Raw genomic sequence first — 57671 nt, 5'->3', positions numbered from 1 at the left:
ATAGCTGAGACCGATGGAAGGATAATTGGATTCGTTAATGGATGTATTACTAATTCAAAGACAATCTATGACGAGCTCTTTAGCGATGCATCCCTACATGATCCTAATGGTTTTTATCAAGCGATATTTGGATTGGACGTTATTCCGGAGTATAGAAATCAGGGAATAGCAGCAAAGCTTATGAATCATCTTATAGAGACTTCTAAAAAGCATGGCCGCAAAGGACTTATACTAACCTGCAAGGAGCACCTGATTCATTACTATTCAAAATTTGGTTTTTGTAATCTTGGAGTATCTGATTCTACTCATGGTGGAGCAGTTTGGTACGATATGATACTTGAGTTTTAGATTATAGATAATATAACCTAAAAAACCACCGTATAATGATCAAGGCTCAACTACATGCTATCTTGCTGCAAGGCTTATTGCTGACTTTCTTGGCTTCATAACTAAAGAAAAAGAGATTAAATAATTAACTATAGGGTCCTTGATTTGGCACTAAGCCCTCAAGTAAGTAAGTGGATAAGGTGAGATACAATGATAAAGAATAACAAGACTTTAATTGTTGCGGTTTTTATTCTACTGTTCGCCATAAGTATTGCTTTTTTAGATTCATCAAGTAGAAGCCATATCATTATGAACCTGATGTCTTGGAAGGAAGCTTTTCATGTATTAGGAAAAAATGAAGGGCTGGCTATTGAATTTGTTGATCCAGGCAGCGCTAAAGAGAATGGACTGAATTGGTATTCCAATATGCTTCTTTTTAATACAAGAGATATTACTTTTTCGAGCATTGATCTTCATGGCGATGAAATGCTCGATATGTCCATTTACTATACATTCGGAGATTTTGAACAAGGAAGGTCTAGTATTTACGACCTGAACTCCCCGTACAACAGCGCATTTTACGGAGCTTACATGATTAAGCTTAAACCTGGTCAACAGTCTGAAGAAGTGATCGATTTGGCAGAGTTGGCTGAGGCTGTAACTCGATACGACTACCTGGACCTTATTTTATCTCAGCTTGGCCTGAGTAATGAAGATGCATATTTTGAACCCGAAGCTATCGTGATTAAGGAAGGTATAAATAAATTCGGGATCGATGACTGGGTAAAAATAGACTCTCATCTCAACACCAGAGCTGTCACACATATACCTGATGTCTTTCGACAGCACTATCTCCAGTTCGGAAAACCAAATGCTGTTGGGACAAATGATGATTTTCCACCAATAACACTATTTGGAAGAACTTACTGCAAATACTTTGAGGATAAGGATCTCTACATAATTTTCTATATTCAGGCAGCAAATGAGGATTTACTGGAAAGTACGGATAAATATCTGTTGTCACAAAGTAAGGTATCAACAAAAGATTGAAAACAGCCCTGCAAAATTTGCACGATGCAAATTTTGCAGGGTATTTTTTGTTTGCTAATTATATTTCTCAAGGTATCAAAAAACAAATAATATCTCAAATTACACATCTTGTTAAAAAACAAACAGTTGGCTCGATTTTTGCATAAGTATTAAGTGGACAGGTGTTTTGAATTTTTCAGAGAGGGGCGTGAACAGAAACCGTTATCCTTAAAATTTGATCAAAGGAGCTAAACCAATTTAAAAGGAGGAAAAAAAATGTCATTCGAAATGATTGAAAACATGTTTACCATCAATACTGATATGACTATGACTACTGCTATGGCGGCTGTACTACTTATTCTTGGTTATTTTATTAAGAGCAAGGTCAAATTCCTTGAGAAATACTGTATTCCTGCACCGGTTGTAGGCGGATTTTTATTTATGCTGGTTACCTGGATAGGTTACACAACAGGTTCATTTTCTTTCGTATTTACAACTACACTGCAATCATTCTTTATGCTTGCATTCTTTACAACCGTAGGGCTTGGAGCAAGTATATCCTTACTTAAAAAAGGCGGAACTTTACTTATTATTTATTGGTTAGTTGCAGGTGTTGTATCCATATTCCAAAACGGAATCGGAATCGCCATTTCAAATATTACCGGTCTTGAGCCGGCATACGGATTATTATCAAGTGCAATCACTATGATAGGCGGTCACGGAGCAGGAGCTGCTTACGGTCAAACATTTGAAGAAATGGGATATCAGGCTGGTAAACTTGTAGGAGCTGCAGCTGCAACTTTCGGTTTGATCTCATCAGTTATAGTAGGTGGTCCGGTTGCTAGAAGACTTATTGAAAAATATCAATTAAAGCCAGACCATAGTCTTGATCTTGATACTAGCGTTGAAGAGATAAACGTAGCAAGCGGTCATAAATTGACTGGTTTGGACATTTCTAAGAACGTTACAGCTATACTAGTTTGTATGGCACTAGGAACTATAGTTTCAGGTTGGATAGGCAAGCTTATAGATATGTCATTCCCTACTTATGTTGGAGCTATGTTTATTGCAGTATTCTTAAGAAACATCAACGAAAAGACCCACTGGTACAGATTCGACTATTCACTAGTCGATGGTATAGGCGACGTATCTCTTGGAATATATCTATCAATCGCCATGATGACATTGAAAATGTGGGAATTGGCAGACCTTGCAGGTCCTATGTTGATAGTATTGATGTGTCAAGTAATATTCCTTGTTTTATTCTCATACTTTGTGGTATTCAGAATACTAGGGAAGAACTACGATGCTGCTGTTATGTGTGCAGGACTTTTAGGACATGGTTTGGGAGCAACTCCTACAGCTATAGTTAACCTTACAGCTGTAAACGAGAAATATGGCATGAGCAGAAAAGCCATGATGATCGTACCTATAGTGGGTGCCTTCCTTGTAGACATTATATACCAACCACAAACAATTTGGTTTATTAAGACGTTTGTCGTAGATCTAGTTAAGTAATCAGGAGGTAATTATGAAGAAGTTAATGGAATGTGTACCAAATTTTAGTGAGGGCAGAGATTCTGCAATCGTAGAAAAAATTGTAGATGAAGCCAGAAAAATTGAAGGAATAACAATACTGGACTACTCATCTGACAAAGATCACAACAGAACAGTACTTACGATGATAGGAGCACCTGATGTAATAAAGCTGGCTGCGATCAATACTGCTAAAAAGGCTGCAGAGCTTATCGACATGACTAAGCATGAGGGAGCTCATCCAAGGATGGGTGCAACGGACGTAGTGCCATTCACTCCAGTATCAAACGTCACTATTGCCGAGTGTATCGAGGTGGCTAAGGAAGTAGGAGCTGAGCTTGGAAGCTGGGGAATTCCCGTGTACCTATATGAAGATGCATGTACTAAGGAAGACAGAAGAAATCTAGCATCTGTAAGAAAGGGACAATACGAAGGGTTTTTTGAAAAGATAAAAGACGAAGAGTGGAAGCCGGACTTTGGTCCGCAGGAGATGAACGTTAAAAGTGGAGCAACTGCTGTTGGAGCAAGAGTTCCATTGGTAGCCTTCAACATAAACCTGGATACGCCAAATGTTGAGATCGCAGATAAAATAGCTAAGAAGGTAAGACACCTTGGAGGCGGCTTAAGATACGTCAAGGCTATCGGACTTAAGCTTGAAGAAAGAAATCAGACTCAGGTTTCAATGAACCTTGTAAACTATGAGAAGTCAGCAGTTTATCAGGCATTTGAAATGGTCAAGATGGAAGCCAGAAGATATGGGGTCAACGTAGTTGGAAGTGAAGTAATTGGTACTATTCCAATGAAATCACTTCTTGATGTAGCTGAGTATTATCTGCAAATCGAGAACTTCAGTATAGAGCAGATCCTGGAGAAGAGACTTTTAGACGAACAGTAAAATTTTATAAGTAGACACCATAGGGCTTGCTGACGGCGAGCCCTATGTCTTAAAAACCATACTAAGAGGTGAATAGATCATGAATTACAAGGATATAATGGAGCTTATACTTGATACAGATGATGTAACTGTTGGGGGTGGAAGTGCATCTGCACTTTCCGGAGCGTTGGCATGTGGCCTTATCGGAATGGTATGCAAGCTTTCTACCAAGAAGGACTACGGCTTGTCAGCAGAGGCTCAGCTTGAGTATGCAAAGGAGCTGGAGGATATAAGAGAAAAGCTTCTGGCAGGGATCGTCACTGATGCCAACGCATATGGGGTGATCATAAACGCTTATAAGCTTCCTAAAGAAACTGATGAGGAGAAGGAAATAAGAAAGAAGGCAATTGCCGATGCAGGAGTAGTTGGTGCATCAGCTCCAATGGAGAACGCAAAGCTTTGCAGAAGGGTTTATGATATCGGCAAGGAGCTTGACGGAAAAACCAATCCAAATTGCCAATCAGACCTTGTTATCGGTTTCGAGCTTGCCAAGATCGGGACTAATGGTTGTCTGATGAATATTGAAGCTAATCTTCCTCTGGTAAAGGATGAAGAGAAGCTTGCTGAGTTCAATAAGGCTTTAGTTGAGTTAAAGATAGATTAGCTATAAGTCCTTAGATAAAAGGAAGGTGGGTCATATGAAGGCTAAAATACTCAGTAAGGAAGATTTCATTACCACCAAGTGGGCAGGTGGAGAAACCACTCAGCTAGCCATATACCCTGAGAATTCGGTATTCGCAGAAAGGGATTTTTTATGGAGGATCTCCTCTGCAACCTTTACGACAACAGAGTCGACTTTTTCTGATTTTACAGGTTATCAAAGGTATATATTGCCATTAGAGGGAGAGCTCGATATCTATCACAAAGGCTTGTATAATAGAAGCCTTAAGCCGTATGAGGTGGAGTACTTCGATGGGGCTTGGGCGACCAGATCTATGAACTCTCCCGACTGCAGAGACTTTAATTTTATAGTTAAGAGCGGAAGCTTAGCAAAGCTTCAGGTCCTTTTGGAGGGTGAGGAGTACTTCATAAGGAAGTCCGCAATTGCTGGATTCTTCTCAATGGATGATTTTGAGATCGAGCATATAAGCTTTGGAGAAAAAATAAGTCTTGGTGGATTCTCACTTTATGTAGTTGAGACGGATAGTGAAGAGCAGATAAGGATATTTAATGCCAAGTCGCCGGTAATAGTAACTGAATATATTTTGAAATGATCTGGATGCCTCTATCGAAACGATAGGGGCATTTTTAAAGAAAGAAACCAGCTTTTTCTGGAGTTAAGTTTATCCTCGTGATAATATATAGCTATTGATTCAATAGTATTGAAAGGCTGGGAATAATGATCAAGAAGATACTTGCTTTGACCTTAATACTTCTACTCCTAACAGCTTCCGTTTCCTTCGGATATGAGGATGTTGAAACATATCGGGTAGCTGGAGATATTCAATTTCCACCATACGAGTTTCTGGATGTTGACGGAGTCTATAAAGGCTTTAATGTAGACCTTCTTAAGGCTATAGGTCTTGTGACAGGTATGGAGTTTCAGTTCATTCCCATGAAATGGGAGGATGCATTCCATTCTATCGAGAGGGAACAGGCAGATATAATACAAGGTATGAAGGAGTCAGATGAGAGAAGGGAAAAGTTTAGCTTTACCGACTCACTATTAATGAATTCTCAGTCTATCTTTGTCCTGGGCTTAAATTACTCCATCGGCAGCACTTCAGATCTTGTTGGGAAGCATGTGTCAGTTCAGAAGGAGGATATTGTTTATTTCCAATTAAGCAGGATAAAAGACATAAAAATAGTTCAATTTGACACCATGGAGGAAGCAGTTGCAGCACTAGTCGACAAACGTGTAGATGCTATGGTTGGAAATACACTTACAGTGAATTATATCTGCAATGAGAAGGGCTGGATCGATCAGGTCAAGATAGTCGGCGAGACGTTGAATGAACAAAAATACTCCATGGCCGTATCGAAAGATGATCCAATTCTTTTGAAAAAGTTAAATGATGGATTAAACGAGATCCAGTCAAATGGAATGTATGATGCCATCCACAGAAAGTGGTTTGGTACCCCCATTAGGAACTCTGGAGAAGAGACAGAATTTCAGATTAAGATACTTCTTCTTTCTATCTTTGCACTAATGATGCTGGTTTTCGTTATACAGCTGGTCAACAGAAGACTTAAGAGAATCATAGAGGAAAAGACAAATGAAGAAAAAGTTTTAGTAAATGAGCTTAGGAATTACGACAAGCTTCAATTCATGGATAAGATAATATCCTCACTAGCTCATGAGATAAGGAATCCACTGACTTCAGTTAAGATATATACAACTCAGATGAAGGATAAGCTTGATAACAAAGAATTTATGATGGCTGCCTCAGAGGACATACCTGAGGAAATAGATAGGATAGATGCTCTAATCTCAGAATTCATGGAGTTTACGTCCCCTCGTAAGCCACAAAAAAGGGTCCTGAACCTAAAAAATGAGCTTGAGAATGCGATCAAGTTTATAAAACTTCAGATAAGGGATATCAATATCTGGATAGATGTTCCATTGGATGTATTTATTGAATTTGACCTGGGACATTTCAAGCAAATAGTAATAAATATTCTCCTAAATTCAAGAGATGCTTTAGCAGGCACTGAAGATCCAACAATCAGTATAAAGGGGTATACAGAAGGGAAAGTTGTGAAGATTGAATTCATAGATAACGGTTATGGCATGAAGGAGGAACAGCTCGATTATATATTTGAGCCTTTCTACACGACCAAAGAAAATGGCAACGGCGTCGGTATGTTCATAGTCAAAAAGCTGATCGAGGAAAATGGAGGGAATATCCTGGCTAAGCCAAATGAGGGGAGCAAGGGATTTGGAGTATATCTAACGGTCATGAAGGGTGTGAGTAAATGAAAACCAAGATACTGATTATTGATGATGAAACAAAAATTCTTCGGGCGCTTAAATTCCTCCTGGAGGATGAATACCAGGTATTTACAAGTGATAACACGACTGATGGGAAGAGGATATTCATTGATGAGAAGATAAATCTTGTGCTTCTTGATCTAAGATTATCTGAGGGAAGCGGTCTGAATTTCATGGAAGAGCTCCTCATCCTGGATCCAAGCGCTATTGTCATCATCATGACAGCGTATTCGACGATAGATAACTCTATAAGGGCCATAAAGGCCGGGGCATACTATTTCATTACCAAGCCAATCGACAATGATCAACTTTTAATATTATTGAGCACTGCTTCTGAGAAACTTGATTTGAAGAAGGAACTGGATCAGCTACAGGGTCATCTTAGAAAGACCTTGATCGGTGAATCGAAGTCTATTCTTGATATAAGAAAAGTTGTCGATAAGATAAAGGATACCGATGCGACCGTCCTGATAACTGGAGAAAGCGGAACAGGTAAGGAACTGATAGCCCAAACCATCCACACCAGCAGCAATAGAGCTAAAAAACCATTTATTGCAATAAATTGTGCAGCTATGCCCAGCGAGCTCCTTGAAAGTGAGCTTTTCGGGTATAAGAAGGGCTCCTTTACCGGCGCTTTCAAGGAGGATATCGGGCTCATCAGAAAAGCCGACAAAGGGACACTTTTTTTAGATGAGATCGGTGAGATGGATACTAGGCTTCAGTCGAAGCTGTTAAGATTTCTTCAGGAGAAGGAAGTAAGGCAGATCGGAGATGAAAAAAACTTCCCTGTAGATGTAAGAGTTATCTGCTCCACCAACAGAGATCTTAAGGAACAAATCAAGCTAAGTAATTTCAGAGAGGATCTCTATTATAGAATCAACGTGATAAATATTGTAGCTCCTCCTCTCAGGGACAGAGTTGAGGATTTGGAGTTTCTGGTACCTCATTTTATTGGCAAGTACAGGATCGCTTATAGCAAGGAAGTCGAGGGTGTCACAGAAGAAGCTATGGAACAGCTGAAGAGCTACAGCTTCCCAGGGAATGTTAGAGAACTTGAGAATATAATCCAAAGGGCTGTTCTTTTAAGCGGAGAAGACCAGATTGGTTTAGAATCACTCAATTTGAACAATCCTAAGCTTATAAGAGGCGATCATGATTCAAGTGAAAAACACGTTAAGATTTATGAGGGAGAGTCACTTAAGGACATCGAAAAGAAAGCTATCAGGTTTGCTTTGGAGAATAACAGGCAAAATAGAAAGTGGACCGCAGAAAGCCTTGGGATAAGTGAGAGGTCCTTGCGGTATAAGATCAAGGAATATGAGCTTTAGATAGCTTTAATAATAAATGCCCTGGGATCCAGGGCATCTTGAAATTTAAAACTTGTCTGTTCCGAATTTTCCTTCCCTGTAGTCGAGGGAAGCCTGCCTTATTTCCTCCATTGTGTTCATAACAAATGGACCGGAACCTACCTGAGGTTCATTTAGCGGTTCCCCGCTTAATACGATCAGCTTGACAGTGGAATCTTCTGACTTGATCTCTATAGTACCCTCATTATTCTGAAATAGTATAAAATCATTTTCTTTAACTGGAGATCCATTTACAATAGCTGAGCCAGATATCATAAGGATGCCTGTATTGTAGTCAAAGGGTTCATTAAGAGAAACTGTACAATTCTCGTTCAAATCCAGGATATATATGTTCATAGGAGAGAAGGTATGAGCAGGCCCCTTAGCTCCCAGAAATTCACCTGCAACAACGGTAACAGCCCCGGATCTTTCTGGCAGATCAGTCTTACCCATCATGCTGTTCGTTATTTCCTGATACATTGGGTCAGTATACTTATCCTTTTTAGGGAGACTAACCCAGAGCTGTATCATTTGAAACATACCGCCTTTAGTCTGAAACTCCTTTTCGTGATATTCCTTGTGCATAATGCCCTTTCCTGCAGTCATCCACTGAACATCTCCTGGATAGATTATTCCATGGTTTCCTGCATTGTCATGGTGCTCCACTGCCCCTTGGAATGCGAAGGTAACTGTCTCTATCCCTCTGTGGGGATGAGGCCCTATTCCCTTTGAGGACTCTGAGGGAGGGAACTCTCTTGGGGCATTGTAGTCCATCAGAGCAAAAGGAGTAAACCTTTGAAGAAGGTTCCTTCCACCCGGGAAATAGTTTCTGACTCTAAATCCATTGCCGACCCAGTGCTCCTTTTCTACGGTAAAGATATCTTCAATTGGCCTGTATGTACTCATCGAATCACTCCTTTTAGTATTGTGATTGATATTTACCCAGAGTGTTATATAGAAAACAAACAATCAATAGAGCTTGAAAAGCTGATAGTATAGATAAATTCGGAGAATTATTCAACTGGGTATAAATAAACCGGATAATTAACTCTTCTAAACAAGGAGATGAGGGTCATGAGCAGCAGGATGAATATAAGCTCTATACACACAATTACAACTATGGCAGTCATAGTCGTCGGCTTAATGTTTCATGAACTATACAAGGCAACAGGGATAGAATTTTTAGGGATAATAAGCCCTGTAAATGAAAGCAAATGGGAGCATTGGAAAATAGCATTTTTTCCTATGCTCATAATCGGGATCTTGGAATATATTTTTACAAGGCCTATAAGAATTCCATACCTATTACCACTTGTGGCAGGAATTGGAGCTTTTTTAATCATAACATTTGGTGGAATCGAATTATATGAACTATTTTTTGGAGAATCACATCTGCCTATTCATATGCTTACATTTATTCTGGGAGCATTAGTGGGTCAATTTTTAAGATATCAGCTTATGGAAATACTTGAAACAAAGGCTTTGTATACTGTTATAGCCTGGATCATTTTGGTGTTGTCAATTTTTGTTTTTGTGAAGTTTACCTATGGTCCTCCTAGAACCGATTACTTCAAAGATTCACTGACAGACACCTATGGGATATACAAGGAAAGAGATGATGAAATTATCAAATAAAGCCATCATAGTTTAGCTTCAATAAAGGACATCGGCCAAATGTTTTGCTATAATCAAAGCATAAGAGTGATGCATGAAAGCGATATGCAAGGAGAACTGATCATGAGGATACTAGTTACTGGAGGTCTTGGGTTTATTGGAAGCCATACGGTCATCGAGCTAATTGAAAGAGGGCATGAGGTCGAGATCATTGATAATCTCTCAAATTCAAGAGAAGGTGTATTAGACAGGATCAAATTGATAACCGGCATGAAGCCAAAGCTTTACATAGATGATGCAACTGTTGAGGCTTCCATGAGAAGGATATTTGAGAAAAGTGCATACGATGGTGTGATACACTTTGCTGGGTTCAAGGCAGTTGGAGAAAGCTTAGAAAAACCACTTCAATATTATTACAATAATTTAGTAAGCACTATGGTATTGAGTAAGCTCTGTATCGAGCATGGTGTCGAGAGATTTGTGTTCAGTTCCTCAGCTTCAGTATATGGCTCTCAACCGTCGCCTCTATCGGAATCAATGAAGCTAAAGCAGAGGACTAATCCCTATGGGGAGACTAAGGCAATGAGCGAGAGGATATTGATAGATACTTCGAAAGCTTATCCCACATTTTCAGTAACGCTCCTAAGATATTTTAATCCAATCGGCGCTCATGAGAGCGGGCTTTTAGGCGAGGACCCAAAGGGGGTACCGAATAACCTGATGCCATTCATTACAAGAGTAGCAACTGGAAATCTGGAAAAATTGACTGTATTTGGTGATAATTATGATACTGAGGACGGGACTTGTGTAAGGGACTATATCCACGTGGTTGACATCGCTGAAGGCCATGCAGAGGCAATTGAGAAGATGGGAAAAGGCATAAACGTTTATAACCTGGGAACAGGTAAAGGAACCTCGGTGCTTGAACTGGTTGAGACGTTCAAAAAAGTGAACGGGGTGGACGTGCCATATGTAATTGCAGATAGAAGGCCCGGTGATGTTGATGTTTGTTATGCGGATCCGTCAAAGGCTTATAGAGAGCTGGGGTGGAGAGCAAAGAGAGATCTGGGGGATATGGTAAGGGATGCCTGGAGATTTGAAAAAAGTAAGAGTCATCAGGCACTTTAGGGGGGAGATGAGCCTATGATAAACATAATTGCATTTGTAGGACCTAGTGGTTCGGGTAAGACAACACTTAGAAATCAGCTCCAAATGGAGAAAATCGTAACCTACACCAGCAGGCCTCCACGAGAAGGAGAAATTGATGGTGTTCACTATCATTTCTCGACCAGCGAGGACATCTTGAAGATGTATGAGGAGGGTGAACTGCTTGAGTATACCCAATATCACGGTTTTCTCTATGCGACCAGTTTGAAGGCCATATCACGGGTAATCAGCAGCAATAGCTCAGCCTCTATAATAATCGACAGGAACGGTGCGAAAAAGCTTAAGGAAAGTTACGGAGATAAGATACTTGTCATTGGTATTACAGCTCCTGCGATCGAATGTGTGAGAAGAATGAGAGAGAGGAATGAGCCTGAGATAGAAAGGCGTCTTGCTTCTTATGAGATGGAGGTAAAGTTAACTAATAGATACTGCGATGTCATAATAAATAACTCCGAAGCCAACTGGGAGAGATCAAAGCTTCTGGTCTTAGCTATGGAAAAGGGCTTGGAGAAAATAGGCTGCATGAGTGAAGATAATAGGTGTTAGCCCTGAATGCCCTTCAAATACTAGGTCTTAATTTTTGATATAATGCATTTGCGGGTTACCACTTTATTAGGGCCTGTACAGGAGAGGTGTATATATGAAAAAGCTTGGTAGCGAAGTGAAATATTGCATTTTATGCAAGGAGGTCCACGAGGTAGACATAGTAGAAAGCATAGATTGCATCGAATACAAAGGTGAAGAAATCATGTTCAATGCAGTCTATGAATACTGTAAGAAATCGCGCAGATACATGGAAAATTCCGATATGGTGAAGAAAAATCGAATAGCCAAGGAAGCTGCTCTGGAGAGAAAGCACCAGCTTGAACTGCCAAGAGATAAAAGATAGGATATGACAAGTTAAAAAATATTAGCACCAAATATCTAAATATTGTGACACATCAGGCTTCTTTTGCTATAATGCTTTATAGGAGCAAATATCATTATTCTATCTGCGAAAGGTCGTGATGCTGCTGTGCGAAGGATCGAAGTAAAGAAGAAGTTTTGTTATCTGTGTATGCAGGAACATGAGGTTGAAACCGTTGAGCTCATGGAATGCAGGGAGTACAGGGGAGAAGAGATTCATTATCTCGCAAAATATGAATATTGCTCGGTTGCAAATGAATATCTGGAAACGGAAAGCATGCTTAGATCCAACAGGTCCTCAATAAAGGAGGCTTACCGCAGATCGGCTGTAATAAACGCATCGTAAGGGATAGCCATAGGTCAATGAACCTGTGGTTTTTATTTTTCAGGCTTTCAACTGAATGATAAATGTTGTAAAATAAATGACAGATAAGAACGGAGCTTTGCTTCTTTTAATAGGAGGTAGTCAAATGAAGGTGAGAAAGGCAGTAATTCCAGCAGCAGGCTTGGGGACGAGGTTTTTACCGGCAACAAAGGCTCAGCCTAAGGAGATGCTTCCCATTGTAGATAAGCCCACTCTTCAGTACATAATCGAGGAGGCTGTTGATTCTGGTATTGAGGAAATACTAATAATCACTGGCAGAAATAAATCATCGATCGAGAATCACTTCGACAAATCCGTAGAGCTTGAGCTTGAGCTGGAAAGGTCAGACAAGCAGGACCTTCTAGAGGAAATCAGAAGGATATCTGATATGGCAAATATCCACTACATAAGGCAGAAGGAACCGAGAGGTCTTGGCCATGCGATCCACTGCGCCAAGAGCTTTATAGCAAATGAGCCCTTTGCAGTACTTCTGGGTGATGATATCGTATATAGTGATAAGCCATGCTTAAAGCAAATGATAGAGGTTTATGACGAATACAAGACCACGATCCTTGGAGTCCAGGAGGTCTCGGAGGATGATGTATCAAAGTATGGAATAATAGATGGAAAGCACATCGAGGATAAGATATACAAGGTAAGATATCTGGTTGAAAAGCCTGTAAGAGAGTCCGCCCCATCTAATATTGCGATCCTTGGAAGATACATAATAAATCCGGCTATCTTTGAATGTATAGAAATGACAAAGCCGGGAAAAAACGGAGAGATCCAGCTGACGGATGCATTGAAGCTTCTTGTTGAAAGAGAGGCAATGTATGCCTATATCTTCCAGGGGAAGAGGTATGACGTAGGAAACAAGCTTGGTTTCCTTGAGGCCACTGTGGAGTATGCTCTCAGAAGAAAGGACATTGGAGAGGAATTCAGGGACTACCTGAAGAGAATAATTGATTAGTATTGGGGATGCCTGGTTAGGCATCCCTTATTTGCAAATATTTTAAGAAACTTAATAATATTGAGGTATAATCAATATTATAAGAGCCGTGAAATGGTTAAGAGGTGCTATTATGGGAAATATCAATGATTATTTGGATTGGAGGGGAGACCTCACCTTTAGACAGGATGACTTCAATGAAGTGGACAATCTTGTCCTTTCGGTGCTATGCTATAATGATTTTAGCGGCATTGTCCCAGCTCTAGGAGAGAGTGGGCACATACTCCTAAAGGATGCGGCATCTAAGTTTAAAGAAACTAAAAAGACTGAGCACCTGAAGGACCTGCCATTTTTGAAGGATATCCCACTATTCCTGGAGAAGGCTGCAGCAACTAAAAGATTTGGTGAACTTAAGCTTTCAGGATATGTGGACCAGGTCGACATTGAAAGGGTAAAGCAGTTTTCTGCAATGGTTTTTACAGTATTTGACGACCTTCATTTCACTGCATTCAGAGGAACTGACGATTCCATAGCAGGTTGGAAAGAGGATCTCCAGATGAGCTTTAAGGATGAGGTCCATTCTCAAAGGGAGGCTGTAAAGTATACCAAATGGGTAATGGAAAGCTACTCAGGTGAGTTTTATCTGGGTGGTCATTCAAAGGGAGGAAACCTTGCCGTATACGCTTCGGCAAATATGGAGGGACCGTACAGAGAAAGTATAATTGAGATATTCAATAATGACGGTCCGGGATTTCAGCCTAAGGTTGTTCAGACACAAGGTTACCAGGCCATTATCGAGAAGATAGTGACATTCCTTCCAGAGTCTTCAATTGTCGGTATGCTCCTCGAGCATGGTGAAGAATATTATGTCGTAAAGAGCAAAGGTCTTGCCATGTATCAGCACAATCCATTTTTATGGGAGATTATGGGCAATGAGTTTATTTACAAATCGGGACTCAGCAAGGATGGAATAAATATAAATAAAGCTGTAAGATCATGGTTGACGCAGTTATCCAATGAGGATAGGGAAAGGTTTGTGAATACTTTGTTTGAAATACTTCAGGGTACCGGCGCAAAGAACCTTAGCGACTTAAATAATGAGAAAATAGTCGCAGCAGATGCCATGATAAAAGCACTTAAGACCTTGGACAAGGAGACTCAAAAACAGCTTAGATCAACACTTGACCTTCTTTTTGCGGAGGGGCATAAGACGATCGTAAAATCCATAACCGATGATATCAGTGATTTTGTTAAAAAGAGAATAAGGAAAGCAAAAAAGCAGCTTGAGTAGAATTTATTTGAGAGGAGGATTTGATTTGGATAACACAAAAGCAACTGAAATGTTGTACAAGGGAAAAACCACAAAAGGAATGGATTTTAACAAACCTGAAGCGTTCCCACTTTTTTGCACCACTTCCTTCACAATGAAGAGTCTTGAGGAGGTAAGGGAAGCTTACGCCTCTAAATACACCTATGTTAGGACTAACAATCCTGATAGAGAAGCTCTGGCTGAAATCATCACATACCTGGAAGGTGGGGAGAAAAGTCTCATTTTCTCTTCGGGGATGGGTGCAATCACATCAACTCTCATGACTTTTGTCAGCTCAGGAGACCACATCCTCTGCAACAGTAGTATTTACGGAGAAACATTTGATGTCTTAAAAAAACTACTCCCAAGATTTGGAGTGGAGTCGACTCTTGTTGATTTCACAAACGAGGATGCCATAAGGAAAGCCGTGATGCCAAATACCAAGATAGTTTATGCAGAGGTAATGGCTAATCCTACTATGGCACTTACAGACATTCCTTTGCTCGCAAAGATAGCACATGAAGCTGGTGCACTTTTGATCGTTGACAATACGTTTACCTCGCCAATGTCGATACAGCCACTGGAACTTGGCGCAGATATCGTGATTAATTCTCTCACAAAATTCATTAACGGTCATAGCGACGCTATTGCAGGCTCGATCACTTCGACTGCGGATATAGTAAACAAAGTTCAGCCTATAAGCATGCTTTGCGGAACTCCGGGGGATCCTTTCGCAGCATGGATGACTATTCGAGGAGTACAAACCATAGACTTAAGACTCGAAAGACAGATGTCAAACGCAGCTACTCTTGCCAGAGCATTGGAGGATAACCCGCACGTTCTTAAAGTGAATCACCCCAGCTTGGAGAGCTTTCCTCAACACCAGCTTGCACTAAGGCTATTCGAGTCTAATGACAGGATGGCTGGGATAATGAGCTTTGTCCTTCCTGAGGATATGGACAAAATCGACGCTTTTATGAAAAAACTGAAATTTGTTCATTATGCGACAACACTTGGCGGAATAAGGACAACACTTAATCACCCTGTGACCTCATCTCATGCTCATATGCCTGATGAGGATAGAAGAAGGATGGGTATCACGCCTGGTATGTTCCGACTGTCAGTAGGAATAGAAAATGTCGATGATCTGATTGCAGATTTCTACCAGGCGCTTGAGGTGTTCAACGATTAAGTTTTTTGAATTCTACTAATACGATTGTTTCCAGGTCAAATAATTTAGCGCCTTATATAATTCCAAATTATGTCCCGATATAATTGACTAAAGCACCTATCTTTGATAATATTTGATTTATAAATATCACAGAAAATACCAAATATATCATTGGGAGGCAGTGTTGTGAGTAATGAAGAGTATTTTTTTGCCAGAAGGATATGCTTAAGCTCGGAGTTGAAGGCAAGGTATGCAATTCTTCCTGGAGATCCAGGGAGGACAGACCTGATCGCAGAATATCTGGATAAGCCTGAATACATAGGTATGAACAGAGAGTATAAGAGCTATACAGGTTACATAGAAGGCGAGAAGGTTATAGTTATATCTACAGGGATGGGTGGACCGTCCACTGCGATAGCCGTTGAAGAGCTAAAACAGATAGGCGTCGATACACTAATAAGGATTGGCAGCTGTGGTGGAATGCAGACGCATGTCCTTGCAGGAGAAATCATTATTCCTACAGGAGCAATCAGGCAGGAGGGTACTACTCACGAGTATGTCTATCCTGAGTTTCCAGCTGTTCCAGACTTTGACGTCAGCCTTGCTTTAAGAGATGCAGCAAAAAAGGTGGGAGCAGTAGCAAAGCTTGGGGTAGTTCAAAGCAAGGATTCATTCTACGGTCAGCATGACCCCTCGAGAATGCCTATAGGTGCCGAGCTGGTCAATAAATACAACGCGTGGATAAAAGCCGGAGCTCTGGCTTCAGAGATGGAGTGTGCCTCATTATTTATTGTAGCTCAAATATTGGGAGTGAGAGCTGGAGCAGTTCTTCATGTTCTGTGGAATAAGGAGAGAGAACTGTTAGGCTTGGATAACGAAACTAATAGGGATATGTCAAAAGCGATCTTGACTGTGAGAGAAGCAATCGCGGATCTTATAAGAAAAGATAAGGGGGGTAGTATTGAGAGGTATTAGTGGCAGTATAGTATTATTTTGACGATGGGCAAATCAAAATCACGGGGGGACTCAAATGAAGAAAAGATTGTCATTAGTTTTAATTATCGCTATTCTTATCAGCCTATTGGCAGGGTGCAGCTCAGGCAGCCCTGAACCAGCAGGAGATAAGCCCAAAATTGCATTGTTGACTGACAGAGCAGGTACTCAGGTATTCATACTGTCGATGATCGAGGGATTGAACAAGGGTGCAGAGATGTATGATTTCGAAGCTATCGTGGCTGAATCAGCTGATGCAGCAGCATTTGAAGACAACGCAAGAGCCCTAGTAGAGGAAGGCGTTGACCTGATAATAGGCGGAGGGTGGCAGGCAGGAGAAGCTATAAATAAAATTGCTACCGAGTTCCCTGATGCAGCTAAATATGCTTTGATCGACTCACAGGTAGAGGCTGAAAACGTTAAGTGTATTTCCTACAGAGAACAAGAAGGCGCATACCTAATTGGAGTTATGGCTGCAATGGTAGCTGACGACGGTGAGGACTTCTTTAGTGCTGTTCACGTAAACCAAGGACCTGGTTCCTGGAAGTGGAGATATGGTTATATGGAAGGCGTAAAGACAATCTATCCTGATGCAAAATTTGCTTTCAACTATGTAGGAAATTACAATGACCCTGCTAAAGCAAAGGAATTCGCGATCCAGCAATTTGAACAGGGAGCAAGCTTTATAAATTCAGCAGCTGCCGGTGGGGACAGTGGAGTATTTGAAGCCGCTTTGGAAAAGGGATTCTATACGTCTGGCCAGGACGTGGATTTGACAAGTCCTGACAATAAGTACGTAGTTTCCAGTCAGATAAAAGATACTTATAATACAGTTTTAGTACTTCTCGAGCAATACTTCTCAGGTGAAGAGTGGACAGGTGATGATGAGACCTGGGGTATCAAAGAGGGCACGATTGGTGCTGTTCACGTTACCCACGAAACTGAAAATCCGAGAAGTGAAAGACTATCGGATGAGGAAGTAGCAAAACTTAAACAAATTGCAGAGGACATTGCAAGTGGAAAACTTGACTTGACTAATATGCCTGCAGAGGAAGACTATAAATAACATAAGGAAAGAGGCGGGTTACCGCCTCTTTTGTCTAAATTATTAATGAATCATGCGAGGTGAGTAAGGCTTGCTTTTGGAAATGAAAAATATCACTAAAATATACAATGGAACGTTGGTGGCCAATGACGACATAAGCTTGAATCTCAACAAGGGTGAAATTCTGGCAGTAGTCGGAGAAAATGGCGCTGGTAAATCGACAATAATGAAGATCCTATATGGTTTGGAGCTTCCTACAGAAGGCGAGATATTTATAAACGGGGAGCTGCAAAAATTTAAAAGCCCTCAGGATGCAATAAAAAAGGGCATTGGTATGGTACAGCAGAATTTTATGTTATTCAATCCCTTTACAGTTGCAGAGAATGTAGTGTATGGAAGCGAGCCTAAAAAGAATGGATTATTCTTTGACAGGGAGAAGGCCGTGGAGATCGTAGAAAATCTAAGTCAAAAGTATGGGCTTTTCATCGACCCAAGGCTGAGGATCTCTGAATGCTCTGTAGGTCTTCAGCAGAGAGCTGAGATACTTAAAGTGTTGTATCAGGATGCCGATATAATAATTTTTGATGAGCCTTCTGCTGTGTTGACGCCTCAAGAGGTGACTGAGCTTATTGAAACGATCAAGGGGCTTTCAAGACTTGGGAAAAGCATTATCCTAATTACACATAAGCTTCAAGAGGTTATGGAGGCAGCAGACCGGGTAATTGTAATGCGCTCTGGGAAAAAAGTCAAGGAGATGCTTAAAACAGAAACAAGTATAGAAGAAATGTCTTTCCTGATGGTTGGGAGAAAGCTGATTGAAAGGGTCATCCCTGAGCAAGCAACCGGAAACAGGATACTGGAGGTAAAAAACTTAAAGTATTCAACTTCTGATGGTAAGAACATTATCAATGGTATAGACCTTCATGTCGATGCAGGTGAGATCGTTGGGATAGCAGGGGTTTCAGGTAATGGACAATCAGAGCTTATACATATAATTTCAGGGCTCCTTGATTCTACAGAGGGAGAAATAGTACTGGATGGTAAGAATATAACTGCTATGGAGGTCGGTGAAATAAGAAGCTCCGGGCTTTCGTATATCCCCGAGGACAGGTACCTTATAGGTTGTGCAAAGGAAGCAAACCTTACAGAAGTTGGCATTATGGGACATCAGCATAAGGAGGAGTATTCCAGTAATGGAATACTCAAAAAGAAAAGCGTTAAGGGGTTTGTAAAAGGCCTTCTTGAAAATTACAGCGTCCGATATGGAAGCATGGAGCAAAAAGCCAAGGAGTTGTCTGGAGGAAATATCCAGAAGCTTATAGTTGCAAGAGAAATCGAGCAAGATTCAAGGCTTTTGATAGCTGCCGAGCCAACTCGAGGAATAGATATCGGGGCAATGGAATTTATACATAATCAGATTTTGGATAAAAGAATCAAAGGAGATGGGGTACTCCTTATTTCCTCGGAGCTTTCGGAGATAATGGCATTGTCCGATCGAATATATGTCATGTATGGCGGAAAAATCAATGGAGAATTTGCGAGGGCGGATGCAACTTCGGAAGCTCTTGGACTTCTTATGATGGGAGGTACGACTGTTGAAGGCAGAGTTTAGTCTGGGTAGTGACAAGAGAATCAGTAAATACATGGCAAGCCTAAAGCAGCCCTTTCTGGCAACACTGTTTGGTCTTATTATTGGAGCAATAATAATTGTATTGTCAGGAGAAAATCCTATATCAGTTTATTCAGATCTTTTCAGGAAGTCATTTTTTCAGGCATATTATCTGATGCAGACTCTTACAAGGTCTACTCCGATAATCATATGTGCTATAGCAACAGCCGCAGCGTGGAGAGCTGGATATATAAACATTGGAGTTGAGGGGCAGATGATCGTAGGTTCGTTTGCTGCTACAGTATGTGCGATCTATATGCCGGGTCCTGCAATATTAGTATTGGTTGTTTCAATATTGGCAGGGATGTTAGCTGGTGGAATCTATGCTCTTATAGCGGCATACCTTAATTTGAAATTTAAAGTTTCTCTTGTCATAACAACATTGATGATGAATTATATTGCCAGCTATATCACATCATATTTCGTATCATCTCCTCTTAGAGATAGGTCAGGTGATGGCCTTGCCTCACAAACGGTTGCAATAGAGGAGGGTATAAGATTTTTGAAGCTTTCTTCAAGGACGACCTTTAATGCAGGTTTTCTACTGGCAGTAGCAGTAGTACTGATTTTCATATTTATATCAAAGGAGACGATCTTTGGCTATGAGTCAAGAATGACTGGACTTAACCCACATTTTGCAAAATATGGCGGTGTAAGGCAGAATAGAAATATGCTGGCAACAATGGCAATGAGCGGAGCAATTGCAGCTCTTGCCGGGATAGCTGAAATCTATGGGGTGAAGTTTAGATTCATAGATGGTATGTTCACTACCACAAGCTATGCTTGGACGGGTTTGATGTCCGCTTTGATAGCGGGGCTAAATCCGGTAGGTATGTTTTTTTCTTCAATATTTTTATCAGGCCTCCAGGTAGGTGGACAGTCAATTCAAAGGACATCGAATATTCCACTTCACTTGTCTACAGTAATTCAGGCATGTATAACTTTGTTCGTGTCGGCGAAAATATTCTTGGGATTTAAGAAAAAAAGAAAGATTTCAGCTGCATCAGGCAGTGACAGCACAGAAGGAGGGGAATTCTAATGGGATTGGCATACTTAGCTGTACTGATCAACTCAACGATTAGATCTACTACTCCGGTTCTGCTGGCAGCATTAGGCTCTGCGATTTGCAGTCAGTCTGGAGTGTTCAATATCGCTTTGGAGGGACAGATGCTGATTGCATCCTTTGCAGCGATCGCTGTGAATTATCTAACCGGCAGTCTTCTATTAAGTGTGCTTGCAGGGGTATTATCGGGAACTCTGATAGGTGTTATAGTTGCCGTTTTGCAAGTAAAGTATAATGCTGCAGATATGGTCATAGGAACTTCAGTCAATCTCCTGGTAGGCGGACTTACAAGCATTTTACTTTTCCTTGTAATGGGTGTTAAGGGAGGCTACAATGGCTCTAACCTGATTTCTCTTGAGAAGATATCACTGCCAGTAATTGGAGACGTACCATTTCTGGGAAGGATGCTTGAAGACCTGACAATAATTGATTACCTAGCATATATAATAGCGATCATACTGTTTATCTACCTGTATAGAACAGTTTCAGGATTCAGAGTTACCTCTGTCGGAATCAACAGAGAAGCTGCTGAGAGCCTTGGAATCAGAGCAGTCAGAACCAGAATGGCTATGGTCATTCTGTCAGGAGCTTTATGCGGATTAGGAGGCACAGTTCTAAGTATAGGTCAGGTAACGCTTTTTACAGAGGGAATGACTGCAGGCAGAGGCTTTATAGCCATGGCTGCGGCCAGTATGGGTATGAACCACCCATTGTTCATAGTGGCGTCCAGTCTTTTCTTCGGATTTGCCCAGGCCTTTGGAGCTTCTATACAAAATGTAGTGCCCAGCCAGTTGACAATGACGGTACCATATATAGCAACGATAGCCGCTCTTGCTGTCTTCAGCAATAAAACCAACAGAACCAGATTTACCAGAGTAAGCAGAAAAAAAGAAAAGAGAGTTTGATAAAAAAGGAGATTACTAAATGACCACTGAAAAAGTATTGCCATGTCTGGCGTTGAGACCTGGGGAAATCAACCCAAGGGTAATAACCTGTGGAGACCCTGCGAGAGCAGAGAAGATATCCAAGCTTCTCGACGGAGCGGTTTGCATGGTTAAAAATAGAGAATACTGGACATATAATGGAACATATAAAGGAGTTCCCGTTACCGTAACATCCCATGGAGTTGGATGCGGCGGCGCGTCTATCGTGTTTGAGAGCATGTGCAGAGCGGGTGCAAAGGTAATAATCAGGGTAGGCACATGCGGAGGTATGCAGGAGAACATAGATGCAGGAAGTATAGTTATTGCAACAGGTGCGTGCAGAGAAGAGGGAGTAACTGAAAAGATGCTTCCGTTGTCTTATCCGGCAATCGCAGATGGAGACATCGTTCGAGAATTGATGGCGAGCGCCGATAGAGCTGGGATTGAGGTTCATAAGGGGATAGTACTTACTCAAGCGTTGTTTTACCCGGGACTTTTGGAATCCACGGTCAGAATATATTCTAAAGCAGGTGTGAAGGCTATGGAAAATGAGCTGGCAGGGCTACTGGTAGTAGCATCACTGAACAAAGTAAAAGCAGGTGGTATACTTGCTGCTGATGCAAAGGCCTTCGAGCTGGTAGGAGTGGAGGGCTATGAGCCAAATCAGGATGCCGTGAAGAAAGCTGTTGATGATGAAATAGCTATAGCACTGGATGCAATTATCAAGGTAAGCATTGATTAAAAATAGTGAGGTGATGAGCTTGCTTTTTAAGAAAATCGGCGTTGTGGATGAGAATTACGATCTGCAAAGAGACATGCATGTTTTAGTAGAAGGGGACAGGATCACTTATATTGGAAAGGAAAAACCATTAGGTTATGAGGGTGATACCTACGACGGAAGTGGAAAGGTCTTGGTTCCAGGATTTTTTAACACTCACTGTCATGTTCCAATGACTCTTCTTAGAGGTTACGGAGAAGGGCTACCTCTTCATCGGTGGCTTACTGAAAAAATGTTTCCGTTTGAGGCAAAGCTAAAACCAGAGGATTGCTACTGGGGAAGCATGCTGGGTGCAGCAGAAATGATAAGAAGCGGTGTGGTATCGTTTACTGAAATGTACTTCGACATAGAGGATATAATCAGAGCGGTAGATGAAAGTGGACTTAAAGGAAACATCTCTCATGGAATGTCCTCTAATCCTAAAATAAAATACTTGAAAGACATGAAGGGGTACAAGGATACTGAGAGGATGCTTCAAATTGTAGAAAATAATTTTTCCGGCAGGATCAAGGTTGATATAGGCCTGCATGCTGAATATACCTCTACAGAGTTATTGGTAAGGGAAATCGCAGAGTATGCTGCCGAGAGAAAACTTATAGTGCATACTCATGTATCTGAGACAAAGAAAGAGCACGAGGAATGCAAGGAAAGGACAGGTTATACTCCACTTGGATATTACAATAAGTGCGGCTTACTGGAGAATCCTGTTATAGCAGCACACTGCGTGTGGGTTGACGAGGGGGATATTGATATCCTTAAGCATAAGTCTGTAACTCCTGTTCATTGCATCTCTAGCAATCTAAAATTGGGGAGTGGATTCGCTCCTGTCAAGAAAATGATTTCAGAGGGTATACAAGTTGCAGTAGGAACCGACGGAGCTTCATCAAACAACAATCTAAATATGCTTGAAGAAGTCGCTCTTGCTGCAATGGCAAACAAGGGGATTACAGGAGATCCAATGTTTATGACGCCTTCGCAGATACTAAGATTGTCGACGCTAAATGGAGCAAGATCCCAGGGAAGGCTTGACTGCGGTAGTATAAAAGTGGGAAATAAAGCAGACCTGATAGTGTTCGACATGGATAAGCCTCATTTGCAGCCAGTATTCGACGAAATGGCCAATATAATATTTTCAGGTCAATCAGAAGACATTTGTTTGAACATGATAGACGGTAGAATTGTCTTCAAGGACGGAGAATTCAAAACAATAGACATTGAAAGAGTTAAATTTGAAACGGTTTCAATCAAGAACAGAATTCTTGCTGAGCTGGGCTAAAGGAGGAAGAATATGGACAGAAGGGATAAAGACCTGGCATTTATGCTAAAGTATGAAAATGTAGCATGGTACGAGGATGGGAAGGTCATGATCCTCGATAGAAGGATATATCCGACCAAGGTTGAATTTGTAACTTGCAATACGCACCAGGAGGTAGCTCAGGCGATAGCGGATATGGTGACCCAAAGCGCAGGTCCATATACTGCTGCTGGAGTGGGCATGGCTTTAGCAGCCTATGAGTGCAGAGATCTGGGCAGGGAAGAAATGTGGGCATATCTTGAAAAGGCGGCATATACCTTATCTCATGCCAGACCTACCACAGCAAATAGAATGGTGCTTACTACCAATGGCTGCCTTGAAGCTGCAAGAAAGGCAATAGACGAAGGAAGACCAGTAGATGAAGCAATATTTATGAGGACGATCGAATCACTTAACAGGAGATATTCAACTATCGAAGTGGTTGCTGAGCACCTGGTAACGATGTTTCCGGATAAGGGTACTATCATGACTCAGTGCTTTGGAGAGACTATCGTAGGGATGATGCTGAGGGTAGCCAGGAGAAGAGATAAGGATATTAAGCTCTTTGTTCCCGAGACCAGGCCATATTTTCAAGGTGCGAGGCTTACTGCAAGCGTAGCCTGTGATATGGGATTTGATACTACTGTTATAACAGATAATATGCCAGCGTTTGTTATGAAAAGAAACAAGATAGATCTTTTCACCTCAGCTGCGGATGTTATATGTATGGATGGCCATGTGGTAAATAAAATAGGCACTTATCAGATTGCAATATCTGCCAAATACCATGGAGTGCCTTATTTTGTAACAGGTATACCCGACAAAGCTCATCAAACCATAGACTCTGTGACTATAGAGGAAAGAGATCCACAGCTTGTTCTTGAGGCAAGAGGCGTTAAAAATACTTTGGAAGGCGTAAAAGGCTACTATCCATCCTTTGATATCACACCTCCTCACCTTGTGAGCGGAGTTGTAACAGACAAAGGTATATTTGTACCCTATGACCTTCATAAATATTTCGACACCGAGGTCAAGGAGTATTATTGATTCTAAGCTTCAATTATAAATGGGGGATTTATATGCTTGCCAGGGATAGAATCAGTTCCATAATGGAGATGATCCGTGAGAATAAAAGTGTTTTGGTCAGTGATTTAAGCTCAAGGTTCAAGGTGACGGATGAAACAATAAGGAGGGATCTTGAAAAGCTTGAAGCTCAGAAGCTGATCATTCGAGTCCATGGGGGAGCTTACCTGTTTGAAGGATTTGAAAAAGGCGCTCCAGTATCACTTAGAAAGCAATTCTTGATAAGCGAGAAGGAGAGGATCAGTTACAAGTGCCTGGAGTTTATTGAAAACAAGGATACGATCATGCTGGATAGCAGCACGACATCCTTATATATTGCAAAGGCTCTTAAGAGCAGCCACTTTCAGGTAACGGTCATCTCCAATTACCTTGATATCATAAATGAGCTGGCTGATGTAGACAGCATAAAGCTTCTGGCCATAGGAGGAACTTACAATATCTCGTCCAGGTGTTTTTCAGGTCCTGCAACCATTGCAGCTTTAGAGGCTTATAATGCAGATAAGGCCTTCGTTAGCTGTTCCTCGATCGATTCAAGGCTAAACCTTACTGCTCATAATGAAAACGACGGTCATATCCGAGGGCATATGCTCAAAAATTCTACAAAAAAATTTTTAGTCATCGACCACACAAAATTCGATAAAGCTTCTACTTACAAGTTTGGAGAACTAAAGGATGTAGATTACATTATAATGGATAAGGCTCCGGGAAGTGAGTGGTCAAAAATGATAAAAAATGCAGGTGTCATATCAGTTTATGCCTGATATTTAAATAGTGCTATAAAGGAAAGGAGGAGTAAAGATTGACAAAAATTTACTACGACAGGGATGCGTCTTTGGACCTTGTTTTGGAGAGAACTGTAGCTATAATAGGCTATGGGAACCAGGGGCGGGCTCAAGCCCTGAACATGAGAGATTCGGGGGTAAAAAGGATCATAGTTGGTTCTACCTGGGAGGATGGATTCAACAAGGCCAGGGAGGATGGATTTGAAGCCTTTGATATCGCAGAAGCAAGTAAGCAAGCCGATATCATCTTCATACTACTACCTGATGAGGTAGCACCTCCAATTTACAAAGAACAGATCGAGCCTTATTTAGAGCCTGGTGACGTTGTAAACTTTTCATCTGGCTACAACATAACCTATGGGTTTATTGTACCTAGAGCCGACCTGGATATAATAATGGTTGCTCCAAGGATGATTGGGAATGGGGTTAGAGAGACATTTCTATCTGGCCAGGGATTTCCGGCGTTTGTTGTTGTTAAGCAGGATTCTTCAGGAAATGCCAAGGCTATTGCATTGGGATTGGCAAAAGCGATCGGCTCAACTAAATCCGGTGCTATCGAAACGACCTTTAACGATGAAACCTATTTGGACCTAATGAGCGAGCAAGCTGTTTGGCCGCTTATAATGAATGTCATGACGGAAGTTTTTGACCTGCTGGTAAGTAAGGGACACAGTCCGGAGGCGATCTTAACGGAACTCTATCTTTCCAGAGAACCAGCCTTTATGATGGAGAAAATGGCTGAAGTAGGACTATTCAGGCAGCTGCCAATGCATTCGAGGACAAGCCAATACGGACAGCTTTCAAGGTATAAACAGGTAGACACCAGCTATATAAGAGAATTCCTCGAGAAGCAGTACGAGAACATTACAAATGGAAGCTTCGCCTCCGAATGGGATAACGTAATGAAGGACGACCTTAAGGAGTACAGACAGCTTCTTGATGAAGCTTTGAAGAGCCCAATCAGCGAAGCTGAGGATAAAGTAAAGGATAGCCTTAACCGAGATCAGTAAAAACAAAATATACAGGAGGGGTAATCAATGAGTAAAATTGACCTGAATGACGTTATGTTTGAAACCATGGTGATCCATGCCGGTCAGGAGCCTGACAAGGGAACAGGTGCTTTGTCGACCCCAATTTTTCAAACCTCGACCTTCTGCTTTGAGACAGTAGAGGAAGGAGCTGCAAAATTCAGCAAAGAGATACCTGGATATGTCTACTCCAGAGGAGGAAACCCGACCAACCGAGCTCTTGAGCTTAAGTGCGCTGCTCTTGAAGGCGGAGAGGATTGTGTTGCAACTGCATCAGGAATGGGTGCGATAGGCGCTGTATTACTGGGCCTTGTAAAAACAGGGGATCACATAGTCAGCGGCGACACGGTATACGGTGGAACCTCAGTGGTAATGAGGACCAATATGCCGGATCTTGGAATTGACGTTACCTTTGTAGATACCACTGATCCTGAGGAAGTCGAAAAGGCTATAAATGAGAGGACCAAGGTCATATACTTTGAAACTGTCACCAATCCAACATTAAAGCTTGCTGATATCGAAGAGATAGCTAAAATTGCTAAAAAACACGGAGTCAAGCTGGTTGTGGACAATACATTCTCACCGCCTCCTATCCTGTCTCCACTGAAGCTGGGAGCAGATTTTGTCATACACAGTGTAACTAAATACATAAATGGTCATGGTGACGTAATTGGAGGCGTTATCGTAGGGCCAAAGGATGACATAGCAGTTATAAGAGGTAATTATGTCACTAAGATTTGTGGTACTCCTCCTAGTCCATTCAACTCATATCTCGTCATGAGGGGAATGAAAACTCTGCCGATAAGAGTGAGAGAACATTGTAAGAATGCAATGGCAATGGCTGAGTATCTTGAAAAGAATGAGTATGTCAAAACCGTATACTACCCAGGTTTGGAATCTCATCCACAGCATGAACTGGCTAAGAAGATGTTGAACGGCATGTTTACAGGAATGATAGCATTTGAGCTTAAGGATGACGTCAAAGGTTTGAGTGCCTTTGAGGCAGGAAAGAAATTCCTGAACAACCTAAAGATCGCATCGATCGCTGTAAGCTTAGGAGATCCGGATACCTTGATCGAGCATCCTGCAAGCATGACACACGCCAGCGTTCCACCTGAGAGCAGACTTGAGGTAGGTATTACCGATGGATTGATAAGATTATCAGTAGGTCTAGAAAATGTTGTAGATCTAATAAAGGACTTCGAGCAAAGCTTTGCAAAACTATGATTTTGGCATATTGATTAATCAGGAGGTAAGGATATGAGAGAGCACTTTTTTGTGGATGCAGAAGAGGTGTTGACCGATATTCAAAACGGTCGGGCATTCCTAGTTGCCAAGAAAGACGACAGGGTAAATGTTATGCAGATAGGCTGGGGGTTCCTGGGCTTTATGTGGAATCATTCCCACATGATAGTTGCCGTCAGACCGACAAGGTATACTTATGAGCTGTTGAAGGACGCAGATGAATTTGTTGTAAGTATCCCCAAAAAAGGTCATATGAAGGAAGAACTCAGGATCTGCGGAACAAAGTCGGGTAGAGACATAGACAAAATCAACGAATGCGGCTTTAAGATGGTCGAGGGCTCTAAGGTGTCGGTACCTCATATTGACAACTGCAAAATCAGTTATGAATGCAAGGTCGACTATAAAGCTCATTTGGATCCGGATAAGCTAGACCCTTCGATCAACAAAGGAAGCTATCCTCAAGGCGACCACCATTTGATCCTAATGGGAAGGATTGTTGAGATCCACAAATAAAAATGTTGACATGGCCTTCAAGATGGATTAGAATATCAATAATATATTTAATGCAGTAAAGCAGAACAAGAGAATAGTTTTGCGAAAATGGAGATCGTAACCGCAAGTAAGGATAAAGAGAGCCAATGTTTGGTGTGAATTGGTGAATGAAAACGGTGAATCCACTCCTGAGCAGACAGGGAAGACCTGTCCGGTCGTAGCGCCGTTACATGCGAAAAGTTCATTCGAAGTCTGGATGATGAATTAAGGTGGCACCGCGCGAGTATACTCCCGCCCTTGACTATGTATGTCATGGGCAGGAGTTTTTTTATTCTAAAAAATTCTAATTGGAGGGGTAAAAATGAAAGTATTGGTAACTGAAAGAATCGACTCAAGAGGTATCGAATTGATGAAAAAAAGAGGTTTGCAGACTGATGAGAGGTTGGATCTTGGAAGAGAAGAGCTGTTGAAGGTCATTGGGAATTATGACGCTCTTATAGTAAGAAGTGCAACACAGGTTGATAAAGAGCTTCTGGATTCAGCTGTAAAAATGAAGGTAGTGGGAAGAGCGGGAAACGGCATGGATAATATCGATGTAAAATACGCAACTGAGAAGAAAATTGAGTGTATCAATGCTCCAGATTCGAATTCAATTGCAGCTGCTGAACATACAATTGCTCTGCTTCTGGCTGTTTGCAGAAACCTGCCCAAGGGAGACAGTACCCTTCGGGACGGCCTTTGGGAGAGAAGCAAATTGATGGGAGTTGAGCTTTTCGATAAAACCGTTGGAATAGTAGGGCTTGGAAGGATAGGTAAAATGGTGGCGGCGAGGCTTCAGGCGTTTGGAATGAGAACTGTGGCGTATGATCCCTTTATACCTGAACTGGATATGGCCAGATTGAACGTTAAGAAGGTAGATACAATAAATGATCTTATGAAGATATGTGACTTTATAACAGTACATATGCCAAAGACCAAGGATACCCTGGGGCTTATAGGGGAGGAAGAGCTCAAGCTTGCAAAAAAAGATCTAAGGATAGTCAACTGCGCACGAGGTGGGCTGGTCGATGAGAATGCTCTTTATATAGCTTTAAAGGAGGGCAGGATAGCAGGGGCTGGCCTTGATGTATTTGTTGAGGAGCCTTGTACTAACAATCCATTGCTGACACTTGATAATGTAGTTGCTACCCCGCATCTTGGGGCAAGTACCAAGGAAGCGCAGGTAAAAGCAGGGATCATGACAGCAGAAAAAATTGCCGTAATACTTTTAGGTGAGGAAGAAATGACAGGAGCAAGATAGAGCCACCGGGGACGGTCCTTTTTGGCTGGAATTGTTCGAATTTTGCAACAATCTCAGCCAAAAAGGACCGTCCCCGATGGCTTATTTAAGTCTTCTATAGAGGGTTCGAAGGCTGATCCCTAATTCCTCCGCGGTTTTGACCTTTCCGTCCAGATCCCAGCCATTTCTATCCAAGGCAGAAATAATGATCGACGTCTCGCTTCTGGAAAGCTTGGAACGCAAATCTGTGTCTGACTGACAGCTGCTCAATATACGAACAGGCAGGCTGGATAAGCTTATCCTTGGGGTCTCTTCCATATTCATTGCGTATTCTATAGAATTTTCAAGCTCTCTTACATTACCTGGCCAGGAGTAGTCCATCATTGCCTCCAGGGCAAGCTTGTCAATACCGGTAATCTTCTTTGAAAGTCTGGAATTCATAGCCTTAATGAAGTGCTCAATAAGTAAAGGAATGTCAGATTTTCTTTCTCTTAGGGGTGGAAGGTGGATCGGGATCACGTTAAGTCTATAAAAAAGGTCCTCCCTGAATTTACCCTCGTTCATAAGGAGCTCAAGATCCTGATTTGTGGCCGCAACTATCCTTACATTCAGCGGGATGTTTGTAATGCTCCCTAGGCGCTGGATAACTCCATCCTGTAAAAACCGTAAGAGCTTTGCCTGTGAATGATGGGGAAGCTCCCCTATCTCATCCAAAAATACCGTACCATTGTTAGCCATTTCCAGTATACCTGACTTACCTCTTTTCTTCGCTCCGGTAAATGCTCCTTCCTCATATCCAAACAGCTCAGATTCAAACAGATTCTCAGGTATATTAGCACAATTGACGGGAATAAAGGGCCTATTGCTCCGATTGCTGGTGAAGTGGATAGCTTTTGCCGCTATTTCCTTGCCGGTTCCTGATTCACCGGTTATAAGAACTGATGAAGGTGAAGAGGATATCTTGGTTACAATATTCTTAACCTCTAAAAGCCCAGGATCTTGGGTAATTATTTTATCAAGATAACTTGCTGATGGCGATTTTTTAAGTACTTCACCGTCTCTTTTATCGAAGCGCAGAACATATCCTTCTATACTGTTCTCGGTAGATAACGGTGTTGAAAACACCTCTCCGTTGAAGCCCTGAAAAGAGAAGCTCCTGCTGGATGGATATGGCGTACTGAAGATCCAGCTTGAAAGCTCTTGCGGGAATATCATACCCAAGCTTTGCGTGTAGAGATCGCAATATGATAGGAGTTCCTGAGTACCATCATCCCAGTGGAGAAGATAACCATTTCTGTCGACGACCATGTAATTCATTCCTGAATCCAGTATAAGCTGCTCAATAGCCTTGCCCAGAATCCCTGGGGTGTTTCTTGCAACTTCATTGTATGCATACATTGAGATAAGGTTTGACATGTAACCTAGTATCTCCATATATTTATGTAGATTATCCTCAATTGTGGCATGTCCTTCGTGTGTGAAGGAGGTCATACTGACAACGCCGATGGGTTGACCGTCAAGCTTTACACAGGAAAGAATTTCGATGGTGGATGGGCAGTTGTTGGCAAAACGGCAGCCAATGCATGACTTCATAAGCCCCGGCTTATTGACCACAACATTTCCCAGGCTAAGGACTTCCTCGATCGAGGCTGTATGTACACTTTGGCCTTTTCGCTTCAGGTAGACTTTGGTACTGCTTACAAGCTCTGCCTCTGTATCAAAGATGGCATATTCCATATTGGTTAGTGTTGCCATAGTTGAGATTATGTCATTAAGATTGTTTTTGATCGAGTTTAAGTTCATACTATCCAGCTCCTTGACAATATAGACAAACGAATTGACAAATACGACAATTACAGTATACCACATAGTACAAGCTTTACAATAATAAACGAGTTGATATGCGTTAAATTGAGTAAAATTCTATATTCTAGTATTATTTATGTGATCAGGAGAAGTTGGCATGAAAAATGCAATATACATATATCGGAATAAAACAAAGGTAAAGGGGGACAAGAATATGTATAATCCATTGGATTTTACCGGTAAGGTTGTGGTTATCTCGGGTGGCGCCTCGGGAATAGGCTTAGGAACAGGCAAGCTTTTTGCCAAACATGGCGCTTCGGTGATTCTTCTTGACATCAATGAAAGTCAAGGCGAAAAGGCCGTCGGAGAGATATCGTCAGAGGGGTACCACGTAACATTTATGAAGTGCGATGTAACCAATGAGGAGAATGTAAGTTCTGTAATAAAAAATATCGATGAGAAATTTGGTAAAATTGATGTCCTGTTTAATAATGCCGGAGTGACTGTGAGAAAAACGGTTGTTGATCTAACTGAAAAAGAATGGGATTTCGTGCTTGGCGTTGGACTTAAGGGAACATTCCTTCTATCAAAATATACAGTACCTGTAATGGCCAGAAATGGAGGAGGCAGCATAGTCAACACAGGCTCCGGATGGGGCTTGAAGGGTGGAGACAAGGCTGCAGCCTATTGTGCCGTCAAAGGCGGTATAGTAAACCTCACAAGGGCGATGGCTATAGACCACGGACCACAAAATATCAGAGTCAATTCAGTTAATCCTGGGGATACTGATACAGCGATGCTTAGAGACGAGGGAAGACAGCTTGGAGAGATCGAGATTGATAAGTTCCTTGTAGATTCTGCTAAGGGCAGACCGCTTGAAAGACTGGGTACACCCTTAGATATCGCAAAGGCAGTAATGTTTTTAAGCAGTGATATGGCATCATGGATAACTGGGGCCGCACTAGTTGTAGATGGCGGCGGAATAGCATAAAAGGGAGGAAGTCTATTATGAAAGAATATGGATTTAAAAATCATCCGTACATACCTAATTCCGGGCCTGAGGTCCAGAAGAAAATGCTGGAATATCTTGGATTAAAATCTCTTGAGGATCTTCACGCAGAGATACCCAAGGAGCTGAAGCTTAATAGGCCACTTGATCTTCCAAAGCCCTATGGTTCTGAGTACGAACTTAGACGTGCAATTGAAAAGCTTTTGGCAAAAAACACGACCGCAAAAGAAAACATAAGCTTCCTTGGGGCCGGTTGCTGGCAGCATTATGTGCCGGCTATTTGCGATGAGGTAAACAGCAGATCTGAATTCTTAACTGCATATGCAGGGGAGCCATACAATGATCACGGAAGATTTCAAACATTATTTGAGTATGAGTCTCTGGTTGCAGAACTGTTGGATATGGAGGTAGTCAACGTTCCTACCTTTGACTGGGGGCAGGCAGCAGCGACCTCAATAAGAATGGCTTCCAGGATGACCGGAAGGGGAGAGGCTCTCGTAGTTGGAACCATAGACCCTGACAGACTGATGATAATTGAAAACTATTGCGATCCGGGGGTCAAGATAATCAAACTGTCATATGAAGAGAAAACCGGGATGATGGATCTCGAGGACCTTAAGGCGAAGCTTACTGCCAACACCGCGGCTGTATACTTTGAGAACCCGTCATTCCTTGGCTTCCTGGAAACCAATGGAAGCGAGATCTCAAGACTTGCACATGAGGCTGGAGCTGTCGCTATCGTAGGGGTAGACCCAAGCAGCCTTGGAGTTATTGAACCACCTTCAGCATATGGAGCAGATATAATCTGTGGAGATCTTCAGCCTCTTGGAATGCACATGAATTACGGCGGCGGGCAATCAGGCTTTATTTCCACTAGGAATGAGGAACGCTTTGTCATGGAGTTCCCATCAAGATTATTCGGAGTAGCTCCGACAATAGTCGAGGGAGAATATGGCTTTGGAGACGTGGCATACGACAGAACCTCCTTCGGAAACCTAAGGGAAAAGGGTAAGGAGTACGTCGGTACCCAAACTGCTCTTTTAGGTATAACGTCAGGGGTATATCTTTCAACCATGGGTCCAAAGGGAATGGAGGAGCTTGGACAAAACATCATCCAGAAGTCCCAATATGTAATTAAAGAGCTTTCGAGAATCAAGGGTATTGCTGGATCCAGATTTGAAGGCTTTAATTTCAAGGAGTTCGTAGTCGATTTCAATGGCACAGGAAAAACTGTGGAGGAAATAAACAAAGCCTTGCTCCAAAAGGGTATATTCGGAGGAAAGGACCTCTCAAAGGCGTTCCCGGAGATGGGGCAGTGCGCTCTTTACTGTGTAACAGAGGTACACATGAAGGAAGATATCGACTGGCTTGTTTCTGCAGTCAAAGAGATCGTTGAAGAATAATCCATAGAGAGGACTGATAATATGAAGCGGATAATAAGAAAAAATAGAGTTAGAAGCTTTCATCAGGCTAGGTGGAATGAACCAATCATTTTCGAGCTTGGTTCCCCTGGCGAGCGTGGGATACTGGTACCCAAGGCTGAGGAAGAGATAGTCGAGAAGGTTGGGAACGGCTTTGACAGCATACCATCCGGTATGCGAAGAAGTGTCCCGCTAAAGCTCCCTGAGATAAATCAAAAAAGAGTACTTATGCACTACCTGAGGCTTTCGCAGGAAACACTTGGTGGAAACATCAATATAGAGATCGGCCAGGGCACTTGTACAGTAAAATATAACCCTGTGGTAAATGATAAGCTGGCTGGATCTGAAAAGATGTCAGAGCTTCATCCGCTGCAGGACACCTCTACTACTCAGGGTATCCTTGAGATAATCCATAGAACTGATCTGATGATGCGCGAGATTTCGGGTATGGACCACTTCAGCTTCCAGGCTGCAGGCGGTTCACAGGCAACTATGACTATGGCATCGATCGTAAGGATGTATCATAGGCTCAGAGGTGAAGAAGCTCAGAGAGATGAGATCATAACGACCGTCTATTCACATCCTTCAGATGCTGCAGCTCCGGCTCTTAAGGGCTATAAGATAATAACCATTATGACAGATGAAAATGGAAGACCGGATTACGAGGCATTTAAGGCAGCTGTAAGTGAGAGGACCGCTGCATTCGTAGTCGCTAATCCTGAGGACACCGGTATATTCAATCCCAGGATCAAGGAATTTACAGATCTGGTTACGAAAGCTGGCGGCTTGAACTGCTACGACCAGGCAAATGCCAATGGTCTGTATGGTATCGCCAGGGCAAGAGAAGCAGGCTTCCACATGTGTTATTTCAACTTGCATAAATCCTTTGGGACGCCTCATGGCTGCGGCGGTCCGGGATCCGGGGCAGTTGGGGTTATTTCTGAGCTAAGAGACTTCCTGCCAAAGCCTCTCGTTGAGTTCGATGGGGAGAAGTACTTCCTGGACTATGACTTAAAAAGCAGCATTGGTAAGGTAAGATCCTTCTATGGAACTCCACAGGTAGTTCTAAAGGCATACAGCTGGATCATGAGCCTTGGTGCCGAAGGTCTATATGAGGTAGCTAAGGTAGCTTCATTGAACAACGTATATCTGATAAAAAGGCTGCTTGAGTACAAGGGACTGGAGGTTCCATTCAGAGAGGACGTACAGAGGATCGAGCAGGCAAGGTATACTATGGAAAAGATAGCAAAGGATACTGGATTCAGCTCCGGAGATATAGCTAGACGAGTAATGGATTTTGGGATGCACATCTGGTCAAGCCATCACCCATTCTATATTCCAGATCCATTGACTCTTGAACCTACAGAGACTCCATCCATGGAGGATATTGAAGAGTATGTAGAGACCTTGCACCATATATTCGACGAAGCCTACAATAATCCTGAAATAATAAGAAGCGCACCTAACAACAGCACTATCCATATGGTGGACGAATCCAGCATGGACGATCCTGATCAGTGGTGTCCTACCTGGAGAGTTTATGAGCAAAAAACTAAAAAAGAATAATAGGACGTGATCCTATGATCAAGATAGGGCTTATCGTTAACCCGATTGCCGGTATGGGCGGAAGAGTCGGGCTTAAGGGGACAGATGGTGAAGGCACACTCATCAGGGCTATACAGATGGGTGCCATGTCTGAGGCTCCCGGAAAAACTATAAAAGCATTACGACAGCTGCTTCCTTTAAAGGAGCAGCTGTTGGTGTTTACCTGCTCAGGGGATATGGGTGAAAATGAAATAGTACAAGCAGGCCTTTATCATAAGGTGATTTATACAAAAAGCAGCAATACAACTTCTGAAGATACAGTTATTGCTGCATCAATGATGCTGGAACAAGGAATAGTCTTGTTGATATTTGCTGGAGGAGACGGAACTGCAAGGGATATCTATAAGGCAATAGGTCAAAAGATCCCAGTTATAGGTATTCCAGCAGGGGTCAAGATCCATTCACCTGTTTATGGAAACACACCAGAAGCCTCAGGGAAGCTTGCTGCTGAGTTTTTAAGCGGTAAGCAGGTCCAGATTGTGGATGAAGAGGTCATAGATATCGATGAGGAGGCCTATAGGAATGATATCGTTATGACTCAGCTCTATGGCTACTTGAAGGTACCTGTAATCGAAAAGTGGATACAGAACAAAAAGGCGCCTACGCCTTTATCCGACAAAGCATCTCAAATGTCTATAGCATTGGATATTGCAGACAGTATAGAGAAGGACGTATTTTATTTGATAGGCCCTGGAAGTACTACCAAGGCTTTAATGGATGCCTTAAGTCTTAAAAGGACACTTCTTGGAGTCGACATCATTAAAAACAAAGAACTTGTCAAGGCGGACTGCAGCGAGAATGAGATACTTGAGATTATAGGAGATTCTCAGACAAAGCTAATAATAACACCAACAGGCGGGCAGGGGTTTCTCCTTGGAAGGGGAAATCAACAGATAAGTCCTAGGGTTTTAAGTAAGGTTGGGAAGAACAACATAACTATAATAGCGACGGAAGGTAAGCTCATACAGCTTAAAAACAACCCGTTAAGAGTATATACTGGAGATGAAGGACTTGATAAAGAGCTGTCAGGCTATTATAAGGTTCGCATAGGCTATGGAATGTCCAGAATGTACAAGGTGGAAGGATAGGAGGTGTTTGGAGTGTTGTTTTCTGAAATTGATAAGTTGATCACAGATCAGACAGAAGAGATGATACAGTTTTTAAAGAAAATGGTTGCTTGCAGGCTTCCTTCGACAGATGAAACTGAAGGCGATAATGCTCAGGAAATTGTCGAGAGCTTTTTAGAAGAACTGGGTTTTTCAGTTACCAGGGATGAGCCAATTGAAATCACCGAGGATGACAGGTTGAATTACGGGTCAAGATTTAGTGTAGTTGGTTTTCTAAAGGGAAATGGAGATGGAAAATCTATTGCCATAAACTCACATGCAGACGTAGTTGGAGTAGGAGACTTGGACCGATGGAACCATGACCCGAGAGGCTGCGAAATAGTCGATGGCAAGATATACGGAAGGGGAGTTGTCGATGCCAGAGGATGTCTTACAGCATACCTTTTTGCTTTAAAAGCTCTGATTGATTCAGGGGCATCATTTAAAGGAGATATTATCTTTCAATCAGTTGGCGATGAGGAGATCCTTGGGAAGGGTTCAGAAAAGCTTGTGAAGGATGGGTACATTGCCGATGCAGTTCTGGTTGGAGAGCCTACAAGTCTTGACTTTTGTCCGGCAACAAGAGGTGCTGGTCAGTTTATCATCGATGTCGATGGAAGGACGACTCACTCCGGAGTTGCTTATGAGGGCGAAAATGCAATACTTAAAGCTATCCCAATTATTGAAGCTCTTCAGAATATGCAATATGTACTGGACAAGAGACATATGCACGTTCTGTGGGAGGACTACCCTATAGCCCATGTTCTAAATATTGCACTTATAAACGGCGGTGAATCACCAAGCAAGGTACCTTCAAAATGCAGAATATCCGGTTTAGCGGGCTGTATAGCTGGAGAGACCCTGAAGGATGTTTATCGTTGGATCGAAGATGTTGTGAAGGATGCCTCGGAAAAAGACAGCTGGCTTAAGGAAAATCCTCCTAAGCTTTCGTGGGCGGATATAATGCAGTTTGAGCCCTCTGTAAGCAGACTTGATCAGGATTTTCTTAAGCTAGGTGAGGAATGCCAGATAGAAGTGCTTGGGCACAGTACTAAACCCAGGGCATTTACCGCCGTCAGCGACCTTAGGTATTTTATAGAGGACGGCAAGGGTTTGGGAGCAAACTTTGGACCAGGGAATATAAATCAGGCTCATTCCTTTGATGAGTCCCTTGACATCGAAGAGCTTATCTATGCTGTAAGGATAATCGCAAGATTCGTCTACCGCTGGACAAATACAGAAAGAAGTGCTAATAATAATGTAAAATGAACTATAGGGAGGTAGAGCGATGAAATTACCCGTCAATAGAATGAAAAATATCAGCTTTAGCGGAGGTATAATCGAGATACTTAAGAAGGCTTATGAGCTGGAAAAGAGCGGAAAGGACATAATCCATCTGGAAATGGGAAGACCTGACTTCACATCTCCTGACGTTGCCATCGAAGCTGCCATCCAGTCTCTTAGAAAGGGTCAGGTGCATTATAGCGACATAGCCGGAGTTGAGGAGCTAAGGGTTGCTATCTCTGATGATATGAAAGCCAATATGGGTTTGGATTACGATCCATATAAAGAGATAGTAATAGGTGTAGGCTCAGTAGAGGGTTTGTATGTTGCTATGATAAGTCTTTTGGATGTCGGCGATGAGATAATAATGCTTACACCCTGTTTCCCGGCCTATTTTGACCAGGCATATCTGGCAGGTGTAGTTCCTGTTGAAGTTCCTTTGAAATTCAGCAATGGATTTAAAATCGATCCTGATGACATTAAGAAAAGAATAACTGACAAAACCAGGATGATAATGATTAACACCCCCAATAATCCAACCGGCATGGTATTTACTAAGGAGGATCTTGATATAATAGCAGGGATTTCGAAAGAGTACGACCTATTTGTGGTTTCCGATGAAACCTATAGCTCTTTTATTTATGACGGTGAGCACATTTCCATAGCTACGCTGCCTGGGATGAGGGAGCGAACTGTAGTAGTAAATACAACATCGAAGGCTTATTCCATGACTGGGTGGAGGATCGGTTACATGGCTTCCACACCTGAGATAACAAAGTACCTTCATAAATCACACCAAAACATAACTACCTGCCCTTCGACCTTTGCACAGTATGGAGCTGTAGCAGCCTATAGGGAGGGGAAGCCATGGACAGATATGATGGTGGCTGAATTCAGAAAAAGAAGGGATCTGGTGCTTAAATATTACGATGAGATCGAGGGCATAGATTACATCACCCCGGAGGGTGCCTTCTATGTCTTTGCTTGTATAGATGGACTTGGGATAAAGGCAAACGAGTTTTGCGACTATATCCTGAATGAAGCGGGAGTATCTATCGTACCTGGAGATGCCTTCAGACCTGAAGAGGGCACAAACTTTGTAAGGATCGCTTATTCTAATTCCTATGAGATCATTGAAGAAGCTATGAAGAGGATCAAGTCAGCAGTGGAAAAACTTAAATCTCAATCTTGAAAGGAAGGCAAAAATGGATCTGATACTTATTAACGGCAAAATAAGGACAATGGACAGTGAGCGAAGGATCGTTGAAGCTGTGGCAATTTCTGATGGTAAGATTTCAGCTGCAGGCAGCAATGACGAGATATTGAAATTAGCAGAGGAGAACACCAAAATAGTTGACTTGGATGGGAAAACTGCACTTCCGGGCTTTAATGACAGTCATGTTCATTTGTTGAACTATGGATACAGTCTGACTAAGGTAGATTGCAGCGGAGCACGATCTATAGATGACATAGTGGAGAGAGGAAAAAAGTTCATCTCTGAAAAAGGGATAAAAGAGGGAGACTGGGTTCTGGGAAGAGGCTGGAACGACATCATGTTCGTGGAACAGAGAGAGCTGAACAGGTATGATCTTGACAGGATTTCTCCGGACCATCCTATGTCATTTACCAGGATATGTGAGCATATAACCGTTGCCAACAGCAAAGCCCTTGAGCTGTGCAAAGTATCTTCCAGCACTCCTCAACCCATGGGTGGCCAATTCGATATAGATGAGAATGGTGAGCCTACCGGAATATTCAGGGAAGCTGCCAGATATATGATTTATGAAAACATACCTGATGTCGATAAGGAAGACATAAAATCAATGCTTAAGCAGGTCATGAAGATAACCTCCTCACTAGGGATCACATCAGTTCAGACTGATGATTTTGATACTTTTGCCAACAGAGATTACGATATGATTATCCAAGCATATAGAGAGCTGGCTAAAGAAGGCGAGTTGCCTGTCAGAGTTTACCAGCAGTGTATTTTGCCTGAGCCGGAAAGGCTGGAGACTTTTCTTGGGAAAGGCTATAAAACTGGACTGGGAGACTCATTATATCGAATCGGGCCCCTTAAGCTGTTGACAGACGGTTCGTTGGGAGCTGGGACAGCTTACTTGAAAGATCCTTATTCTGACGAGCCTGACACAAAAGGCATAAGCGTATTCACCCAGGAGGAGCTGGATCATTTGGTCACAACTGCTCATAAGGGCGGAATGCAGATTTTGACCCACGCTATAGGGGATGGGGCAATGGAGATGTGCTTCAGAAGCTTCGAAAGAGCTCTCGAATCCTTGCCTAAGGATGATCCAAGGTTTGGGATAGTCCACTTGCAGATCACTGACGAGGAGCTGCTCAAGAGCTTCAAGGAGCAAAATGTAATAGCATTTGCTGAGCCAATATGCGTGAATAATGATCTTCACATGGCAGAGAGAAGAGTAGGTCATGACAGGATTGTTAACAGCTATAAATATAGGACATTGCTGGATAATGGGGTAAGGATGTGTATATCATCAGATTGCCCTGTAGATTCATTAAATCCGATGGATAGCTTGTACGTTGCAACTACAAGGAAGGATTACAGCGGATACCCTGAGGGTGGATGGTACCCTAATGAGAAGCTTACCATGGATCAGGCTGTGTATAGCTTTACAATGGGTTCGGCATACTCAAGCTTTGAGGAGAATGTCAAGGGTTCCATAGAACCCGGGAAGCTTGCTGACATAGTAGTACTGTCAGGGGATCCATTCGAAGCTTATGAGCAGGAGATCAGGAAAATTGAGCCTGTAATGACTATTATGAACGGGACTATAAGATACGAGAAGTGATAAATACTTATGACAGTATAGTAGTATCTAAATAATCGTGGATAATTTATTTATTTGATTAAATGAATATTCGATAGAAAGGCAATAAATGTAAGAATTCAAACATTTATTGCCTTTTTGTATTCATGCATAACCGTAGTCAAGTCATTTGTATAAAACTACAAAGATACAAAATGAAACTTAAGATTTGTTGATGCAAATATATTATTTACCTACTAAATATATGATAATTATGTACAGATGTACAAAGGTCGATGACCTTGCCTAGGAGGGTACATCAAGGGAAAAATATATTTTGCGGAGGTGTTTGATTTGAGTCCAGAAGTAGCAAAAATTGCAAATGGAATTGGTCCATGGTTAACGGCATCATTCATTGTAATGTTGGTAGTTGTTCAGGCAGTACTATATGTAAAACTTGCATACAAAACAGCTGATAAGCTGAAAATGAGCAAGGAGGTCTGCAGCAAGGCTCTAAAGGTTGGTATGGTAACCGCTATTGGCCCGGTAATTGCAATCTTTATTATAATGGTTGGCCTTATGGCAGTAATTGGCGGTCCAATGGCCTGGATGAGACTTTCAATTATCGGTGCAGCTCCCACTGAGCTTACAGCGGCAACTGTTGGAGCTCAGGCATTGGGAGTTGAATTCGGCGGAGCGGATTACGATTTGACAGCCCTTGGAATGTCCTGGTGGACAATGGCTATTAACGGATGTGGCTGGCTGATCATGGTAGGGTTGTTCGCATCTCAGCTTGAGACACTAAGAGAAAAGGTTAGCGGGAATGACACAAAATGGCTTGGACTTCTTACAGGTGCTGCAACTCTGGGTGCTTTTGGTTACTTGAACTCAGGCAATGTTGTAAGTGGCGGAGGAAATCTTATAGCTGTGTTGACTGGTGCTTTAATGATGGTCGGACTTGGATTTATGTATGAAAAGGTTCCTGCAACCAAGAAAATGAAGGAATATTCCTTGGGGATCGCAATGATATTTGGAGTATTTTTAGCTGTGGTCTTATCTTAGAAAGGCGGAGGTGGAATAAATGGATAAAAAAGAATTTGATATAGTATGGAAGATGCCGGTTAATAAAATCGGAAGATTTACCTTATTGTTGGCTGTTCTCTTCAGTTTCCTTCCATTAGGATACCTATACATAGTAGAAGGAGTTAGGCTTGAAGTTGGAACCATGCTTAAATCCTGGGGAATGATAGCAACTGTATTTGGAGCTATGTATATAGTTGAACCATTGTCATTCTATTCAATACTAGGATTATCTGGAACATACATGTCGTTCCTGGCAGGTAATATTGGAAACCTTAGACTTCCTTGTGCAGCGATGGCTCTTGAAATAACTGAAACTGAGCCCGGGACTCATGAAGCAGAGGTAGTATCAACTATCGGAATAGCTGGATCAATAATAGTGAATATTATCGGTGTTACATTGTGTGCATTTATTGGAGCAGCCGTAATCAAGGTTCTTCCTCAGCCGGTTGTCGACGGTCTTAAAGCATTTACAGCACCTGCAATATTCGGAGCTATGTTTGGACAGTTTGCAATGAAATATCCCAAGCTTGCTATTTTTGGACTTGGAATACCTGTGGCAATAAGACTGGTTGCACCAAAGACTCCTGCATACATAATAATAATGGCTGCAGTGTTTGGAACTATAGCAATAGCAAGACTATTCCATAAAGCAGCTGCTAAAAAGGCATAGTGTAGGGTAATAATACGAGAACGCATGGTTATGACGGATCAGTCCGTCATAACCATGATTTCTATAACGTTAAATTGCATAAGGAGGTATCAATATGTTTGATGTTACAAAGGAACTGAAGGATATACAGCAGGATATAGTCAAATGGAGGAGAGATCTTCACCAGATCCCCGAGATAGGACTTGAGCTTCCAAAGACTGCAGCCTATGTCTCTGAACAGCTTACTGAGCTTGGGATAGAGCATATCACGGGAGTTGCAGGATGTGGGATCGTTGGACTTATAAAGGGTGGCAGAGAAGGCAAAACGATAATGCTTAGAGCAGATATGGACGCCTTGGCGATCAAAGAAGAGACGGGGCTTCCATTTGCATCCACCAATGGAAACATGCACGCCTGTGGACATGATACTCATACAGCCATGCTCCTGGGAGCGGCAAAAATACTCAACAAATACAAGGATGAGCTGAAGGGAAACGTAAAGCTAATATTCCAGCCTGCTGAGGAAGGCCCTGGTGGAGCTAAGCCAATGATAGAAGCCGGTGCTATGGAGAACCCAAAAGCTGATGCATGTCTAGGTCTCCATATAGGAGTCATTTTCAGAGAGCTTAAGGAAGGTCAGATAGGAGTCCATTACGGGAACATTATGGCCTGTCTTGACAGCTTCAAAATAAGAGTCAAGGGTAAGGGATGTCATGGTGCCATGCCTCACACAGGGGTCGATCCTGTTGCCATAACAGGTCAGGTAATATCGGCAATACAAACCATAGTCAGCAGAGAAATCAAACCGACAAGTCCGGCAGTAGTTACGATCGGCAAGCTGCATGGAGGGTCCGCATATAATGTAATACCAGATTATATCGATATAGAGGGAACTGCCAGAGCACTTGACAATGAAACAAGAGAAAAGATTGCTTCGAGCATTGAAAGCATAGTTGCAGGGATCACAAAGGGAATGCATGGCGATTACGAATACAGCTATACATTCGGATATCCACCAGTGGTAAACAATGCTGAATTTACAAAGGGATTTGTAGAGTCAGCAAAGAAACTAATGTCTGCAGAGGATATAATTGAAATCAAGGAACCAACAATGGGTGGCGAGGACATGGCATATTACCTCAATATGGTTCCTGGAACCTTCTTCTTCCTTGCAGGTGGAAATGAGAAAAAGGGGATCACCTATCCTCACCATAACTCAAGATTTGACGCTGATGAGGACGTGTTCTGGAAGGGAAGCGCACTTATGGTTCAGGGCGCAGTAGACTGGCTTGAAAATAATTAAAACTGGAGGCGGAGAAATGATCGATTTTGTTGATGAAATCAAAGCTATCCAGCATGAGATAGTCAGCTGGCGAAGGGACCTTCATCAAATACCTGAAACAGGGCATGATATACCAAATACTGCTGATTATATAAAAAAACAGCTTGTAGAAATGGGTATCCCATATAAGGATAATATTGGTGGGTTGGGAATAGCTGCAATAATAGAAGGCGCATCTGCAGGAAAGACAATTGTAATGAGGGCTGATATGGATGCGCTGGCAGTCGAGGAAAAAACTGAGCTTCCATTTGCCTCAAAGAACGGGAATATGCACGCATGCGGACACGACGCACATATGGCGATGCTTTTAGGTTCAGCAAAGGTTTTGAATTCTCACAAGGATGAGATGTCAGGGAAAATCAAGCTTATATTCCAACCGGCTGAGGAAGGGCCAGGTGGAGCTAAACCTATGATCGAAGCTGGCGTCCTTGACGACCCTAAGGTTGATGCAGCTATTTCAATACATGTTGGCGATATATTCCCTGGAGTGGTGAATACAGGGAATATAGGGATCTGCTATGGTACAGTACAGGCATGCCTTGACAGATTCAAGATCAAAATCAAAGGCAAGGGGTGTCATGGTGCCATGCCTCATACAGGCGTGGACCCAATAACCATAGCCGGGCACGTCATTAATGCGCTTCAGACCATCGTAAGCCGTGAGGTCAAGCCAACGAACCCTGCTGTAATAACTATAGGTAAGCTGCATGGAGGTTCTTCTTACAACATAATTCCTGACTATGTAGAGCTTGAAGGGACAGCTAGGGCTATCGACCAGGGGGAAAGAGAAAAAATCGCGGCTCATATAGAATCAATAGTTGCAGGGATCACAAGAGGTATGCAGGGTGATTACGAGTATGAATATATTTTCGGGTACCCCCCTATGAAAAATGACCCTGAGTTTACTAAGGATATAGTTGCAAGCATTAAGAAGGTCGTAGATGAAAAGGATATTGTTGAGATAATCGAGCCAACCATGGGAGGAGAGGACTTTGCATACTTCCTTCTGGAAGTGCCTGGTACTTATATGTATTTAGGCACCAACAATCCGGAGAAAGGAATAATATACCCACAGCATAATGCCAAATTTGACGTTGATGAAGACCTTCTGTGGAAAGGTGGAGCGGTAATGGCACAGGGAGCATGGGACTGGCTGGAAAGAAATAAATAATTAAAATATCAAAAGGAGCATAATATATGGGAATAGCAGATAAAATCAATAAAGAAAGGCTTCGGGGACACTTCGAAGAGCTGGCTAAAATCGGATATATAAGCGAAAAAGAGGGAAGTACAAGACTTCCGCTTACTCCGGCAGAAAGAGCTGCAGCTGAGCTTGTTAAGGGCTATATGGAATCTGCAGGTCTAAAAACTCGATATGACCAGTTTGGGAACCTTTTCGGAGTGTTGCCTGGGAGCGATCCGGAAGCAAAAAAAGTAATGAGCGGATCTCATATTGACACAGTAATAAATGGCGGGAAGTTTGACGGTACAGTTGGTACGCTTTCAGCAATAGAGGCTCTTCAGACCATCAAGGAAAACAACATACCCCACAAGCATACGATAGAAGCATGCGTATTTCTATCTGAGGAATCAGCCAGATTTGGAGGAGGAACTCTTGGCAGTCAGGCTTATATTGGTAAATTTAAGAGATCTGATCTTGACAGACTCAAGGATAAGGATGGGGTAACCATTGCTCAAGCACTAACTGAAAACGGCTTTGATCCGGATAAATTGGATACTGTAAAGGGTGATCCATCAAAGATCAAATGCTTTGTGGAGCTTCACATTGAGCAAAGTATAATACTAGAGGAGTCAGGAATACCTATTGGAGTAGTAGACCAGATAGCAGCTCCGACAAATTTCAGATTAACAATCAAAGGCAGATCAGGTCATGCTGGAGCTACTCCAATGTGGCTTAGAAAGGATCCATTTGCAGCAGCTGCAGAGATAGTGCTTGAGGTTGAAAGGATTGCTCAAACAATTGGAAAGGAAACCGTGGGTACCGTGGGCGAGGTTTATGTTAAGCCAAATGCCATCAATGTAATACCCGGGGAGGTCGTTCTTGGTCTTGACATCAGAGACGTCACCTATGATAGGAAACAGGCAGCGGTTAAGCACGTGCTAGATTTTGTCGAAGAAGTAGCTTCGAGGAGGCATGTAACCATAGAAGTTGACATGATAGTTGACCAGGCACCAGAAAAAACCAATAAGGATATTGTAAACCTTATTTCGACAACCTGCGACAGGCTTGGAATAAACCATATGAACATCACAAGCGGAGCATATCACGACGCCTTGAATATGGCCACGATAACTGATATTGGAATGATATTCGTGCCAAGTATAAAGGGTATAAGCCATGCCCCGGAGGAATTCACTCCCTTTGATGATATTTTCAGAGGTGCTCAGGTTCTCGCAGAAGTGTTGGCGGATTTAGCTAAATAGAAGAAACAGTCATAATAGCTTCCTTTAGACATTTTTGTCTGATGGGAGCTATTTGTTTCCTGGAGTATCTTGGAAAATTATTTTCTTGGATACTCCAGGAAATTCGAACATTTGATTAATTAATCTGTGAAATTTGATATAATAGTACTCACATGATAATGCTTTAAAGTTGGGGGTGTATTTATGGGTGTAACAGTAAGGGAGATGCTTGAAAACAAGTACTTCAGTGAATACAGGCTTTTAGCAGGCAGAAAGGGGATAGATAGGACTATCCATGCTGCGACTGTCTTCGATTCCCCTGATGGATACAGGTGGTTTAGAGGCAAAGAACTCGTACTTTCGACGGGTTATCTTTTTGTAAATAATACTGAGCTTTTAAGAGAAGTCATTGTTTTTTTAAACTCCAGGAACGTCGCAGGTATGGCCATAAAAACATCCAGATACCTTTCCAGAATACCTGATGAGATCATTGAACTGGCAGATAGCCTAAACTTTCCGCTAATTGAAGTACCCTACAGAGAGGCTTGGATCGATATTATATCTCAAATAAATTCAATTGCCATAAATAGGTTTCTTACCTCAGTTATAGAGAAGAATTTGCTGAAAGATATTCCCCTGAAGCCATACAGCTTGAAGAAGAAGGTAGATGATATTCTTGTGAGTATGTACCACGAGATAAATGTCCCGGTATCGGTACTTAATCTCGTTGATAAGACGATCTTTACTTATCCCCTGGGTTTTCAGCCTGACGACAGGATCCTAAGCTATAATCCGGCTGAAGAGTACAGCTTCAGTCACAGGGTAGATGTAATATCGGATAAGCCTACTATTTTCAGATATACCGACCTTGAGTCACAGGATAATGGCTCATGGCTGGTTATGACCATTACTATAAAAGGATTGACCATCTCCAAGGTAATTGTATGGGAGGGTCAAACAGAAATGGATTACTACAATCTATTCTCGCTTAAAATAGCAATTGCCTTATTATATGAGCTTTACGAGCATATTTACTCCATGAACTTCATCGAAGGAAGGTACTACGATGAGTTTTTGTATTCCTTGATAAATGGAGAGCTTGAAAACAAGCAAAAATTGATTGGGTGCACAGAAAATTTTTTGAACTTCAATCTGAATCTGGATAGCAGTTTTCTATGCGTCTGTATAAAGCAAAAGGAAGGAAAACCATCTTTGTTCAATGAAAGAGAACGGATGTATAATACTGTATTTTACAAGCTGCCAAGCTACCAATCGATTTTAGGTGTCATAGATGATAATACACTGGCAATTTTATATGACACTGAAAAATTTACCGATCCTGTAGAGGATATAAAAAGCGAGATATCAACTATCCTGGACGAATTAAATTACATCCTGCCTAAGCGCAGCTTTAAAGCTGGTGTAGGAGAACTAGCAGCTACGATCCTTCATTCAAAACGAAGCTTTATGGAATCAAAGAAGGCAATTGAAATAGGGAGTTACTTGTACCCCGAGAAAAGTGTAGTAACATTTAGAGAGCTTGGGCCTTTTGGAGTTCTTAGGTATGAGGATGTAGAAAAGAAGAATTTTGGAAGCAGCTTTAGCGTTCTTGAACCTCTCCTAAAGGAAGAAGACGGGAAAGAGTTGATTGAAACCTTAAAGGCTTATCTGGAAAATGGATCCAATTGTAATAAAGCAGCATCAAAGCTTTATATCCACAGTAATACAGTTAGATATAGGGTCGCCAAAATACAAGAGTTATGCAGTATCGACCTTGATGATTATGTTGAAAGGCTTAAGCTTGAGATAACCCTTCGTTTTATTGAATAGTCGAGTATGACTTTAGATGGTATCACGTTTTATGTGGTTTCCACATTTTGGCAGCTTAATATGTTACAATAGTAACGAGTGAAAGCATTTGGTTGTAGCTTCTTTGAAAGGAGATATGATATGGATGCCGATTTGCTAAGCAGATACATCATCGCTCTTACTAATCTCTATGGTATTGTCCCTGAAAAAAAGGTAGTTGAGGTATACAATCTTTATAATATCCCAAGAGCAAATCTAGGTGATATGGAGATGTCTACAGCGAGAATGAACCTTGCGGCTCATCTTGTTACCAGAAAGGCCGGATACTTTATCAAGGATTACTTGATCTTTGAGAATGAGTATCTTAATATGCTCAATGAGCAGGGGGATATTGACTTTTACGTTCCCGGACCTGAGGAGATACATAAATACGAAGACGAGTTTTACTTCCAGACTACAAAAGAATTTCAGGATTTCGAGGAGTGTTTCAGAGACTGCTTCGACCTAGATCCTCCGGTTTATAAACAAATCATAGAGATGCTTATGATGGACTGCCAGCTAGGGTTCGACATCAAGAGGATACTATCAGAGTTAAGCAGAAAAAAACTGGATTTTAGATCCATAGATGACATGAATAACTTTATGCATGCCTTTAAAAGGTTGTGTAGTAAATCTAGGAAATGGCAATATAGAGGGCATACATACAGTGAGCTCAACTCAAAAAAAAGAGTAAGTGGAGTAAAGGAGAAATTCAAAAAGATACTAAAGAGTTCCGGAGTATAAATATAATATTATATGGGAGGAATATATGGCTGACTACTTAAGGCAGGCTAAAAACATTGAGAGTGAGATAATTGCAAATAGGAGAGCTATACACGGAATTGCTGAGATTGGATTCCAGCTTGATAGGACAGTTGAGTTCGTAGAGACTAAGCTAAAGGAGTACGGACTGGAGCCTAAAAAAGTAGGTAAAGCTGGAGTAACAGCCGTAATCGGAAAGCCCGGTAGTACGATCCTCTTAAGAGCAGACATGGATGCTTTGCCAATGAAGGAAGAAACTGGTTTGGAGTTTGCTTCTGAAACAGGAAATTGTCATTCCTGCGGTCATGACTGTCATACAGCCATGCTGTTGGGTGCTGCGAAGCTTCTTAAGGATAACGAAAAAGATCTTGAGGGCACGGTAAAGCTAATGTTTCAACCAGCTGAAGAGCTTCTTGCAGGGGCGGTCGACATGATCGAGGCGGGTATCCTGGAGGATCCGAAGGTGGATGCGGCTTTGGCGATCCATGTATATGTTGGAAATGAGCTTTCCAAAAGCAGCACTATTGCATATGCTAAAGGACCTGCTCTGTTTTCCGGAGATGCCATAAAGATAACTATCAAAGGCCAGAATGCCCATGGCAGCACACCGGAAAAGGGAGTAGATGCAATCAACATAGCAGCGCATACGGTGATAGCATTGCAGGAGATAATTTCAAGAGAGACTTCTTGTATGGACAACGCAGTTGTACTTGTAGGAAAGATCTATGGCGGGGATACAGTCAATACACTTGCAGGGAATGCAACACTTGAGGTTTCGGTTCGTGCTACGACTCAAGAGAATAGGGAGTTTCTTATCAAGAGGATAAGCGAGATAGCAGAAAGTGTTGCAAGAACCTTTAGAGGAGAGGCTGTAGTTGAGCATCAATACGGGATGGGTCCATTGTATAATGATCCTGATTTAAGCGAAGAGATGGCAGGCTACTGTGAGGAGTTGCTTGGCGAGGGTGCGACCTTTACCATACCCCTGGCTGTCGGAACTGAAGACTTTACTTCCATAGCATCACGGGTACCTTCTGTAATGCTAAATCTTGGAATGGGAAGTAATGAGGAGGGCTATACCTACTCAATACACAATCCATCTATGGTTGTAAATGAAGATGTCCTCCATAAAGGAGCCGCCGTTTATGCTTATGGAGCAATGAAATATCTTAAAGGAATTTAAAAATTTTTCAGCTAGGGGTTTACAAATTATCCAAAAGGTGTTACTCTTGATTATATTAATTTAGCATGATAACGCGATGACGAGAAAGAGTAACCATTTCCAAAGCATACAGAGAGCCAGCAGTTGGTGGAAGCTGGCAGTAAAGGTTTGGTGAACACATCTCAGAGCAGACTGGCGAAATCAAAAGTGATAGTAGTCGGTTTCGGTTGCTCCCGTTACTGGGCAAGGGTATAGAATATTTGTACCCCATGAGGGTGGTGTTGTGAGATACCACTAAATAGAGGTGGAACCACGGAGTCAAGCTCCCGTCCTCTGGCAATTGCCGGAGAATGGGAGCTGTTTATTTTACTCAAAAACAGGAGGAGAGGTAAATATGAAAGGAATCAATAAAAAAAGCTTAATGATTTTACTATCAGCGACAGTGATAGCTTTAACATCAACAGCTTGCAGTCAAGGCAGTAATGGTACCGCAGAAGAAAAATCAAACAGACTTGAGGACATAATCGAAAGAGGGTACATCGAGGTTGTCACAGAGCCTTATTTTGCACCCTTTGAGTTTATTGACCCAAGCAAGCAGGGTGACGAGCAATACGTTGGAAGTGACATCGAGCTGGCAAAGTACATAGCAGAGGAGCTCGGAGTCGAGCTTAAAATCGTACCTCTTGAGTTTTCAGCAGTACTTGGGAGCATTACCGAAGGCAAGTACGATCTTGCAATATCCGCACTATCCTTTACACCTGCAAGAGCAGAGGCGATGAATATGTCTAAGGGATATTATTTCGCAGAAAATGCACCGGGGCATGGCTTGCTTATAAGAAAGGCGGACAAGGATATCATAAGCGATCCAGATGATCTGTCGGATAAAATAGTTGTGGCGCAAAGTGGTTCATTACAAGAGCTTTTTGTCAATGAGCAGGTTCCAAAATTCAAGGAATTCAAGAGAGTTTCAGCAACAACAGATGGTTTTCTCATGGTGCAGGAAGGTAAAGCGGATGCATGTGCAGCATCGATTCCTATGGCACAGCTTTATGTCGAAGCAAACCCGAATGCAAACCTTATGGTAATTGAGGGATTTGAGTTTATAATGGACGAGGAGACTGCAGGTACAAGAATAGGGATCCCTAAGGGCGAAGACGAGCTGACTGAAAAAATAAATTCAATAATCGATGAAGTACTCGAATCAGGAGTTTTTGAGGATTGGCACATCGAATTTACAGAGTATGCTAAGAGCTTGGGTCTTTAGTTATTGAATATTTATAGAATGATACAAGAGAAGGAGAAGCTGTGAATGATTGACACAATAATAAAGCTATGGAGTAAATATGATTATGTATACATCAATGGTTTGGTGGGGACTCTTTGGCTGGCGGCTGTGACTGTAATGGCAGCCACTGCGGTCGGGACCATCATTGCACTGATGAGGCTTTCAGGGATAAGACTTTTAGATAGGTTCACTGTACTATATATAGGTATTCTCAGGGGTACGCCTATCCTTCTTCAACTATATTTCTTCTGGCTTACTCTGCCGAAGATATCTCCAATAACCTTGTCAGATACTGCGTGCATAGTTATCGCTTTGATCGTGAATGCCAGTGCATATGTTGCGGAGGTTATAAGAGCAGGTATTCAGGCTGTGGATAAAGGCCAGAGAGAGGCTGCCAAGAGCTTGGGGCTAAGCGACAGGAATACATTTAGATACATAATCTTTCCTCAGGCAATTAAAAATATCCTGCCTGCTCTCGGGAACGAATACATAACCATGGTGAAGCAGACATCCCTGGCTTCAGTGTTCTTTGTCCAGGAGCTTATGACATCATATAGGACCGTTCAATCGGCTACCTTCCTTGCGATTCCTTCACTGGTAATTGTTGGGCTGATCTACTTATTAGTCACGACGATATTGTCAAAGGGACTCGATCTATTTGAAAGGAGGCTCCAGAGAAATGAGTAAAAAAAGGGAGCTGATCCATGTAGTTGATTTGTGTAAGCAATTCGGTGATTTGAAGGTTCTTAAGAATATAACCGAAACTATACACGAGGGAGAGGTCGTATCAATAATTGGACCTTCCGGAAGCGGAAAAAGTACATTTTTAAGGTGTCTCAATTTGCTTGAAAAACCTACCAGTGGTAAGGTGATTTTCAAGGGCGTGGATCTTGCAGATAAAAATATAGATGTGGATATGCACAGGCAAAAGATTGGTATGGTATTTCAGCTTTTTAATGTTTTCCCACATATGACAGTCCTTGAAAACATTACACTCGCTCCAATACTGGAGAGAAAGATATCAAAGGCGCATGCTGAGGATCAAGCAGTTGAGCTGCTTAAAAGAGTTGGCCTTCTGGATAAAAAGAACGAGTACCCAAATAGGTTATCGGGGGGACAAAAACAAAGGCTTGCCATCGTTAGAGCTTTGGCTATGGAACCTGATGTAATGTTGTTCGATGAACCAACCAGCGCACTCGATCCGGAAATGGTCAAGGAGGTTCTTGACGTTATCAAGTCGCTTGTCGAGGCGGGCATGACAATTGTTATTGTGACCCATGAAATGGCATTTGCAAGAGAAGTAAGTGACAGGGTGTTATTTATGGCAGATGGAGAAATAGTAGAACAAGGTAGTCCTGATGCATTGTTTTTTGATCCAAGAAATGACAGGACTAAGGATTTTTTGAGCAAAGTACTATGATCATAGGAGGGACTCTATGAAGGATATTGAATATATCTCAAACGTTATTGATAGAAAGGCTGAGGAGCTCAGAGAAATTGCGATAAAAATTTGGGAATTTGCGGAGCTTTCCTATGAAGAGTTTAACTCATCCAAGCTACTGATAGATAAGCTTAAGTCAGAGGGGTTTGAGGTGGAAGAAGGGGTAGCAGGCATGCCTACCGCATTTTCAGCCAAATGGGGAGAGGGAAAACCAGTCTTTGGATTCCTGGGTGAGTTCGACGCATTGGATTCTTTGAGCCAGTCAAGGGAGATTGCAGTAAAGTATGCAATACAAGAAGGTGCTCCAGGACATGGCTGCGGGCACAACGTTTTAGGTGCTGGTTCTTTGGGAGCTGCTCTGGCTGTTAAGGATTATATGATGGAAACAAAGGGGAAAGGGACAGTAATGTATTTTGGATGTCCTGCAGAGGAAGGTGCTGGCTCGAAGCAGTTTATGGCCAGAGCAGGAGTGTTTGATGGGGTAGATTTTGTTTACACTTGGCATCCTTCCGATATAACACAGGTCCAGTCAGACAGAACCGTTGCCATAATGGGTGCAAATTTCAGATTTTCCGGGATCACCGCTCATGCAGGCAGTACACCTCACCTGGGGAGGAGTGCACTTGATGCCGCCGAGCTGATGAGTGTTGGGGTAAATTATTTAAGAGAGCATATGATAGATCAGGCTAGGATACACTATGCATACTCTGATACAGGTGGTACAGCTCCTAATGTAGTTCAGGACCGTGCAGTAGTAAAATATGAGGTCAGATCACCAAAGGTGAGGCAGGTTAACGAGCTTTTCGAAAGAGTCAAAGACGTTGCAAAAGGAGCAGCACTTATGACAGGCACCAGTATGGACTATGAGATCACTATGGCTTTCTCGGATTATATAACCAATGATGCGCTGGCAGAGATAGCAGATCAGGCATTAAGAGATGTGGGAGCACCTGCTTGGGATGAAGGTGACTTCGAACTTGCTAAAAAATATTTAGAGAGCTTTAATGAAATCACTAGGGATCTTGCAAAAGAGAAAATCATGCATAGGTTTGGCGTGGAGCGACTCGACGAAGTATATAGTCGACCGCTGGATGGGACAATAACTCCTTATCTAAGAGGAAATCAAAGCTATGTCTCAGGCTCTACCGATGTAGGAGATGTTTGCTATACAGTTCCCTCTTTGAATTTCAATGTTGCTACAGCATTTATCGGGAATGTGGGACATACCTGGCAGATGACAGGTCAATCCGGAAGCAGGATCGCCTTGAAGGGAATGCTTACAGCTGCAAAGGTTATGGCACTTTCAGCCTTAAGGACTGCTGAGAGGCCTGATATAATTGAAGCTGCAAAGAATATTGTCAAGATTCAAAATGGCGGAGCTTACCAATGTCCATTACCTGAATATGTAAAACCTCCCATAGGTAAATATTAAAGCAAATGGTGTGCCATTCAACGGCACACCATTATTTTTCGGGAAACTTTTATTTTTTAGTATTCCATCATTTCACCGATCCTCAGTATCCTTGTCTCGCTCCATTGGTTTTTAGCCTTGAACTCTTCAGGATCGGCTTTTATAAGTGGAAAGGTGTTGTAGTGCATAGGAATTGTGAGCCTAGGTTTAATGAACTCCACAGCCCTTAAGGCATCCTGGATATCCATGGTGTAGTTGCCCCCGATAGGAAGAAGTGCAACATCTATACTCTCGATATCCAGAAGCTTCATGTCCATTGTAAGTCCTGTGTCTCCTGCATGGTAAAGTTTCTTTCCTTCGATCTCAATAACAAAGCCGCATGGATTACCTCCGTCTCTAGGTCCTTTGCTTGTTGGTATTGATGAGCCATGTAGAGCTGGAGTCATTTTCACCCTTCCAAAATCAAAGGTATATCTGCCACCGATATGCATTCCATGTGTTATAAGTCCATGCTCGGAAAGGTAGTTCGATATCTCTGCATTGCTTATCACAAGAGCTTTGTTTTCCCTCGCCAGTTCAATGGTGTCTCCAATGTGATCACCGTGTCCGTGAGTAACAAATATGTGAGTAAGCTCTTTGATTTGATTAGGCTTTAGTGCAGAGGACGGGTTTCCTGAAAGAAAAGGGTCAATTACAGCTTTAAAGCCTGAACCCTCCAGTAAAAATGATGAGTGTCCCAGATATTGAAGCTTCATTAGTATACCTCCTTGTATGGCAATCGTTTACATATTTCTGTATACCCATTTATCCCTTTGCATCTATATATTATTGATGTTATCATTAAGTAAAGCGATAAAAATATATTTGGGAGATGATCAGATGAGGTTGTTAGAAAAAAGAAATGAGATAATCGAATATGGGAAGAAACTTGTTGAAAACGGACTTACCAAGGGCACAGGTGGAAACTTAAGCGTATGTGACCGTGAATCGGGACTTATGGCGATTACACCAAGCGGTATAGATTACTTTCTTATTAAGCCTGAGGAGGTCGTACTGATCGATATTGAAACCGGGACCATAGTCGAAGGAGATGCCCTGCCATCCAGTGAAAGAGACATGCACAGGATTTTTTATAAGTACAGAACGGACATCGACGCAATCATACACACACACACTACATTTGCAGCCACGATAGCATGCTTGAACACAGATCTCCCTGCGGTACATTATCTAGTGGCATTGGCGGGGCCTGACGTCAGATGTGCGGAATATGCAACCTATGGTACTGTTGCACTGGCTAAGAACGCCTACGAAGCTATGAAGGACAGGAAGGCATGTCTTTTAGCAAATCACGGCATGCTGGCTGGTGGAGGAAGCCTGGCTGAAGCATACAATATCACTGAAGAGATAGAGTTCTGCTGCGAGCTTTATTATAGGGCAAAGTCTATTGGAGATCCTGTAATACTTCCAGAGGATGAGATGACCAGGATGATGGAAAGGTTCAAGAACTATGGTAAGCGTGGTGAGGAGCATGATGAGATATGATATCAAAAGACAAGCCAAAGATACTTTGTACAGCTGAGACAGGGGTGCTGATCAAGACGTTGGGGAAATTCGCTGAAGTTGAGTTCAAGGGTTGGGCAGCTGAGCAAAGGATACTCACTGAGGAGGAGCTTTGCAGTCTGATGGAAGCTTATGAGCCGGACGTCTTGATAACAAGCTATGATCCGGTTACAAGAAAAGTGATCGACAGCTCTAAAAACTTGAAGCTTGTTGTTTGTACAAGAGCAAACCCAGTCAATGTAGATATTGGATATCTAAGAGAGAGAGGCATACCTCTTAGTTATTCCCCGGAGAGAAATTCTGATTGTACAGCTGAATACACAGTGGCCATGATGCTATCGATAATGAGAAGGATCCCATTGGCTTATCACGACCTTAAGGAAGGCTTGCATACTGTAGAGAAAGTAAGCAACAATGAAATAAGGGAAGGATTGAAACGAGACGTAACCTGGGCTCTGGGAAAGGACACTCCATATATTCAGTACAAGGGTTATCAAATGAAGGGAAGGACTCTGGGAATAGTTGGCTATGGAAGCATAGGCAGAAGAGTTGCTTCGATCTGCAGAGGATTTGGGATGAAAATAATCGCATTTGATCCTTATTTGGATAAGAGCGCCTTTGAGGATGTTTATTTTACAGACACTCTATTAGAACTCGCGAATAAAGCTGATGTGGTTTCTATACACAGTAAGGATTCTCCCAGCACATACCATATAATCGACAAGGAGTTTCTAGACAATATGAAGTCAGGGGCATTCTTCGTAAATACGTCCCGAGGCGCATTGGTAGATGAAGCCGCACTGGTAGAAGCCCTGAGAGAGGGAAGGATCATGGGCGCTGCGCTTGACGTATTTGAAAGTGAGCCAATTAGGAGAGATCATCCGTTCCTTGATGAGCTTGAAAACTGTGTTGTCACTCCCCACCTTGCCGGAGCCACTTATGACGCCATAGACAACCACACTGAACAGCTTGTAATAGACGTGATTCATTTTATAAAGGGAGAAGATCTTGAATTTGAATATAAGTAAGGAGGCGAATAATTGTGGGAAAGGATAAAGATTTTCAAGGATTAGGGTTCGAAACCCTTGCAGTTCACGCAGGGCAGCACCCTGACCATGAGACTGGTGCATTGGTGTCTCCAATATATAAAACCAGCACTTTTGTTTTTACAGAGGATAGAATGGAAAGGTGGCTTGCCGGAACACCACAGGAGGATGAGATAATTTATACCTACGGTAGGTCCAGGAATCCTACTCAGGTTTCACTTCAACAAAAAATTGCTGCCCTGGAGCATGCTGAGGCATCCTTAGTGACCTCGTCGGGCATGGCTGCTATAGCAATGGCAGTACTTGGTTACTGTAAATCCGGGGATCATCTGATATCAGCTCAAACTGTCTATGGAGGGACCTTCAACCTGTTTGACCATGTTCTGAAGGATCTGGGTATAGAAGTGACATTCCTTGAAGAATTGAATAGAGAAAACCTGGATAGAGTAAAGAGAGATAATACAAAGCTGGTGTATTTTGAGACAATATCAAACCCTACCCTGGATATACCTGAGATAGACGAGATAGTTGCATGGGCTAAGGAAAACGGAGTTAATACGATCGTCGATAGTACCTTTACATCACCGTATCTTTTCAGGCCTCTTGACTGGGGAATCGATACAGCTATCCACAGCTGTACAAAGTACATAAATGGTCATGGAGATGTTGTAGCGGGGGCAGTTGTAGGGACCGAGAAGTTCTGCGAGGGACTTAGAAGCAAGCAATACATGGATATAGGACCGGTGCTTGCCCCTGATAGCTGCTATATGATGCTTAGGGGTCTTAAGACTCTTCACCTGAGAATGGAAAAGCATTGTGAGAATGCAATGGAATTTGCGAAGGCAATGAAGGATCACCCTAAGATCAAGGCTGTTATATATCCTGGACTTGAGGATGATAAAAATCATGAGAGAGCTAAAAAGTATTTTGACGACTTTGGAGGAATGGTTGGGATAGTAATCGATGGGGATAGGAAAAAAGCTCAGGAGCTTATTTTCAAGCTAAAGCTTTGTTATTTTGCCGTGAGTCTTGGCGATTTGGATACTCTTGTACAAATTCCTGCAACAATGACCCATAGAAAGGTACCTAAAGAAGATAGAGAGAAGATGGGTATTGAGGATGGATTGATCAGAGTTTCTCTTGGAGTGGAAAACGTAAAGGATATAATAAAGGATTTCGAAAGTGCACTGGAGTTGATCTGATGAAGCATTACCTTGCTGTCGATGCGGGAACCACAAGAATAAAGGCTGGACTATTCGATGATGAGGGAAGCCTGGTCGGCATGACCTCAAGATTTGTAAAGATTTCAATGCCCAGAAGAGGCTGGTGTGAGATGGACATGGATGAGCTTTGGCAGCTTGTCTCAGGGGCGATAACCGA

General features: G+C 42.2%; 55 protein-coding genes and 1 other annotated feature (2 of these 56 cut by a window edge). Of the genes, 52 read left to right on the top strand and 3 right to left on the bottom strand.

The features are described from left to right. The 8 genes from AC4PHB_RS06980 to AC4PHB_RS06945 all read left to right on the top strand — a co-directional run. Positions 1 to 348, top strand: partial view of a GNAT family N-acetyltransferase gene (locus AC4PHB_RS06980; protein WP_492135735.1) — the 3' portion only. It extends 141 nt beyond the left edge of the window; 348 of the gene's 489 nt are visible here — the last part of the coding sequence; the start codon falls outside the window, past its left edge; it ends in the stop codon at positions 346 to 348. Between the two features lie 189 nt (positions 349 to 537). Further along, entirely contained in the window at positions 538 to 1377 is an 840-nt protein-coding gene (locus AC4PHB_RS06975; RefSeq protein ID WP_492135734.1) for a hypothetical protein, read from the top strand. A 255-nt stretch (positions 1378 to 1632) separates the two neighbouring features. After that, entirely contained in the window at positions 1633 to 2874 is a 1242-nt protein-coding gene (gene gltS, locus AC4PHB_RS06970) for a sodium/glutamate symporter (RefSeq protein WP_492135733.1), read from the top strand. A 13-nt stretch (positions 2875 to 2887) separates the two neighbouring features. Further along, positions 2888 to 3787 carry a glutamate formimidoyltransferase gene (gene ftcD, locus AC4PHB_RS06965; protein WP_492135732.1) on the top strand — a complete coding sequence of 300 codons (900 nt, stop codon included), beginning with the start codon at positions 2888 to 2890 and terminating at the stop codon, positions 3785 to 3787. A gap of 79 nt (positions 3788 to 3866) precedes the next feature. Next, positions 3867 to 4430, top strand: a complete 564-nt coding sequence (locus AC4PHB_RS06960) for a cyclodeaminase/cyclohydrolase family protein (RefSeq protein WP_492135731.1) — start codon at positions 3867 to 3869, stop codon at positions 4428 to 4430. A 34-nt stretch (positions 4431 to 4464) separates the two neighbouring features. Continuing rightward, positions 4465 to 5040: a HutD family protein gene (locus tag AC4PHB_RS06955; RefSeq protein WP_492135730.1), complete on the top strand. Its 576-nt coding sequence runs from the start codon at positions 4465 to 4467 to the stop codon at positions 5038 to 5040. 125 nt (positions 5041 to 5165) lie between these two features. Further along, positions 5166 to 6746 (top strand): transporter substrate-binding domain-containing protein, encoded by a 1581-nt coding sequence (locus tag AC4PHB_RS06950; RefSeq protein ID WP_492135729.1) that lies wholly within the window; start codon positions 5166 to 5168, stop codon positions 6744 to 6746. Continuing rightward, entirely contained in the window at positions 6743 to 8086 is a 1344-nt protein-coding gene (locus AC4PHB_RS06945; RefSeq protein ID WP_492135728.1) for a sigma-54-dependent transcriptional regulator, read from the top strand. Before AC4PHB_RS06950 ends, AC4PHB_RS06945 begins: the two co-directional genes overlap by 4 nt. 45 nt (positions 8087 to 8131) lie before the next feature. Here the strand turns inward: AC4PHB_RS06945 and AC4PHB_RS06940 are convergent, their stop codons facing one another. Next, complete coding sequence (locus tag AC4PHB_RS06940) at positions 8132 to 9010, bottom strand: pirin family protein (RefSeq protein WP_492135727.1); 879 nt, start codon at positions 9008 to 9010, stop codon at positions 8132 to 8134. Between the two features lie 168 nt (positions 9011 to 9178). On the opposite strand from AC4PHB_RS06940, the gene AC4PHB_RS06935 reads away from it, so the two are divergent. The 21 genes from AC4PHB_RS06935 to AC4PHB_RS06835 all read left to right on the top strand — a co-directional run bounded on the left by AC4PHB_RS06935 (position 9179) and on the right by AC4PHB_RS06835 (position 29279). Next, positions 9179 to 9739 (top strand): DUF6512 family protein, encoded by a 561-nt coding sequence (locus tag AC4PHB_RS06935; protein WP_492135726.1) that lies wholly within the window; start codon positions 9179 to 9181, stop codon positions 9737 to 9739. Positions 9740 to 9841: 102 nt separating this feature from the next. Next, complete coding sequence (gene galE, locus AC4PHB_RS06930; RefSeq protein WP_492135725.1) at positions 9842 to 10846, top strand: UDP-glucose 4-epimerase GalE; 1005 nt, start codon at positions 9842 to 9844, stop codon at positions 10844 to 10846. 15 nt (positions 10847 to 10861) lie between these two features. After that, on the top strand, positions 10862 to 11431 hold the full coding sequence (locus AC4PHB_RS06925; protein WP_492135724.1) for a guanylate kinase: 570 nt from the start codon (positions 10862 to 10864) through the stop codon (positions 11429 to 11431). Positions 11432 to 11525: 94 nt separating this feature from the next. Further along, positions 11526 to 11774 (top strand): hypothetical protein, encoded by a 249-nt coding sequence (locus AC4PHB_RS06920; RefSeq protein WP_492135723.1) that lies wholly within the window; start codon positions 11526 to 11528, stop codon positions 11772 to 11774. A 168-nt stretch (positions 11775 to 11942) separates the two neighbouring features. Continuing rightward, positions 11943 to 12137, top strand: a complete 195-nt coding sequence (locus tag AC4PHB_RS06915; RefSeq protein ID WP_492135722.1) for a hypothetical protein — start codon at positions 11943 to 11945, stop codon at positions 12135 to 12137. Positions 12138 to 12261: 124 nt separating this feature from the next. Continuing rightward, the gene (gene galU / locus AC4PHB_RS06910; protein WP_492135721.1) at positions 12262 to 13125 is read left to right on the top strand and encodes a UTP--glucose-1-phosphate uridylyltransferase GalU; all 864 of its coding nucleotides are present in this window, start codon (positions 12262 to 12264) and stop codon (positions 13123 to 13125) included. Positions 13126 to 13237: 112 nt separating this feature from the next. Next, a complete protein-coding gene (locus AC4PHB_RS06905) occupies positions 13238 to 14395 on the top strand; it encodes a DUF2974 domain-containing protein (RefSeq protein WP_492135720.1) in 1158 nt (385 codons plus the stop codon). 25 nt (positions 14396 to 14420) lie between these two features. Continuing rightward, on the top strand, positions 14421 to 15605 hold the full coding sequence (locus tag AC4PHB_RS06900) for a trans-sulfuration enzyme family protein (RefSeq protein WP_492135719.1): 1185 nt from the start codon (positions 14421 to 14423) through the stop codon (positions 15603 to 15605). A 165-nt stretch (positions 15606 to 15770) separates the two neighbouring features. Then, entirely contained in the window at positions 15771 to 16559 is a 789-nt protein-coding gene (locus AC4PHB_RS06895; RefSeq protein ID WP_492135718.1) for a nucleoside phosphorylase, read from the top strand. 55 nt (positions 16560 to 16614) lie between these two features. Continuing rightward, positions 16615 to 17643 (top strand): BMP family ABC transporter substrate-binding protein, encoded by a 1029-nt coding sequence (locus tag AC4PHB_RS06890; RefSeq protein WP_492135717.1) that lies wholly within the window; start codon positions 16615 to 16617, stop codon positions 17641 to 17643. Between the two features lie 82 nt (positions 17644 to 17725). Next, positions 17726 to 19234 carry an ABC transporter ATP-binding protein gene (locus AC4PHB_RS06885; protein WP_492135716.1) on the top strand — a complete coding sequence of 503 codons (1509 nt, stop codon included), beginning with the start codon at positions 17726 to 17728 and terminating at the stop codon, positions 19232 to 19234. Further along, positions 19218 to 20330, top strand: a complete 1113-nt coding sequence (locus AC4PHB_RS06880; RefSeq protein WP_492135715.1) for an ABC transporter permease — start codon at positions 19218 to 19220, stop codon at positions 20328 to 20330. The genes AC4PHB_RS06885 and AC4PHB_RS06880 overlap by 17 nt, the downstream gene beginning before the upstream one ends. Continuing rightward, entirely contained in the window at positions 20330 to 21259 is a 930-nt protein-coding gene (locus tag AC4PHB_RS06875; protein ID WP_492135714.1) for an ABC transporter permease, read from the top strand. Before AC4PHB_RS06880 ends, AC4PHB_RS06875 begins: the two co-directional genes overlap by 1 nt. Positions 21260 to 21278: 19 nt before the next feature. Then, positions 21279 to 22019, top strand: a complete 741-nt coding sequence (locus AC4PHB_RS06870) for a nucleoside phosphorylase (RefSeq protein ID WP_492135713.1) — start codon at positions 21279 to 21281, stop codon at positions 22017 to 22019. A gap of 19 nt (positions 22020 to 22038) precedes the next feature. Beyond that, entirely contained in the window at positions 22039 to 23331 is a 1293-nt protein-coding gene (locus tag AC4PHB_RS06865; protein ID WP_492135712.1) for an amidohydrolase, read from the top strand. A gap of 12 nt (positions 23332 to 23343) precedes the next feature. Beyond that, a complete protein-coding gene (locus tag AC4PHB_RS06860; RefSeq protein WP_492135711.1) occupies positions 23344 to 24396 on the top strand; it encodes an S-methyl-5-thioribose-1-phosphate isomerase in 1053 nt (350 codons plus the stop codon). Between the two features lie 32 nt (positions 24397 to 24428). Next, the gene (locus AC4PHB_RS06855; protein ID WP_492135710.1) at positions 24429 to 25193 is read left to right on the top strand and encodes a DeoR/GlpR family DNA-binding transcription regulator; all 765 of its coding nucleotides are present in this window, start codon (positions 24429 to 24431) and stop codon (positions 25191 to 25193) included. 38 nt (positions 25194 to 25231) lie between these two features. Then, on the top strand, positions 25232 to 26224 hold the full coding sequence (ilvC, locus tag AC4PHB_RS06850) for a ketol-acid reductoisomerase (RefSeq protein WP_492135709.1): 993 nt from the start codon (positions 25232 to 25234) through the stop codon (positions 26222 to 26224). A gap of 27 nt (positions 26225 to 26251) precedes the next feature. Then, the gene (locus AC4PHB_RS06845; protein WP_492135708.1) at positions 26252 to 27469 is read left to right on the top strand and encodes a trans-sulfuration enzyme family protein; all 1218 of its coding nucleotides are present in this window, start codon (positions 26252 to 26254) and stop codon (positions 27467 to 27469) included. Positions 27470 to 27502: 33 nt separating this feature from the next. Continuing rightward, positions 27503 to 28000 carry a flavin reductase family protein gene (locus AC4PHB_RS06840; protein WP_492135707.1) on the top strand — a complete coding sequence of 166 codons (498 nt, stop codon included), beginning with the start codon at positions 27503 to 27505 and terminating at the stop codon, positions 27998 to 28000. Between the two features lie 340 nt (positions 28001 to 28340). Further along, positions 28341 to 29279, top strand: a complete 939-nt coding sequence (locus tag AC4PHB_RS06835; protein ID WP_492135706.1) for a hydroxyacid dehydrogenase — start codon at positions 28341 to 28343, stop codon at positions 29277 to 29279. Between the two features lie 81 nt (positions 29280 to 29360). Here the strand turns inward: AC4PHB_RS06835 and AC4PHB_RS06830 are convergent, their stop codons facing one another. Continuing rightward, positions 29361 to 31061: a sigma-54 interaction domain-containing protein gene (locus AC4PHB_RS06830; RefSeq protein WP_492135705.1), complete on the bottom strand. Its 1701-nt coding sequence runs from the start codon at positions 31059 to 31061 to the stop codon at positions 29361 to 29363. A gap of 160 nt (positions 31062 to 31221) precedes the next feature. On the opposite strand from AC4PHB_RS06830, the gene AC4PHB_RS06825 reads away from it, so the two are divergent. The 19 genes from AC4PHB_RS06825 to AC4PHB_RS06735 all read left to right on the top strand — a co-directional run bounded on the left by AC4PHB_RS06825 (position 31222) and on the right by AC4PHB_RS06735 (position 53703). Continuing rightward, the gene (locus AC4PHB_RS06825; protein ID WP_492135704.1) at positions 31222 to 32055 is read left to right on the top strand and encodes an SDR family NAD(P)-dependent oxidoreductase; all 834 of its coding nucleotides are present in this window, start codon (positions 31222 to 31224) and stop codon (positions 32053 to 32055) included. Between the two features lie 17 nt (positions 32056 to 32072). Next, positions 32073 to 33476 (top strand): aminomethyl-transferring glycine dehydrogenase subunit GcvPA, encoded by a 1404-nt coding sequence (gene gcvPA / locus AC4PHB_RS06820; RefSeq protein ID WP_492135703.1) that lies wholly within the window; start codon positions 32073 to 32075, stop codon positions 33474 to 33476. A 21-nt stretch (positions 33477 to 33497) separates the two neighbouring features. After that, complete coding sequence (gene gcvPB / locus AC4PHB_RS06815) at positions 33498 to 35060, top strand: aminomethyl-transferring glycine dehydrogenase subunit GcvPB (protein WP_492135702.1); 1563 nt, start codon at positions 33498 to 33500, stop codon at positions 35058 to 35060. Positions 35061 to 35074: 14 nt separating this feature from the next. Next, positions 35075 to 36187, top strand: a complete 1113-nt coding sequence (locus AC4PHB_RS06810; protein ID WP_492135701.1) for an ATP-NAD kinase family protein — start codon at positions 35075 to 35077, stop codon at positions 36185 to 36187. A gap of 12 nt (positions 36188 to 36199) precedes the next feature. After that, positions 36200 to 37474, top strand: a complete 1275-nt coding sequence (locus AC4PHB_RS06805; protein WP_492135700.1) for an ArgE/DapE family deacylase — start codon at positions 36200 to 36202, stop codon at positions 37472 to 37474. 19 nt (positions 37475 to 37493) lie between these two features. Further along, positions 37494 to 38681 (top strand): pyridoxal phosphate-dependent aminotransferase, encoded by a 1188-nt coding sequence (locus AC4PHB_RS06800; RefSeq protein ID WP_492135699.1) that lies wholly within the window; start codon positions 37494 to 37496, stop codon positions 38679 to 38681. Between the two features lie 13 nt (positions 38682 to 38694). Next, on the top strand, positions 38695 to 40317 hold the full coding sequence (locus AC4PHB_RS06795) for an amidohydrolase (protein ID WP_492135698.1): 1623 nt from the start codon (positions 38695 to 38697) through the stop codon (positions 40315 to 40317). A gap of 312 nt (positions 40318 to 40629) precedes the next feature. Next, the gene (locus AC4PHB_RS06790; protein WP_492135697.1) at positions 40630 to 41337 is read left to right on the top strand and encodes a DUF5058 family protein; all 708 of its coding nucleotides are present in this window, start codon (positions 40630 to 40632) and stop codon (positions 41335 to 41337) included. A 19-nt stretch (positions 41338 to 41356) separates the two neighbouring features. Next, positions 41357 to 42028: a hypothetical protein gene (locus AC4PHB_RS06785; RefSeq protein WP_492135696.1), complete on the top strand. Its 672-nt coding sequence runs from the start codon at positions 41357 to 41359 to the stop codon at positions 42026 to 42028. 94 nt (positions 42029 to 42122) lie between these two features. Then, a complete protein-coding gene (locus tag AC4PHB_RS06780) occupies positions 42123 to 43310 on the top strand; it encodes a M20 metallopeptidase family protein (RefSeq protein WP_492135695.1) in 1188 nt (395 codons plus the stop codon). Between the two features lie 16 nt (positions 43311 to 43326). Beyond that, complete coding sequence (locus AC4PHB_RS06775; protein ID WP_492135694.1) at positions 43327 to 44520, top strand: M20 metallopeptidase family protein; 1194 nt, start codon at positions 43327 to 43329, stop codon at positions 44518 to 44520. A 26-nt stretch (positions 44521 to 44546) separates the two neighbouring features. Continuing rightward, entirely contained in the window at positions 44547 to 45794 is a 1248-nt protein-coding gene (locus AC4PHB_RS06770) for a M20 family metallo-hydrolase (RefSeq protein ID WP_492135693.1), read from the top strand. A gap of 183 nt (positions 45795 to 45977) precedes the next feature. Beyond that, complete coding sequence (locus AC4PHB_RS06765) at positions 45978 to 47603, top strand: PucR family transcriptional regulator (protein WP_492135692.1); 1626 nt, start codon at positions 45978 to 45980, stop codon at positions 47601 to 47603. Positions 47604 to 47723: 120 nt separating this feature from the next. Then, positions 47724 to 48365 (top strand): hypothetical protein, encoded by a 642-nt coding sequence (locus AC4PHB_RS06760; protein WP_492135691.1) that lies wholly within the window; start codon positions 47724 to 47726, stop codon positions 48363 to 48365. Positions 48366 to 48390: 25 nt separating this feature from the next. Further along, positions 48391 to 49566 carry a M20 metallopeptidase family protein gene (locus AC4PHB_RS06755; RefSeq protein ID WP_492135690.1) on the top strand — a complete coding sequence of 392 codons (1176 nt, stop codon included), beginning with the start codon at positions 48391 to 48393 and terminating at the stop codon, positions 49564 to 49566. A gap of 67 nt (positions 49567 to 49633) precedes the next feature. Next, positions 49634 to 49882: a binding site (T-box leader), on the top strand. Positions 49883 to 49939: 57 nt separating this feature from the next. After that, complete coding sequence (locus AC4PHB_RS06750; protein ID WP_492135689.1) at positions 49940 to 50809, top strand: transporter substrate-binding domain-containing protein; 870 nt, start codon at positions 49940 to 49942, stop codon at positions 50807 to 50809. Positions 50810 to 50854: 45 nt separating this feature from the next. Further along, a complete protein-coding gene (locus tag AC4PHB_RS06745; RefSeq protein WP_492135688.1) occupies positions 50855 to 51517 on the top strand; it encodes an amino acid ABC transporter permease in 663 nt (220 codons plus the stop codon). 10 nt (positions 51518 to 51527) lie between these two features. After that, the gene (locus tag AC4PHB_RS06740) at positions 51528 to 52250 is read left to right on the top strand and encodes an amino acid ABC transporter ATP-binding protein (protein ID WP_492137752.1); all 723 of its coding nucleotides are present in this window, start codon (positions 51528 to 51530) and stop codon (positions 52248 to 52250) included. A gap of 16 nt (positions 52251 to 52266) precedes the next feature. Continuing rightward, positions 52267 to 53703 carry an amidohydrolase gene (locus AC4PHB_RS06735; protein WP_492135687.1) on the top strand — a complete coding sequence of 479 codons (1437 nt, stop codon included), beginning with the start codon at positions 52267 to 52269 and terminating at the stop codon, positions 53701 to 53703. A 56-nt stretch (positions 53704 to 53759) separates the two neighbouring features. Here the strand turns inward: AC4PHB_RS06735 and AC4PHB_RS06730 are convergent, their stop codons facing one another. After that, positions 53760 to 54437, bottom strand: a complete 678-nt coding sequence (locus AC4PHB_RS06730) for a metal-dependent hydrolase (RefSeq protein ID WP_492135686.1) — start codon at positions 54435 to 54437, stop codon at positions 53760 to 53762. Between the two features lie 124 nt (positions 54438 to 54561). On the opposite strand from AC4PHB_RS06730, the gene AC4PHB_RS06725 reads away from it, so the two are divergent. The 4 genes in view from AC4PHB_RS06725 to AC4PHB_RS06710 are tightly spaced (at most 14 nt apart) and all read left to right on the top strand, a layout consistent with a single transcriptional unit that may run on beyond the window. Then, a complete protein-coding gene (locus AC4PHB_RS06725; RefSeq protein ID WP_492135685.1) occupies positions 54562 to 55227 on the top strand; it encodes an L-fuculose-phosphate aldolase in 666 nt (221 codons plus the stop codon). Further along, a complete protein-coding gene (locus AC4PHB_RS06720) occupies positions 55224 to 56273 on the top strand; it encodes an NAD(P)-dependent oxidoreductase (protein ID WP_492135684.1) in 1050 nt (349 codons plus the stop codon). Before AC4PHB_RS06725 ends, AC4PHB_RS06720 begins: the two co-directional genes overlap by 4 nt. A 14-nt stretch (positions 56274 to 56287) precedes the next feature. Then, positions 56288 to 57493, top strand: a complete 1206-nt coding sequence (locus AC4PHB_RS06715) for a trans-sulfuration enzyme family protein (protein ID WP_492135683.1) — start codon at positions 56288 to 56290, stop codon at positions 57491 to 57493. Then, on the top strand, positions 57493 to 57671 hold the 5' portion of the coding sequence (locus tag AC4PHB_RS06710; RefSeq protein WP_492135682.1) for an FGGY-family carbohydrate kinase. It continues 1264 nt past the right edge of the window; only the first 179 of its 1443 coding nucleotides appear in the window; it begins with the start codon at positions 57493 to 57495; the stop codon falls past the right edge of the window. Before AC4PHB_RS06715 ends, AC4PHB_RS06710 begins: the two co-directional genes overlap by 1 nt.

The organism is Gudongella sp. QWL-04, from assembly GCF_058683975.1.
The sequence above is the reverse complement of the archived record's forward strand: the minus strand, read 5'-3'. Positions and strand labels throughout refer to the sequence as shown.

Excerpts from the sequence above, each read along its gene's own strand:
- AC4PHB_RS06975 (WP_492135734.1), top strand. The coding sequence starts at position 538 with ATGATAAAGAATAACAAGACTTTAATTGTTGCGGTTTTTATTCTACTG.
- gltS (WP_492135733.1), top strand. The coding sequence starts at position 1,633 with ATGTCATTCGAAATGATTGAAAACATGTTTACCATCAATACTGATATG.
- ftcD (WP_492135732.1), top strand. The coding sequence starts at position 2,888 with ATGAAGAAGTTAATGGAATGTGTACCAAATTTTAGTGAGGGCAGAGAT.
- AC4PHB_RS06960 (WP_492135731.1), top strand. The coding sequence starts at position 3,867 with ATGAATTACAAGGATATAATGGAGCTTATACTTGATACAGATGATGTA.
- AC4PHB_RS06955 (WP_492135730.1), top strand. The coding sequence starts at position 4,465 with ATGAAGGCTAAAATACTCAGTAAGGAAGATTTCATTACCACCAAGTGG.
- AC4PHB_RS06950 (WP_492135729.1), top strand. The coding sequence starts at position 5,166 with ATGATCAAGAAGATACTTGCTTTGACCTTAATACTTCTACTCCTAACA.
- AC4PHB_RS06945 (WP_492135728.1), top strand. The coding sequence starts at position 6,743 with ATGAAAACCAAGATACTGATTATTGATGATGAAACAAAAATTCTTCGG.
- AC4PHB_RS06940 (WP_492135727.1), bottom strand. The coding sequence starts at position 9,010 with ATGAGTACATACAGGCCAATTGAAGATATCTTTACCGTAGAAAAGGAG.
- AC4PHB_RS06935 (WP_492135726.1), top strand. The coding sequence starts at position 9,179 with ATGAGCAGCAGGATGAATATAAGCTCTATACACACAATTACAACTATG.
- galE (WP_492135725.1), top strand. The coding sequence starts at position 9,842 with ATGAGGATACTAGTTACTGGAGGTCTTGGGTTTATTGGAAGCCATACG.
- AC4PHB_RS06925 (WP_492135724.1), top strand. The coding sequence starts at position 10,862 with ATGATAAACATAATTGCATTTGTAGGACCTAGTGGTTCGGGTAAGACA.
- AC4PHB_RS06920 (WP_492135723.1), top strand. The coding sequence starts at position 11,526 with ATGAAAAAGCTTGGTAGCGAAGTGAAATATTGCATTTTATGCAAGGAG.
- AC4PHB_RS06915 (WP_492135722.1), top strand. The coding sequence starts at position 11,943 with ATGCAGGAACATGAGGTTGAAACCGTTGAGCTCATGGAATGCAGGGAG.
- galU (WP_492135721.1), top strand. The coding sequence starts at position 12,262 with ATGAAGGTGAGAAAGGCAGTAATTCCAGCAGCAGGCTTGGGGACGAGG.
- AC4PHB_RS06905 (WP_492135720.1), top strand. The coding sequence starts at position 13,238 with ATGGGAAATATCAATGATTATTTGGATTGGAGGGGAGACCTCACCTTT.
- AC4PHB_RS06890 (WP_492135717.1), top strand. The coding sequence starts at position 16,615 with ATGAAGAAAAGATTGTCATTAGTTTTAATTATCGCTATTCTTATCAGC.
- AC4PHB_RS06885 (WP_492135716.1), top strand. The coding sequence starts at position 17,726 with ATGAAAAATATCACTAAAATATACAATGGAACGTTGGTGGCCAATGAC.
- AC4PHB_RS06875 (WP_492135714.1), top strand. The coding sequence starts at position 20,330 with ATGGGATTGGCATACTTAGCTGTACTGATCAACTCAACGATTAGATCT.
- AC4PHB_RS06870 (WP_492135713.1), top strand. The coding sequence starts at position 21,279 with ATGACCACTGAAAAAGTATTGCCATGTCTGGCGTTGAGACCTGGGGAA.
- AC4PHB_RS06860 (WP_492135711.1), top strand. The coding sequence starts at position 23,344 with ATGGACAGAAGGGATAAAGACCTGGCATTTATGCTAAAGTATGAAAAT.
- AC4PHB_RS06855 (WP_492135710.1), top strand. The coding sequence starts at position 24,429 with ATGCTTGCCAGGGATAGAATCAGTTCCATAATGGAGATGATCCGTGAG.
- AC4PHB_RS06845 (WP_492135708.1), top strand. The coding sequence starts at position 26,252 with ATGAGTAAAATTGACCTGAATGACGTTATGTTTGAAACCATGGTGATC.
- AC4PHB_RS06840 (WP_492135707.1), top strand. The coding sequence starts at position 27,503 with ATGAGAGAGCACTTTTTTGTGGATGCAGAAGAGGTGTTGACCGATATT.
- AC4PHB_RS06835 (WP_492135706.1), top strand. The coding sequence starts at position 28,341 with ATGAAAGTATTGGTAACTGAAAGAATCGACTCAAGAGGTATCGAATTG.
- AC4PHB_RS06830 (WP_492135705.1), bottom strand. The coding sequence starts at position 31,061 with ATGAACTTAAACTCGATCAAAAACAATCTTAATGACATAATCTCAACT.
- AC4PHB_RS06825 (WP_492135704.1), top strand. The coding sequence starts at position 31,222 with ATGAAAAATGCAATATACATATATCGGAATAAAACAAAGGTAAAGGGG.
- gcvPA (WP_492135703.1), top strand. The coding sequence starts at position 32,073 with ATGAAAGAATATGGATTTAAAAATCATCCGTACATACCTAATTCCGGG.
- gcvPB (WP_492135702.1), top strand. The coding sequence starts at position 33,498 with ATGAAGCGGATAATAAGAAAAAATAGAGTTAGAAGCTTTCATCAGGCT.
- AC4PHB_RS06810 (WP_492135701.1), top strand. The coding sequence starts at position 35,075 with ATGATCAAGATAGGGCTTATCGTTAACCCGATTGCCGGTATGGGCGGA.
- AC4PHB_RS06800 (WP_492135699.1), top strand. The coding sequence starts at position 37,494 with ATGAAATTACCCGTCAATAGAATGAAAAATATCAGCTTTAGCGGAGGT.
- AC4PHB_RS06795 (WP_492135698.1), top strand. The coding sequence starts at position 38,695 with ATGGATCTGATACTTATTAACGGCAAAATAAGGACAATGGACAGTGAG.
- AC4PHB_RS06785 (WP_492135696.1), top strand. The coding sequence starts at position 41,357 with ATGGATAAAAAAGAATTTGATATAGTATGGAAGATGCCGGTTAATAAA.
- AC4PHB_RS06780 (WP_492135695.1), top strand. The coding sequence starts at position 42,123 with ATGTTTGATGTTACAAAGGAACTGAAGGATATACAGCAGGATATAGTC.
- AC4PHB_RS06775 (WP_492135694.1), top strand. The coding sequence starts at position 43,327 with ATGATCGATTTTGTTGATGAAATCAAAGCTATCCAGCATGAGATAGTC.
- AC4PHB_RS06770 (WP_492135693.1), top strand. The coding sequence starts at position 44,547 with ATGGGAATAGCAGATAAAATCAATAAAGAAAGGCTTCGGGGACACTTC.
- AC4PHB_RS06765 (WP_492135692.1), top strand. The coding sequence starts at position 45,978 with ATGGGTGTAACAGTAAGGGAGATGCTTGAAAACAAGTACTTCAGTGAA.
- AC4PHB_RS06760 (WP_492135691.1), top strand. The coding sequence starts at position 47,724 with ATGGATGCCGATTTGCTAAGCAGATACATCATCGCTCTTACTAATCTC.
- AC4PHB_RS06755 (WP_492135690.1), top strand. The coding sequence starts at position 48,391 with ATGGCTGACTACTTAAGGCAGGCTAAAAACATTGAGAGTGAGATAATT.
- AC4PHB_RS06750 (WP_492135689.1), top strand. The coding sequence starts at position 49,940 with ATGAAAGGAATCAATAAAAAAAGCTTAATGATTTTACTATCAGCGACA.
- AC4PHB_RS06745 (WP_492135688.1), top strand. The coding sequence starts at position 50,855 with ATGATTGACACAATAATAAAGCTATGGAGTAAATATGATTATGTATAC.
- AC4PHB_RS06735 (WP_492135687.1), top strand. The coding sequence starts at position 52,267 with ATGAAGGATATTGAATATATCTCAAACGTTATTGATAGAAAGGCTGAG.
- AC4PHB_RS06730 (WP_492135686.1), bottom strand. The coding sequence starts at position 54,437 with ATGAAGCTTCAATATCTGGGACACTCATCATTTTTACTGGAGGGTTCA.
- AC4PHB_RS06725 (WP_492135685.1), top strand. The coding sequence starts at position 54,562 with ATGAGGTTGTTAGAAAAAAGAAATGAGATAATCGAATATGGGAAGAAA.
- AC4PHB_RS06720 (WP_492135684.1), top strand. The coding sequence starts at position 55,224 with ATGATATCAAAAGACAAGCCAAAGATACTTTGTACAGCTGAGACAGGG.